The sequence below is a fragment of the Gimesia sp. genome (assembly GCF_048260065.1).
GTDB lineage: Bacteria > Planctomycetota > Planctomycetia > Planctomycetales > Planctomycetaceae > Gimesia.
Genome location: NZ_JBLXHC010000001.1, coordinates 414,790 through 472,460 on the forward strand (window position 1 = coordinate 414,790; position 57,671 = coordinate 472,460).

40 protein-coding genes and 1 tRNA gene (2 of these 41 only partly in view) are annotated in these 57,671 nt (G+C 50.0%); 23 read left to right on the plus strand and 18 right to left on the minus strand.

Going from position 1 to position 57,671, the window contains the following annotated elements:
* From ACN0YN_RS01490 to ACN0YN_RS01505, 4 genes are all read right to left on the minus strand, one after another.
* Positions 1-1,495, minus strand: partial view of a transporter substrate-binding protein gene (locus ACN0YN_RS01490; protein ID WP_417383204.1) — the 5' portion only. Its footprint begins 854 nt before the window's first position; the window shows 1,495 of its 2,349 coding nt (coding positions 1-1,495); it begins with the start codon at positions 1,493-1,495; the stop codon falls past the left edge of the window.
* Between the two features lie 1,277 nt (positions 1,496-2,772).
* Positions 2,773-5,457 carry an arylsulfatase gene (locus ACN0YN_RS01495; protein WP_417383205.1) on the minus strand — a complete coding sequence of 895 codons (2,685 nt, stop codon included), beginning with the start codon at positions 5,455-5,457 and terminating at the stop codon, positions 2,773-2,775.
* Between the two features lie 559 nt (positions 5,458-6,016).
* A complete protein-coding gene (locus ACN0YN_RS01500) occupies positions 6,017-7,423 on the minus strand; it encodes a DUF1254 domain-containing protein (RefSeq protein ID WP_417383206.1) in 1,407 nt (468 codons plus the stop codon).
* A 368-nt stretch (positions 7,424-7,791) separates the two neighbouring features.
* Positions 7,792-9,222, minus strand: a complete 1,431-nt coding sequence (locus tag ACN0YN_RS01505; RefSeq protein ID WP_417383207.1) for a carbohydrate porin — start codon at positions 9,220-9,222, stop codon at positions 7,792-7,794.
* 414 nt (positions 9,223-9,636) lie between these two features.
* Between ACN0YN_RS01505 and ACN0YN_RS01510 the strand changes: the two genes are divergently transcribed.
* Positions 9,637-10,602, plus strand: coding sequence for a magnesium transporter CorA family protein (locus ACN0YN_RS01510; RefSeq protein WP_417383208.1), 966 nt, complete (start codon positions 9,637-9,639; stop codon positions 10,600-10,602).
* A 176-nt stretch (positions 10,603-10,778) separates the two neighbouring features.
* Here ACN0YN_RS01510 and ACN0YN_RS01515 read toward each other — a convergent pair whose 3' ends face one another.
* The 3 genes from ACN0YN_RS01515 to ACN0YN_RS01525 form a co-directional block, all read right to left on the minus strand.
* The gene (locus ACN0YN_RS01515; protein WP_417383209.1) at positions 10,779-11,273 is read right to left on the minus strand and encodes a hypothetical protein; all 495 of its coding nucleotides are present in this window, start codon (positions 11,271-11,273) and stop codon (positions 10,779-10,781) included.
* Positions 11,274-11,825: 552 nt separating this feature from the next.
* Positions 11,826-12,764, minus strand: a complete 939-nt coding sequence (locus ACN0YN_RS01520) for an alpha/beta hydrolase (protein ID WP_417383210.1) — start codon at positions 12,762-12,764, stop codon at positions 11,826-11,828.
* A gap of 187 nt (positions 12,765-12,951) precedes the next feature.
* Positions 12,952-14,427 (minus strand): sigma-54-dependent transcriptional regulator, encoded by a 1,476-nt coding sequence (locus ACN0YN_RS01525; protein ID WP_417383211.1) that lies wholly within the window; start codon positions 14,425-14,427, stop codon positions 12,952-12,954.
* 250 nt (positions 14,428-14,677) lie between these two features.
* Here ACN0YN_RS01525 and ACN0YN_RS01530 point away from each other — a divergent pair, with 250 nt between their 5' ends.
* The gene (locus ACN0YN_RS01530; protein ID WP_417383212.1) at positions 14,678-17,425 is read left to right on the plus strand and encodes a PAS domain S-box protein; all 2,748 of its coding nucleotides are present in this window, start codon (positions 14,678-14,680) and stop codon (positions 17,423-17,425) included.
* A 305-nt stretch (positions 17,426-17,730) separates the two neighbouring features.
* Positions 17,731-18,897 (plus strand): cupin domain-containing protein, encoded by a 1,167-nt coding sequence (locus tag ACN0YN_RS01535; RefSeq protein WP_417383213.1) that lies wholly within the window; start codon positions 17,731-17,733, stop codon positions 18,895-18,897.
* A 217-nt stretch (positions 18,898-19,114) separates the two neighbouring features.
* On the opposite strand, the gene ACN0YN_RS01540 is transcribed toward ACN0YN_RS01535, so the two are convergent.
* Positions 19,115-21,496 carry an FdhF/YdeP family oxidoreductase gene (locus ACN0YN_RS01540; protein WP_417383214.1) on the minus strand — a complete coding sequence of 794 codons (2,382 nt, stop codon included), beginning with the start codon at positions 21,494-21,496 and terminating at the stop codon, positions 19,115-19,117.
* Positions 21,497-21,534: 38 nt separating this feature from the next.
* Positions 21,535-22,437 (minus strand): formate dehydrogenase accessory sulfurtransferase FdhD, encoded by a 903-nt coding sequence (gene fdhD, locus ACN0YN_RS01545; protein ID WP_417383215.1) that lies wholly within the window; start codon positions 22,435-22,437, stop codon positions 21,535-21,537.
* Between the two features lie 567 nt (positions 22,438-23,004).
* Here fdhD and ACN0YN_RS01550 point away from each other — a divergent pair.
* From ACN0YN_RS01550 to ACN0YN_RS01625, 16 genes are all read left to right on the plus strand, one after another.
* Positions 23,005-24,138: an alkene reductase gene (locus ACN0YN_RS01550; protein WP_417383216.1), complete on the plus strand. Its 1,134-nt coding sequence runs from the start codon at positions 23,005-23,007 to the stop codon at positions 24,136-24,138.
* Positions 24,139-24,191: 53 nt separating this feature from the next.
* Complete coding sequence (locus tag ACN0YN_RS01555; protein ID WP_417383217.1) at positions 24,192-25,013, plus strand: alpha/beta fold hydrolase; 822 nt, start codon at positions 24,192-24,194, stop codon at positions 25,011-25,013.
* A 61-nt stretch (positions 25,014-25,074) separates the two neighbouring features.
* Positions 25,075-25,548, plus strand: a complete 474-nt coding sequence (dps, locus tag ACN0YN_RS01560) for a DNA starvation/stationary phase protection protein Dps (RefSeq protein ID WP_417383218.1) — start codon at positions 25,075-25,077, stop codon at positions 25,546-25,548.
* 223 nt (positions 25,549-25,771) lie between these two features.
* Positions 25,772-27,331, plus strand: a complete 1,560-nt coding sequence (locus ACN0YN_RS01565) for an efflux RND transporter periplasmic adaptor subunit (RefSeq protein ID WP_417383219.1) — start codon at positions 25,772-25,774, stop codon at positions 27,329-27,331.
* Positions 27,332-27,337: 6 nt separating this feature from the next.
* A complete protein-coding gene (locus tag ACN0YN_RS01570; protein ID WP_417383220.1) occupies positions 27,338-28,945 on the plus strand; it encodes a DHA2 family efflux MFS transporter permease subunit in 1,608 nt (535 codons plus the stop codon).
* A 110-nt stretch (positions 28,946-29,055) separates the two neighbouring features.
* Entirely contained in the window at positions 29,056-30,063 is a 1,008-nt protein-coding gene (ahr, locus tag ACN0YN_RS01575; RefSeq protein WP_417383221.1) for an NADPH-dependent aldehyde reductase Ahr, read from the plus strand.
* Positions 30,064-30,201: 138 nt separating this feature from the next.
* Entirely contained in the window at positions 30,202-31,638 is a 1,437-nt protein-coding gene (locus ACN0YN_RS01580) for a dihydrolipoyl dehydrogenase family protein (protein ID WP_417383222.1), read from the plus strand.
* 591 nt (positions 31,639-32,229) lie between these two features.
* Positions 32,230-32,610: a hypothetical protein gene (locus ACN0YN_RS01585; RefSeq protein ID WP_417383223.1), complete on the plus strand. Its 381-nt coding sequence runs from the start codon at positions 32,230-32,232 to the stop codon at positions 32,608-32,610.
* 18 nt (positions 32,611-32,628) lie between these two features.
* Positions 32,629-33,438 (plus strand): hypothetical protein, encoded by an 810-nt coding sequence (locus ACN0YN_RS01590; protein WP_417383224.1) that lies wholly within the window; start codon positions 32,629-32,631, stop codon positions 33,436-33,438.
* 155 nt (positions 33,439-33,593) lie between these two features.
* Complete coding sequence (locus ACN0YN_RS01595; RefSeq protein WP_417383225.1) at positions 33,594-33,806, plus strand: hypothetical protein; 213 nt, start codon at positions 33,594-33,596, stop codon at positions 33,804-33,806.
* A gap of 66 nt (positions 33,807-33,872) precedes the next feature.
* Positions 33,873-34,076, plus strand: coding sequence for a helix-turn-helix domain-containing protein (locus ACN0YN_RS01600; protein ID WP_417383226.1), 204 nt, complete (start codon positions 33,873-33,875; stop codon positions 34,074-34,076).
* 514 nt (positions 34,077-34,590) lie between these two features.
* The gene (locus tag ACN0YN_RS01605; RefSeq protein WP_417383227.1) at positions 34,591-34,836 is read left to right on the plus strand and encodes a hypothetical protein; all 246 of its coding nucleotides are present in this window, start codon (positions 34,591-34,593) and stop codon (positions 34,834-34,836) included.
* Between the two features lie 575 nt (positions 34,837-35,411).
* A complete protein-coding gene (locus ACN0YN_RS01610) occupies positions 35,412-36,173 on the plus strand; it encodes a hypothetical protein (RefSeq protein WP_417383228.1) in 762 nt (253 codons plus the stop codon).
* Between the two features lie 20 nt (positions 36,174-36,193).
* Positions 36,194-36,526, plus strand: a complete 333-nt coding sequence (locus tag ACN0YN_RS01615; RefSeq protein ID WP_417383229.1) for a hypothetical protein — start codon at positions 36,194-36,196, stop codon at positions 36,524-36,526.
* Between the two features lie 65 nt (positions 36,527-36,591).
* Positions 36,592-38,433 carry a hypothetical protein gene (locus ACN0YN_RS01620; protein WP_417383230.1) on the plus strand — a complete coding sequence of 614 codons (1,842 nt, stop codon included), beginning with the start codon at positions 36,592-36,594 and terminating at the stop codon, positions 38,431-38,433.
* A gap of 15 nt (positions 38,434-38,448) precedes the next feature.
* Positions 38,449-38,883 carry a hypothetical protein gene (locus ACN0YN_RS01625; RefSeq protein ID WP_417383231.1) on the plus strand — a complete coding sequence of 145 codons (435 nt, stop codon included), beginning with the start codon at positions 38,449-38,451 and terminating at the stop codon, positions 38,881-38,883.
* Here the strand turns inward: ACN0YN_RS01625 and ACN0YN_RS01630 are convergent.
* Positions 38,858-39,805: a hypothetical protein gene (locus ACN0YN_RS01630; protein WP_417383232.1), complete on the minus strand. Its 948-nt coding sequence runs from the start codon at positions 39,803-39,805 to the stop codon at positions 38,858-38,860. The two genes, ACN0YN_RS01625 and ACN0YN_RS01630, sit on opposite strands and share 26 nt — an antisense overlap.
* A 419-nt stretch (positions 39,806-40,224) precedes the next feature.
* On the opposite strand from ACN0YN_RS01630, the gene ACN0YN_RS01635 reads away from it, so the two are divergent.
* Both ACN0YN_RS01635 and ACN0YN_RS01640 read left to right on the plus strand, forming a co-directional pair.
* Positions 40,225-41,127 (plus strand): hypothetical protein, encoded by a 903-nt coding sequence (locus ACN0YN_RS01635; RefSeq protein ID WP_417383233.1) that lies wholly within the window; start codon positions 40,225-40,227, stop codon positions 41,125-41,127.
* Positions 41,128-41,354: 227 nt separating this feature from the next.
* Positions 41,355-42,623, plus strand: coding sequence for a tyrosine-type recombinase/integrase (locus ACN0YN_RS01640; protein ID WP_417383234.1), 1,269 nt, complete (start codon positions 41,355-41,357; stop codon positions 42,621-42,623).
* Here ACN0YN_RS01640 and ACN0YN_RS01645 read toward each other — a convergent pair.
* Both ACN0YN_RS01645 and ACN0YN_RS01650 read right to left on the minus strand, forming a co-directional pair.
* Positions 42,621-42,693: transfer RNA gene (locus ACN0YN_RS01645), tRNA-Lys, on the minus strand. The two genes, ACN0YN_RS01640 and ACN0YN_RS01645, sit on opposite strands and share 3 nt — an antisense overlap.
* Positions 42,694-42,967: 274 nt before the next feature.
* The gene (locus ACN0YN_RS01650) at positions 42,968-44,551 is read right to left on the minus strand and encodes an aldehyde dehydrogenase (NADP(+)) (protein ID WP_417383235.1); all 1,584 of its coding nucleotides are present in this window, start codon (positions 44,549-44,551) and stop codon (positions 42,968-42,970) included.
* 100 nt (positions 44,552-44,651) lie between these two features.
* Here ACN0YN_RS01650 and ACN0YN_RS01655 point away from each other — a divergent pair, with 100 nt between their 5' ends.
* Positions 44,652-46,133 carry an NAD(P)/FAD-dependent oxidoreductase gene (locus tag ACN0YN_RS01655; protein WP_417383236.1) on the plus strand — a complete coding sequence of 494 codons (1,482 nt, stop codon included), beginning with the start codon at positions 44,652-44,654 and terminating at the stop codon, positions 46,131-46,133.
* Positions 46,134-46,159: 26 nt separating this feature from the next.
* Here ACN0YN_RS01655 and htpG read toward each other — a convergent pair whose 3' ends face one another.
* Complete coding sequence (htpG, locus tag ACN0YN_RS01660; RefSeq protein WP_417383237.1) at positions 46,160-48,070, minus strand: molecular chaperone HtpG; 1,911 nt, start codon at positions 48,068-48,070, stop codon at positions 46,160-46,162.
* 296 nt (positions 48,071-48,366) lie between these two features.
* On the opposite strand from htpG, the gene ACN0YN_RS01665 reads away from it, so the two are divergent.
* Positions 48,367-49,260, plus strand: a complete 894-nt coding sequence (locus ACN0YN_RS01665) for a TIM barrel protein (protein WP_417383238.1) — start codon at positions 48,367-48,369, stop codon at positions 49,258-49,260.
* A gap of 42 nt (positions 49,261-49,302) precedes the next feature.
* On the opposite strand, the gene csrA is transcribed toward ACN0YN_RS01665, so the two are convergent.
* From csrA to ACN0YN_RS01690, 5 genes are all read right to left on the minus strand, one after another.
* Positions 49,303-49,500, minus strand: coding sequence for a carbon storage regulator CsrA (gene csrA, locus ACN0YN_RS01670; RefSeq protein ID WP_002647480.1), 198 nt, complete (start codon positions 49,498-49,500; stop codon positions 49,303-49,305).
* A 243-nt stretch (positions 49,501-49,743) separates the two neighbouring features.
* Complete coding sequence (locus tag ACN0YN_RS01675) at positions 49,744-50,535, minus strand: MOSC domain-containing protein (RefSeq protein WP_417383239.1); 792 nt, start codon at positions 50,533-50,535, stop codon at positions 49,744-49,746.
* 28 nt (positions 50,536-50,563) lie between these two features.
* Positions 50,564-52,153, minus strand: coding sequence for a hypothetical protein (locus ACN0YN_RS01680; protein ID WP_417383240.1), 1,590 nt, complete (start codon positions 52,151-52,153; stop codon positions 50,564-50,566).
* A 43-nt stretch (positions 52,154-52,196) separates the two neighbouring features.
* A complete protein-coding gene (locus tag ACN0YN_RS01685; protein ID WP_417383241.1) occupies positions 52,197-54,740 on the minus strand; it encodes an ABC transporter substrate-binding protein in 2,544 nt (847 codons plus the stop codon).
* Positions 54,737-57,671: the 3' portion of a PQQ-binding-like beta-propeller repeat protein gene (locus ACN0YN_RS01690; RefSeq protein ID WP_417383242.1), read on the minus strand. Its footprint extends 734 nt past the window's final position; the window shows 2,935 of its 3,669 coding nt (coding positions 735-3,669); its start codon lies beyond the right edge, outside the window — the gene reads right to left on this strand; it ends in the stop codon at positions 54,737-54,739. The genes ACN0YN_RS01685 and ACN0YN_RS01690 overlap by 4 nt, the downstream gene beginning before the upstream one ends.

The following is a 57,671-nucleotide window of genomic DNA, read 5'->3' on the forward strand; positions in this document are numbered from 1 at the left end:
TACCTTCATACTGTACGGGGTAAATTAGTAGGTGATTATGCTCCTCGAAAATCGGGACGACCGTCTTTCGACTGTCAGAAGTCCAGCAACCGAATACGGTACAAACGCCTTCATTTTTAATCAGGCGTCTCGTCTCTTCTGCAAATGTAGCTGAATCTGAACGGCCATCTACAACAACAGCTTTAACAGGACGACCCAGTAAACCGCCGCTATTGTTTAATTCTTCAATTGCCAACAGAGTGGCATCGACGACCGGTGATTCACTGTCAGCCATAGTTCCTGAGAGCGAATGCAGAATTCCGACTGTAATCGGTTCACCAGTAGGGGGCAAGATGGTCTGGTGCTGCTTACTCTCACCACTTTCTTTATCTGTAAGACCAGACACTCCTCCTCGATACGCGAGCAATAAAGCAATGACAGTGAAAATAATCAAGACCCCAGTAATTCCAGCAGCCAACGAAAATCGTCTTGAAACCGATTTTGTTCGGTCAGTATTTGCCGGCAGACTGGAACCAGATTCACTTGGTAACTGAACGCCAGCTCCAGAGATCGCGGCAAGGACTGCTTCCAGGTCATACCTCATTTCTTCAGCAGACTGGTACCTGCTCACTGGATCAATCGCCATTGCACGCTCGATTATTTTCGCACACGCAGAAGGTACGCCGCTCTGGATTTCACGTGGATCAGGCGCTGGGGAATTACAATGGGCATATAGCACCTGCATGACGCTGCCACTATCTTCGTACGGACTTTTGCCTGTCAACAGGCTGTAATAGGTGGCACCCAGCGAATAGACATCACTTCTCGCGTCTACTTCTCTTGCTTCACACTGCTCAGGGCTCATGAAGTAAGGTGTGCCTACTATCATACCCGCTTGAGTCATCTGTAACGCAGTGCCGCTGGTTTGCTTGGCTAGACCGAAATCAGATATTTTAAGCGTGCCATCACGAGTCAGCATGAGGTTAGCTGGCTTAATGTCGCGATGTACAAGTCCTGCGGAATGGGCGATAGAGAGACCTTTGCATGCTTCGATCACCATTCGAGTCGCATCGGCAACCGGGAAAGCGCCTTTCGCCTGCAGGCAGGATTCGACACTTCCACCCGACACATACTCCATTACCAGATAATACGTCTCTCCTTCTTGAGCGATTTCGTAAATAGTCACTATATTTGCATGACTAAGTTTTCCAGCACTCTTTGCTTCGGCAAGAAAACGTCTCAGGGCAGGTTCATCTACGGAAACATCTGAGTGTAACAGTTTAATGGCCACGTCCCGTTCAATGGACGGGTCATAAGCTTTCAGCACTACACCCATTCCGCCTGCACCCAGCAACTCGGCGATCTCATATTTGCCGAGTTGCTGACCTATCCAGCGATTGGGATCTGGCCGTGAACTGACTTTCTCCGACTTTGTGTCACTCTTCACGATGCGCGTAGCATCGAAGTCTTCTTTATTGGCCGATTGAGAATTTGTATTATGACTGGACTGGTTCATGGCTCTCGTAGTTACGCGGCACTCATATCTGTTCTCAATAGAGTTGTTGTATCAAGTCACAGAAATCACCGAGATTGATTTTCAATTTATTAATGAGCATTTAATTTATACCATGGAAAAGTGTTGTTTATCTTAAGAACCTGTGCAGAAATAGACCATTTTATGAAAAATAATCTCTGCCCAGCGACACGCAAACTCTGCCGGGGGGACGCATCCCATCAAACTGTGTGGGCGTTGCCCGTTACAATCTTCCCTTCCGTCATCTGTGAGTCTGCGGGCCGTTTTCAGAGTCTCAAACTCTTCGATTGCAAGTGATTCATCGATCGAAATCGACGACGTCAAAAACATCAACATCAAGTTGCAGTCCGAGCAGCACAGGCAGAGCAACAACGTGAAGATTAGCGATATTTACAATCGGTGATATTGCTCCAGTAAACAAGCAACTGCACAACAGTAAAACAAAAATTCGATGCAGGTTGTAGACAGGGTGAACCAGCAGAAAATTGCGACTTAAGGATCGGGATGACAAGATTTGTACTTGCGACCTCTGAGTCCCGAACTTTTTGGTCGTATAAACAAGATCCTGCAGTCAAATATTCAGAATGCGATTGAAACAGAGAGAAATCACTACTTATAATGATGAGAACTCGTACAAAACTAGCCGGATTGTAGTGACAATCGGAAGCACCAATTACAAAAGTGGTTTTTAAGTTGGTCAAAAAAAGCATGGAGTAAAAACCGATCATCCGTTACTCAGACTTGTCCTTGACGATCTCCAGTTCTTGACCCAGCCAGGCGAGGGCCTCGTTCAAAAGTTCTTGTGGGATCGTCGTGTAGTGGATTTCGGCCACAGTCTGCGGGGCGTGATTGAGAAACAAACTCTGAAGTCCCTGGTAGTCTCGGTTGCCTCGCAACAGGGAAGTCGAAGTTTTCTTGCACGCCTTTAGCGTGAACTCGATCACCGTCTTTAGGGGCAAGGCATTAGGAATATGTTCAATCGTCGTGAGACCATCGGATTTTACCAGGTAGATGCATTTTAATTGGCCAACCTTAGACTGAGATTGAATTTACTATCTCTGGTTTGAAACACCACCGGCAGCGCGACCAGATAAGCCTAAACCGCACGTTATTATTCAGATTGATTTACAGTTTCTAGGGACTCGTCTCGTACGAAACCTCATACATGGAGATGAGCGCCCCCCCCAGCCGCGTTTCCACCTTTTCAGAACTCAGATCTCCGGCGATGCAAATGTAAAAATCTGTTTTCCGAAAGCGTTCTATTCCCGTCCTGCCTCCATTTTCTTCAAACCCTCTTCGAGCTCTTTGATTTCTGCCGGCGTCAATTGCGGCCGATCGATTGTAATCGTCAACTTATTGAACTGAGCAGTCAGCGGGAACGGCGGCGTGTAGTCCGCGTCGTTTACACCGGTAATCGTATCCGAGCCAATGTCGAAACTCTCATCCCATTGCAGAATGATGGGAATCGTTTTTTCCATCTTCTGTGTGGACACCTCTCTTCCGTCCACCTTGAGTGTGCCGGTTCCACTTTTCCCAATCCCGGAGAAATTGTTATAAGCCATCGTACCCAATCCGCTACCGTCATACTTGAAGTCAAACTCCAGAATGTGTCGGCCCGGGGAGAGAGTCTCGGGAGCCTCCCATTTCAGCCTTTCCAGATCCAGCAGGTTCCACAGAAAGACCGGTTTCCCTTTGAGTAGATAGAAGCCCCAGCCAGCAAAACGTCCGCCGGAAGTTGCGATCATGCCCTCCGCCCCCGCTTCTGGCACAGTGATATCCGCTTTGATTGTGTAGGATGTATCAAGCAGGTAGGGCGCATCCCCCTGCGGTAGCCCCGTCATCGGACGAGTATATACCAGTTCGTTCCGTCCCGCAGTCAGGCTTGGTCGCTGGGCAGCAACACGAGCCCCAACTGACGCGTTCAAAGGTAGAACCTGATATTTCTTCGCTTCTTCCAGGAACATCGCCCGCATTTCTGTGACTTTTTCAGGATGTTCCGCGGCAATGTCACTGGTCTGGTTCCAGTCTGTCTTTAGATTATAGAGTTGAAATACCTGGTTATTCAGCGGGTCCGGGTTTGCTGCCGAGAAAGCCTGCCAGGGCGCACGGTTTACTTTCGTACTCATGAACCAACCATCGTGATACATCGCCCACTGCCCCATCATTTCGAAGTACTGCGTTTTGTGCCGGGATGGTGCCTCGGCGTTTGCTTTGTCGAAGGTATAAGCAAAACTTGTCCCCTCAATCGGTTTTTGTTTAATACCGTCCACGTATTCCGGTGCAGCGATACCAGTTACTTCGAGAAGAGTCGGCACGTAGTCGATCACGTGCACGAACTGTTCCCGCAGTCCTCCCTGATCTTTAATCCGCTTCGGCCAGGAGATCACCATGTTCTGATTGATCCCCCCCAGTCGAGACGCGTTCTGTTTGAACCAGTCAAACGGCGTATCAAAGGCCCAGGACCAGCCGGCTGACATATGGTTGTAGGCAAACTCGGTCCCCCAAGCCTCATAAAACTTCATCTGCTCATCCACTGGGAGTGCTACACCGTTGAAAAACGCGACTTCATTAAATGTACCTTCTGGACCGCCTTCGGCACTGGTACCATTATCCCCGTTCTGGTAGATGACTATTGTATTTTCGAGCTTACCCAGGTCTTCAAACGCCTGGATCACGCGGCCCATTTCGTAATCGTTGTATGCCACGTAAGCTGCAAACACTTCGACCTGGCGAATAAACAGCTTCTGGGCTTCGGGCGTCAACTCTTCCCAGGGCTTCAGGAGGTCTTTCGGCCAGGGAGTCAGCTCTAGATCATCGGGGATCACGCCCAGTCGTTTCTGATTCGCGAAGATCCGTTCACGAAGCTTCTCGTAACCGTCATCGAACAGGTGCATCTCGTGAATCTTATCCACCCATTCCTTTTTCGGATGGTGCGGTGCGTGTGAACAGCCAGGTACATAGTGAAGGAATATTGGCTGACTGGGGTCGCTCTGGTGAATCCGCGTCATCCAGTCAATCGCATCGTCGGCCATCGCAGTGATCAGATTCCACTTGCTCTCTTTACCTGTGACGGGCCAGATCTCCGCTTTGGGATTGGACCGATCCATCTTCAAGGTTCCCTCATGACCGGTCCAGGGATAGATCTGCGTCGTATTGCGGAACAGGTTGGGGCCCCATTGATTAGCATCGCCTCCCACGAAGCCGTAGAAGTAGTCGAAGCCCATACCCGTCGGCCACTGAGTAAAAGGTCCTACCTGACTGGCCTCGTAAGTCGGCGTATTATGATCTTTGCCAAACCACGCTGTCGCATAGCCATTATCACGCAGGATGCGACCGATGGTTGCATTGTTCTGACCAATGACACTGTCGTAACCGGGAAAGCCGGTAGCCTGTTCTGCAATGACGCCGAATCCAACGGAATGGTGATTCCGTCCGGTGATCAACGCCGCCCGGGTGGGTGAACACAATGAAGTGGAAAAGACTCGGTTATAACGCAGGCCTGCTTTAGCAATACGATCCATTGTCGGAGTCGGAATCACGCCCCCGAACGTACTGGGCACACCAAAGCCTGCATCGTCGGTCATGATCAGGAGAATATTCGGTGACTCTTTGGGGGGCACAATCCTCGGTGCCCACCATTGTTTAGATTGCATTGCGTTGTCTTTAATCACGCCTCCGAATTTCGGGGCAGGTGCAGGTAACTGTTTGCCATCAATGGTTGTCGTTGCACTGGGGGAACCGATAACACCTGTCGTCTGGGGCGTGAATGACTTAGATGATTGTTGAACGGGAGCCTGTGTCGTGACGGTTTGTGATTGATCAGCCACTTGGGCAGAAGCAGAACGAGACATTTCTCCGGAACAACCGGCAAACAGACCGGGTATCCCCAGCGTCAGGCAGATAAATCCAACGACTGTATTCAACTCCGCAAACAGATTTCTCATCTCGAATCTCCCCAGGTTCGTAATTCACTGTTGAAAAGTTCTGAGAAGCGGCATTGAGTTGAATATGATATGAATCGGGAGCACTGCAAGGACGCTTCCTCACATTTCCAACCTGCTGACGTTGAATAACCGACAGGGTGGAACAGAATTGTTAGAACTGATTCTATCCTATGCGATACAAACAGCAACTAAGACTTGGTGTATTTTAAATGAAATTCACACTTGCCAAAATTCGCTAAGAGAATTTCAAACTATCGACATTGAGGAGTATTTTAGAAGCAGTAAAGCGCAGGGAGATATCGATATGGCTGTTATTCTCGTCTTAGAAAAGCAGGATTAATCGCAATCCGGACATGGTCTTTGTGTTCATTTACTACAGATTATATAACTCGACGATTAGAAAAAACCTGGAGCCTATGACATGTAGTAGTAAATTTCGCAATATCGTATTTTTAGGAGCTGTGCTGTGATAAATAATGATTTATCTCTAAGTCTATAAGTCTATGAATTTGACGTCGCAATCTGGCATCACTAAAGAAAGGGCGACCTCAACATAATCTTAATTCTTTTGAATTACTGGTGGCCACCACGTTCCATCCAATACCGATGGAGGATTCTCTTTCGGCCAATACAGTCGGAACATTGGGATGAATATTGCTGAAGGAGCGGGAAGCCAGTTTGATTCTTTGTCAGCACCGGGATTGTCTGATTGGAGATACAGGACAATAGAGCCATCAGCATTCGTTTTGAGTTTATTACGCGGACTGAGGGTATACCGGTTTAACGGATTGGGAATAAAGAAATATTGGTTGTTGTACATTGTAAGAGACCAGAATCCGTTGGCCGGTGGTAGATCTTTCTTACTTTTAAAATGTATCACATACTTATGTTTGGATGTATCCAGAGGATCGCCGTCAGCATCGGACTGGCCCATCAAGTAAACAGCGTCCTTAGGCGCATTAGCGGGTATGCCGAACGCTGCGAGCCAGGCGCGGGCCATATAATCAGTCCCATAGTGGCCGATTTTGAGGTTGAGTAGCCAGCCATGATTTGTCTCACCTGCATCATTTGTATAAGCCACAATAGATGCCCATGCTGATTCTGGCGCTTTTTTTATTTCTTTCGCAATAGAAGGTGAAAGCTTTTCTAAATCAAATTTCTGTCCTGGTACGATGCCAATTTTCGCCATTTTGGCGACAATGGGAGCATCTTCTTTCGTGGGTGGATTGTCCTTCATCAGTTCCGCCATCCAGTTGAAGTAGTCCTCAGCGCCCAGTGCGTTAACCTGATTGCGGACCGCAGTCTTCATGTCGATTTCAGGATTTACTTTTCCGGCAGGTGGTGAATATTCTTTACCCCACGAACTAAGTGGATAAAGTTTGTATTGGTCCTGTAATGCCCAAACTGCTTTGTAGTCTTCTGGCGTTCCAGTACAATATGTACGAGCAAGTATCCAGACTGTCGATGTGGGCGATTTTAACTCTTTTACTCCATCAGGAAGTGAGCCCTTCCAGTCTGGTCCTGTGATAGCATAAGTCTGAGCTTTCTGTCCCGTTGTCCGAGACCCAGGATCGAAGATCACAGGTACCCACGCATCATAAAACTCCCAGACGTAATACCGGTTCCCCATGTCCGGCCAACTAACGATCCAGGGTTCCTTTGCTACATCAATGAACGCGTTTGAATATAGCGTATCTGCATTCGGCGCGGTAACGTCGCGGAATTTGGCTGAAGGATATTCACGTAGATTTGCAAATTGCCCCATTGGAGCGTGCTTCGCCATTGGCTTCTCAACGTTGGTCATTACCCGACGTGTCATCTCTACGGATATCAGAGAATAGCCATAAATGTAGGCTTCACTAGCGATTTCAGCAGCCTCACTTGGGGAGATTTTTTCGGCTGCGAATGCTTGTGAATGTGTGACTAACAACACGAGCGTCAGAATGGCACTTGGATGAATATTCATTTTTCCAGATCCTGCTTTTAGGCGTAACCTGATATCTTGAATGAGATAATCCGCAGATGTGATTTATACTTTTACAGAGATGGACATTAATTCTATCGTTTGATAAATGGTCGTCAAATAATTTCAAGCGAATTTACAAAACATTCATTTATCACGCGTTTTATATCAAAGTATATATATCTGACTCCGTTTAACATGTAGAAGTGTAGATTCAGAAACCGGGAATGAGTAGCTGAGGAATCTCATCATTACTGATCCTGGTAGTGGATTACAAAGCAGACGAGACAGTGAATACGCTAAGCGCGTTCAAAGCTATGTTTGCCCCAATTCATTGAATCAAACACCACATTGAAAATGCCGGAAGAGTCTCAGAATCGCAGATTCGCCCGCAGACCGGGCATGACTGACGTGTCGTCATTCGCGTTGGCATCTTCCAGGACCTGCAAGTCAGCGGTCACATGGAACCAGGGAGTCCATGCCAAGTTGTAATAGAGTTCAACCCCCTGAGTATTTCGGATCGGTACAAACCCATTGAGCAGTGATTTGAAATCGCTGCTCAGCTCGTTATAAAAATAACCGATTCCCATTGAATCCTCTTCGCGGCAAGCAAACAGACCGTTAGCCTGCAGTGCAATGTTCCCACTCCAGCGATACGGGTTCGGATCTCCATCTGCAATCATCCACTGGCTCATCAGTCGCACATCACGTTTGTCGTTGCAGCAATCCGCCCAGACCACCTGATCCAGAATATAACTGATCGTCCATGATCCCGTCTGCTGGCCGGGGGCTACCAATCCCTGTCCGGGGATGACGGTCCAACTGGTCGGATCAACGGATGTGTAAGTACGACTGCTCCAGTTTCCCAGTAGCGCATGTGAGCCAGGCAGGCCGCGCCATTCCGTGAAGATACGTCCGTATCCCAAGACAACAGCACCCTGGTCAAACAGGTCATCCATGCCAGCAGTGGTGGATGAATTCATCGTGTCGTAAACCAGCAATGCACTCTGGATCTGGTCTTCGTGCAGTCCCATCGCTCCTGCACCGTTAATTGATAGATTCGTGGTGCGAATAATGGGGGTGGGTGCAATCATGGAGAGGTTCATGAATCCGTTGATACCCCGACCCGTATTCGGATAAATCATATTCCACAAATCAAGAAGGTTATATTTTCCCGCAGTTAAAGCAAAGTTCTCACTCAAAGCCTGCATAAACATCAAACCGGTGATCGCCGTTTCGTGTTGACCAGGTAGCGGGTAGAACATATTGCTATTCGGAAAACTCAATGCACCAGCTGCTCCATTGATATCACTGCCGAACCGGCTTTCTGCATGCAGGATTGCTGAAAAGCCTTTATTGAGCCCTAACTGTTCTCCCTGAAATGTAAACATGTAGTCGGCTTTACCGCCATATTGAAAAGTACGTCTGCGACCGCCGCTGGCTACCCCCTGGTAGAACTGTGTCAGTTGAATGTCCGCAATCACACCGTACTCTGCCAAACTAGAGCGGGTACCGAACAGATCCCCTGTTAGATACTGACGAGACAGAATGTTTTCAGAACATTGATAACCACAATCGACCGTGTCCACGCATTCGTCTGAAGATTCACAACAGGTATTTTGGTCCGAGATATAACTGATCGGTGCCAGATCAGAATCCACCAGTAACTCACCGTCCTGCTGATCTGCAAGAAATAGCGGAGCAGGCTCAGCAGACGTGATGACAGTCGGTTCATCAGCCTGAGCAACTACACCAACTAGACTCATTGAAAACAGGGTCCAACAGATTGCACGTGATTTCATAAATCTCTTCTTCCAACCGAGCCAGTGTGAAAGCTACGCTCCCAAGGCGATTCTGGGAAACCGATCCTTTTGAATGATGAAAAACTGACAACTTCAGTTAAATCGGCAAATCCCGACCAGAAAAAGCCGGATCGAAACAGGTTTCACTGTTCATTCACATATCTGAGTCTGGTTATATCGGTTGTTTCAATTATGTGATGGTATGAAAATCCTTGAAAAATCAAGCAAGTGACACGTGTTCACTTTGTCGCGATTGGATGATGGTGTTCAAGTTGTGATTTAATTCCTGTTCTGTCATCTTGGTCTCAAACGTTGATCTTCTAGTCGTCGAAGCTTTATTTATTACCGACATTGAAAGCTGCTACTCGGGATACCAGCTTCAAGCAGCACTATTGAGAACAGGGATACAAAAGAATGAACGTGCGTGTGTTTGGAATCAGTGATGATTCCACACTGATTCCTTTACCCGATACCACACTCTCTGAATCCTGGGTCCAGGATGACACCCAACGTTGGGTCGATATCGAGGCAGCTACACCCCGGGAACTGGAGGATCTACTCACACCATTTCATTTACGTCCGGAAGTATTGGCAGCCTGTCTCACGCCGGAACGCAGCGAACGTTTGATGTCGCAAAAAACTGCCCTGTACTTGGAAGTCCCCACGCATCTGGGCTGGGATCAGACGGAAAAACCTTATGTTTCTTTTCTCTGCCTGCAGTCGACAGTCATCACAATCCATCGAGATAAACTGCATACAATTGAGGACGTCATTCGGGACCTGGATGGCGATGTCCCCCTATATGCTAATAACTCCACAGCTCTGCTCTACTATCTGCTGGTCGAAATCGGTAAACAGACTGTTAATGCCGCCCTGCGAGTACGCGAAGAAGCAGAACGACTGGATCAGGCCTGCCACGAAAATCCGGATGCCCTCGATCCTCAGAAAATTTCCATTTTACGCAGAAAAATCAGCCATTACGCCGCAGTCCATGATGACCATGCTTATTGTGCAGGTGTCCTGCGAACCGTCGAATCCGCGGCCTTTCGTTTCAGCAAGCAATCCCGATTCTTCGGCGATACGTTACAGCTGTCGGGACTCGCCGGACAGATCATCGCCGGTACTGCCGACCGGGTGAATAGTCTGCAACGGGATTATGATGCGGTCGTGCAGAGTCGCGTTGAAAGTCGTCTCCAATTCCTCACCATCCTCTCCGCCGTCTTTCTCCCTCTGACATTAATCTCCGGACTCTACGGTATGAACTTCAACGATCTGCCGGGGATGGGCATCAAATCCGGCTACCTGATCGTCATCGGAATCATGCTGGCGACTGCGGTCTTCACAGCTGGGTACTTCTATATCCGCGGATGGTTTGATTAAACGGGCCTAGCTAGACGGTTCATGTTCACGATACCTAAATTAAAAACCGAAATGATTCTAACAGCTTAAACTCACAGGCGGACCGGACGGTTGTTTTTAAGCTACAAAGGGTAGGTCTCTGACCTTCGGGATTGAAAATCCTCAGTAAGTTTGTGTTGCAGAAGTTGCTGTATTCGCTATCTAGACTCTTCCTTGATGATCCCCAGTTCGCGTCCCAGCCAGACGATCGCTTCGTTTAAAAGCTCTTGAGGAATCGTTGTGTAGTGGATTTCGGCCACAGTTTGCGGGTCGTGATCGAAAAACAAACTCTGAAGTCCCTGGTAGTCTCGGTTGCCTCGCAACAGGGAAGCCGAAGTTTTTTTGCACGCCTTTAGCGTGAACTCGATCTCCGTCTTTTTAGAGAGTCTCCGGATCGCCAGTCGCACGGCGTCGGTCTTCTTGTACTTTCCGCCGTCGATGTCCTCGGTTCGGAGCAGTTTCCCTTCACGGGTTAGCAGCACGTGATCTGGATCGTCGCTACGTTCTTGCTTGAGAAGCTCGAAAGTCTCCGGCCAAAGCGGATACGACACCACGGGTACGTTCTCGCAGTTACCTGCCCGCCAGCCGGCATCCGCCGTCGAAGCGGTACTTCTTTCCGAAATAGACGACCCGCCACTTGTTGCGGGGGGCATCCCAGTTCAACCGGCAAGTCAATCAAATAGCCACGATCTTCAATTCTTACGCACCACACTGCATACTAACACGCCCCCCCACCAGGCTGACTCTGAGGCTCTCTGGCTGGCTATTAGCTTTGGATGCGTAGAGATGCTTCGAGGGCGAATAAGGCGATTCTGAGCAGCCTGGAGCACAGAAAGCTCTAAGTGCCCTAAGAGTTGATTACCCGCAAATAATAACGAGCAAATTAGGTACACATTGAAAACGGCCCATTTAGGTACAAATCAGCCAAATCAAAAAAAGCCATAACCCGGTTTGAGTTATGGCTTTGAAAGTGCCCCCGCTAGGAATCGAACCTGGAACCTGCGGATTGAAAGAACTCAGGTTGATTCGTTTTTTAGCGATAAAAATGTGATTCATGTACCTGAATCACGACTCTGTTGAATATCACGATTTCAGGCGCTTACGTGCGAGTTCTCTTGATTCGAATGAGCGCTGATTGTCAGTAATAAACGTTTTGAGATGCTGATTCAGTCGCAGAGCTCCGAAAAAACTTCTCTGATCAATCTTCAATCTAATCGATCAGACGGATGGGGGCAGGGCTCTCCCAGCCACTGAACCGTCAGAGAAATCGCATCGCGGGCGGTAGTGGTGTGGGACAGGGAGTTGAGGACCATAAAACCATGGATGGTTCCCTGGAAGCGGGTCTGGGTTACCTTGACGCCTGCCGCCTGTAATCGGGATGCGTAGGATTCTCCCTCATCGCGGAGGATATCTGCTTCGGCAGTGATGATTAAGGCGTCTGGCAGGCCTTGCAGTTGTTCCACTGATGCCTGTAAGGGAGAGACCAGGATGTCGTCGTACTGACCTGGCTGTTCCAGATAGTCTGTCCAGGAGCGGACCATGTCCACGTGATCGAAGCAGTAGCCCGTCGCAAATTTCTGATGGGAGAGTGTATTGCAATGCGCGTCTGTTGCTGGATTGAACAGGATCTGTCGGCTGATGGGAGGACCGGAACGTTTTTTTGTCAGGATTGACAGGGTCGTTGCCAGGTTTCCGCCACATCCATCACCGGCGACAAGAATTCGGCTGGAATCAAGATCGTGCTGTTTACCATTTTCTGCTACCCATTTGAGAACACAAAAGCATTCTTCCAATGCAGTCGGAAATTTAGCTTGCGGTGAAAGGCTGAAGTCGATGAGCAGAACGGCCAGCTGCGCTCGGAGACTCAATTCGATCAGCAACGGGTCATGTAACTGCGGAATTCTATTCGACCAGTCGGGCCCGGGAAGATAGATCAGGGGAGCCAGTAATGTGTCGTTATCAGCCGGTCGAAAGATCCGCATCGTGACATAACCCGACGGGCGGTTCGAAATGATTCGCTCTTCAATGACGACGCGCGAAGCGGCGGTCGTGTATCGATTTTCGGCCACTCCACTGTCAAACTCTCCTGATGTGAGTGGTTTCTTTCGGGAGATCAGTCTCTGAACGCTGGGATCAAGTTGCATGGGAACGGTTAAACTACTTCGCTTCTGCCGGGAAAGCAGACCATTGATAAAGGGAGGAAATTCCTGAAAGTGTCTATGTTTTCGGGAAGTCTCGATTACAGGGAGACGCTTGCCTTAAGAAGCAATTCGCATGCCAGAACGGCGAAACGAGAGGAAGCGAGGGATTTCAGTGCAAACAGAACACCTGTCAGTTATCGTTCTGTTTAACCATCTGGGTGACGGTGATGCCCAGATCGCGTAATTTCAGTCGGAGGGTCTGCCGCGAAATGCCGAGATGTCGGGCAGCCTGATTCTGGTTGCCTCCCGTAAATTCCAGAGCTTTTGCCAGTAGAAACCGGTCCAGATGGCTGTGTGCCTCTTCGTAGAGGTTGGTAGTTTCAGGCGTTAAATGTTCTGCCAGAAACGTTTCCCAGTCGAGAGGAATTTCTGTTTCAGAAACAGGTGATGATTCTCGCGGACCAAATGCAGGTAATTCTTCAGATTCCGTAATTTCATCCTCTATCAGATGCGGCAGAAAAGAGGGGAGCAGAACTTCTCCCGTCGAATTCAGTAATGCCTGCTTGAGAATACTCTGCAATTCGCGGATATTTCCAGGCCAACTGTAATTCTTTAATACCGCATTTGTTTCCGGATCAATCTGGCAGATCTCCCTTCCCAGTTCGCCATTCAACTGCCGTACGAAGTGCTGAATCAGAAGTGCGATATCATCATCGCGCTCGCGGAGTGCCGGCAGTTCGATCGAAAACACGCTCAGGCGGAAAAAGAGGTCGGCCCGATATTTTCCTTCCCGGGCCCAGGTTTTTAAATCCCGGTGGGTGGCAGCGATGATCCGGACATCGGTCTCGATGGTCTCATTCCCGCCTACCCGTTCGAACTGCTGTTCCTGGAGAACCCGTAGCATCTTGGCCTGTAATCCCAGTGGCATATCGCCGATTTCATCCAGAAACAGAGTCCCGCCATTGACCTGTTCGAATTTCCCGATGCGCCGGCGATCTGCACCGGTAAAGGCACCTTTCTCATGGCCGAACAGTTCACTTTCCAGAAGCTGTTCCGGAATGGCTGCACAGTTGAGCACAAGAAACGGTCTATCCTGGCGATCACTATGCTGATAAATGGCCCGCGCGACCAATTCTTTACCAGTTCCGCTTTCTCCGGTAATCAGAACCGGGACGTTTTGAGCGCTGACACGGCCAATCGCTTTATACACTTCGCGCATGGCGGCGCAACTGCCGACCAGAGCTCCTTCAACGGTGGGTTCCTGCGTCTCATCCACAATCAGAGCTGGCTCACGCATTTTGGCTGATACCAGGAAAGCTTCTTCAATGACCCGTTGCAGTTGAAGAAGTTCAACCGGCTTAAACAGGTAATCAAAGGCTCCCAGTTTCATCGCTTCTATGGCAAAGTCGGCTCCCTGTGTCATGGTCACGAAGATGACCGGGACACGGCGGTCGATCTCGCGAATTTTCAGATAGACATCCAGACCTGACTGATCTGGTAACCGGAGATCCAGCAGAACGGCATCGGGGATGCGTTCGGCAAATTTTTCAATTCCGGTTTCTCCCGATTCGGCGATAGTGACGCTGTGGTCCTTGCCGGTCAGGCTGGCTTTCACCTGATTGGGGAGAATTGTCTGATCATCATCAATTAGCAGTAGGTGGGCCATGATCGATTGTTATCTCTAAAGGAAGGAGCACACTGAGATTCTACTGATTTCAATTCCGGAAAGTCCAGAGTACAACGGTTTTTGTTTCCCTGATCTACCGGTCTGAGTATACTGATTGGAAATCCTGGTATTGAAATTGCTCTCATTTACTTTCCAGCTAATCTCGATGGATAGCTTGTTTAACAAGCTTGTAATCCATCGATTTCCGTTTTCCACTGGTCTGTTACCGATTTCAGAAAATCATCCATCCTTGAGTACGATTCCAGAGAATCCGAGTTCCCCGCCGAACAGCGGTATGGCTGTCGAGATCGATCCGAAACCTCGATTCTGGGGTGAGAGATCTTATTCAAAGGCGTTTGCAACCTCGTTACCTCTGTTGATTATCACTCTGCTGATTCGCTGGCAGTTTCGGGAGACTCTTGGGGAGCGTGGGCTTTACAGTACGTTTCTACCGGCGGTGATCATTGCAGCCCATTTCGGCGGAGTCTGGCCCGGGCTGACACTCACGCTGCTGGGAGTTCTCGGAACCAATCTGATGCTGTCCAGCCACATTCTCAAGCTCGATCCCAAGGCAACGGCTGATTCGCTGGCCCTGCTCATGTTCGTGGGAACCGGGATTGTGATCAGCGTTCTGAGTGAATCGGTACATCGCACGTATCAGCGAAATCTGATCCTGGAGCGTCGGAGACAGGCACAACTGGCGATACAGCAGACAGAAGAACGGTTCACTCACCTGATGAGGCATTCGTCCGACATGATCGGCATCGTTGCTCCGGACGGCAGAATTTTGTATGTGACGCCGTCCGTCAAACGGATACTCGGATATCAGCCCGAGGAGCGTATCGGGCAGAATATACAGGACGATCCGATCGTCCACCCGGATGATCGTGCTGCGACTCTCGCCTTTTTCAAACTGATTTCCGAACGGCCTGGCATCTCCGTGAATGCGGAATTTCGCCTGCGGCATGCGAATGGGAACTGGCGAGACATCGAAGCGGTTGGCCAAATTCTACTGGATGAATCGGGAGCACTGATTATCAACTGCCGTGATGTGACAGATCGGAAACAGGCGGAACGTACGATCCACGAAAACGAACAGCGGTGGGGCAGCCTGACTAAAATGTTGCCGCAGTTGATCTGGACAGCCAACGCCGACGGAACCGTCGATTATTACAGTCCGCAGTTTATGAAATTCACCGGGAAAACGAGTGAGGAACTTTACCAGGAAGGCTGGGAAAATCTGATTCCAGAAGAGGACTACTCCGCAGTGATCAGCCAGTGGAAAGCCTGCGTAGCCAGCAGTGAAAATTTCAATCTGGAATTCCGGATCCGGGGCGCAGATGGAATCAGCCACTGGTTTAAAGTGCAGGCCGTTCCGGTGCGCGATTATGACGGCACCGTGATTCGCTGGCTCGGTTCCTGCACTGATATTTCTGAACTGAAGCAGGCTGAAGCCGATCTGTTGGCCGCCAAAGACAATGCCGAAACTGCAAACCAGGCGAAGGACGAGTTTCTGGCAAACGTCAGCCATGAAATTCGGACTCCGATGAATGCGATTCTGGGAATGACCAACCTGCTGCTCGATTCTAGTCTCGATGAGTATCAGCACGATTTAATGCAGACCGTTAAATCTGCTGGAGATAATCTGCTGACCATCATCAACGATCTGCTCGACTATTCGAAAATGGATGCCGGTAAACTGGAACTGGAATTGACTCCGTTTTCACCCGGTCAGACGGTGCAGGAAGTAGTCAATATGCTGCAGCCACGCATTGAGACACGGAATCTAAAGCTGATCTGTGAGATTGGAGAGTCGGTTCCCGAGACGGTTCTGGGTGACGCGAGCCGGTTGCGTCAGGTGCTGATGAACCTGTTGACGAATGGGATCAAATTCACTCCCAGTGGCGAAGTTAAAGTGAGTGTCGAACTGTCTGACAGGAACGAAGAGCAGATTGCATTAACCTTCCATGTTCAGGATACCGGGATCGGGATCGCACCGGAACGACAGCATTCAATTTTTGAAGCTTTCGAGCAGGAAGACACATCCACTACGCGAAAGTATGGTGGCACAGGACTGGGGCTGACGATTGCATCCCGGCTCGTGCGGGCCATGCAGGGAGAGATTCAATTGCAGAGTACGCCGGGCAAGGGGAGTACTTTTTCATTTACGGCAGTTTTTCGTCCCCCTGAATCTTCAGAGCAGATCACATCGGTCGATTCGTCGGATGTTCCTGACGCACAGGAGCAAAGCCGTGCCCTGAAAATACTGATTGCCGAAGACAATGAGTTCAATGTAAAACTGCTCGAGCAGTTATTGAAGCAGCAGACCCATTCTTATCAGGTGGCTACGGACGGGGAACAGGCTTTGCGACTGTTGCAATTGGAACAGTTTGATTTACTGCTCCTCGATATTCATATGCCTCTCAAAGATGGATTTGAAGTAGCTCGTGAACTGCGCAGCCGGGAAGCGGAAACGCAGGCTGAATCGCGACTTCCTGTTATCGCGTTAACAGCTCGGTCCACTCCTCAAATTCGTGAACAGTGTCTGGCAGCGGGAATGGACGACCTGGTTACCAAACCCATGCAGCCTGAGGAACTTTGGCAGGCAATCCGTCGTGTATGCCCGGCGCCCACTGACAGTTCACATCCCCCGTCTCTGATCGACTGTCAAATGGTGCGCGCCACCTGTGGAGAGAATGTAGAACTGCTGCAGGTGCTCATCGAGTCCTTTCTGGAGAATGTGCCAGCCCAACTGATTGAACTGCGCGAAGTTCACTCGCGTGGCGATCTGGCGGCGCTCCGTGAAGCCGCACATAAGATCGCCAGTGCCTTACGAACCTTTTCAGCGACGGCAGGACAACTGGCTCTCAAAACGGAAGAAGCGGCTCTGGCTGAAGATTCGGATGAATGCGATTCCTGCGTGGCGCAGCTGGTTGACTGTTGCGAGCGTTTGTGGCCGCAGGTGAAAACTCTGTCCCTGGAACTTCTGGTGAATTAAGGCGCCTCGATAGTACATCGTTTGGCTGCTTTTCTAACTGGAGGGCCAGATTCTGTCCGATAGGCCTGGATTCGGGAAGTAGTTTCTCTCGCTTCCTGGACGAGAATCAGGCATGACTCCTCGTTTTTAGTCACTGTTTTGTTGATTGAATTCGAAATCTGAAAACAAACTCTTTCCTCTCCCCGACACGGCACAACACTTGCTTTGATGTTCAGCAGTCACAGGCAGGAATTCCGCCACTTTTCTAAAAACAAATGTTGTATTTCCAGCAACCAGCAAGGCTACAATCTTTGAGAGGATTTGCTATGTCTGATGTGAGTCGTCGCCATTTTTTAGGTGGGGCAGCGTTTTTTGCAGCCGCTGTCACAGGGGCCGTTTCCAGTCAAAAATCCAGTAAGGCAGGAGATCCGAGTTTTATGAACAATATTCCAGATTCTGATTTAGCGGGTGATGAGTTACCGACTTTCAAATTTGAGCTTGAAAAAACAAAAGGCAAAGTGATTGGCAACAGTTCGGGGAAAGAGGCGACCGTCAAACAGTTACCGATTTCGACAGGAATTGCCGGGGTCTCAATGCGGCTGGAACCGGGGGCCATGCGCGAACTGCACTGGCATGCCACTGCTGCGGAGTGGGCAATGGTACTGGAAGGACGTGTCAGAACAACGGTCATCTCCCCCGATGGAACTGCGGCGATCGATGATTTTGTGCCGGGTGATGTCTGGTTGTTTCCGCGTGGTTACGGTCATATGCTGGAATGCCTGGGGAATGAGTCCTGTCATTTCGTACTGATTTTTGATAATGGATATTTCTCCGAGTTCGGAACCTTCAGCATTACGGACTGGATGGGTCATACTCCGAAAGAACTGCTGGCAAAAAACTTCCGCTTGCCCGTATCTGCTTTTGAAGATTTTCCCAAAGAGGAAGTTTATTTTGGCCGGGGAGCTGTTCCTCCTGAAATTCCTGATCTTCCCTTGCACGGGAAAGAGAAATCTACAAAAAGTCACAAGTATGAAATGCTGTCAAAAGAGCCGGATGATGTATTCGAAGGGGGAAGGGCCTGGAAAGTGGATTCGACAAAATTCCCGATTTCGACCACGATGACCGGCGTTTTTCTGGAACTGGATCCGGGCGCTTTGCGTGAACTGCACTGGCATCCTGCTGCCGATGAATGGCAGTACGTTGTGGCAGGCGATATCAGTGTGACCCTGTTCGGTTCCCGTGGCCGCTATCGCATTGAGACACTGCACAAGGGGGATGTGGGATATATACCCCAGGGCTATGGCCACTCCATCGAGAATGTGGGAACGACAACCTGCAAAGTACTGATCGGCTTTAATTCGGGGATCTATGAAAAGATCGATCTTTCGGAATGGATTGCCGGTAATCCCGCAGATGTGTTGATGACCAATTTCAGTCAGCCGAAAAGCATGATTGAAAAATTCCCCAGAGATGATGTGTTCATTGCAAAATAATCGGTGAAAGTAGTTCAAAAGTCTGAGTTGTTTCATGGCAGGTCGAGGAGTGAATCGCTCGCGACCTGCCTTTTTTACTGTCTTTATTTTGTGTCGCTCAACTTCCGGACTGAAAGATAGCTGCCAGCTCACACAGCCTGTAATTACAAAATATACGTCTTTCGATAGAGATCCTGCTCTGTGGAAGAGCGGAGTGTAATGGATGGATTGACTGTGGTTATACCGTTTCGAGAACGTCGCTGCGGCTTTTCTCGATTGAAACGATCGTGTGTTTAAAAGAGGGACAGTTGCTGTACGGATCAGTCTGCTGCATGGGAATCAGAGGATTGGCTTCCGGGTAATACATGGCCACGCACTGACGGGGAACCGGGTACTCGATAGCCTGGAAAAACCGCAACGTTCGGGATTCCCCTTCGTAGTGACTCGTGATGGAAACCAGATCTCGAGGCTTCAGTTCCAGCTCCTGCATGTCTGCAGCGTTCATCATCACGATTCTTCGTGCATGCAGAATGCCGCGATAACGGTCATGGTGTCCATAGATCGTCGTATTGAACTGATCATGACTGCGGACAGTTGTCATCGCGAATTCTCCCGGTGACAGAGTCTCAATTGGAACCGGGTTCACAGTGAAGTTCGCTTTGCCGGTTTTGGTTTCGAAATGGCAATTGCGGGCACCGTTGGGAAGATAAAAACCCCCTGGCTGCCGGACTTTGGTGTTATAGTCTTCACAACCTTCAATCACCGCAGCGATTCCATCGCGGATCAGGTCGTAGTCATCGGCCCAGTCCTGCCAGTTGTGGTGTGAACGATTGCCGATTGTGGCATCTGCGATTTCACAGACGATCTGTACTTCATTTTTTAACAGGGGTGAGGGAGGAATCGCTTGCCCCTGGGAGGACTGAATGACTCCCATTGAATTTTCGGTTGAGGTGAACTGTTTTCTGTGTGGTTCACTGATTTTACCCGGTCTGATATCTGCTTCGGATCGTCCCAGGCACGGCAGAATCAGCGACTGGCGACCTGCAACCAGATCGGCGCGATTCAACTTGGTGCCGATGCGAACCTGCAACTTCGTTTTAACAAGAGCTGCAGCTGCAAATCGAGTATCAGGCAGCGCCATCAGGAAGTTACCCCCAAGCGAAATGAAAACATCAATCTCACCTCGATGAAGTGCCAGCGCGGTCTTCTGTGCATCAAATCCATGCTGGCGGGGCGGATCAAAGTGGAAGGCCGCCTGCAGGCGATCGAGAAAATCGTCTGCAGGCTGCTCCCAGACTCCCATCGTCCGGTCCCCCTGGACGTTGCTGTGGCCGCGCACGCAGCAGGGGCCTGCACCTGGTTGGCCAATCGCACCACGAAGCAGCAGCAGATTCAGCAGCTCTCTTACGTTCTGTGTTCCATTTCGATGTTGGGCTACTCCCAGGCACCAGCAGATAATGATTTTTTCCGTCGATCGAACCCACTCGGCTGCCTGGCGGATTGATTCACGGTCGATACCGCTTTGCTGCTCAAGCGTTTCCCAGCTGACGCTGCGGAGATCCTCAAGCAACTCATCCAGACCGCTGGTATACCCATCGATAAAATCCAGATTGAATGCGGCACCAGGCTGATCTGCTTCCCATTCCAGCAACTGCTTCATCATCCCTTTAAACAGAGGGATATCCCCATTGATGCGAACCTGTAAAAACAGGTCGGCGATGTGAGTTGGAATTCCGATTAACCCGCTGGCTTCCTGGGGATTCATGAAGCCCATCAGTCCCGCTTCAGGCAGAGGATTGACGGCAATAATTCGGGCACCGTTACGTTTGGCTTTCTGCAGTGCCGATAATTGTCTGGGATGGTTGGTGCCGGGGTTCTGTCCTACGACAAATACGAGTTCTGTCTGTTCAAAGTCTTCAAGTGTAACAGTTCCTTTACCGATGCCGATCATTTCTGTTAATGCCCGTCCGCTGGATTCATGGCACATGTTGGAACAGTCGGGTAGATTGTTTGTACCGAACTGTCGTGCGAATAACTGGTACGCAAATGCAGCTTCGTTCGTCGCTTTTCCGGATGTGTAAAACGCAGCTCGATCGGGAGACGGCAGGTTGTTCAATTCGCTGGTAATCAGAGAGTAAGCTTCTTCCCATGAGATCGGTTCGTAATGAGTACTGTTCTCGCGGAGGATCACGGGTTCGGTCAGACGGCCCTGCTGTTCCAACCAGTAATCGGTCCGGGATGATAATTCGCTGATCGAGTGTTTGCGGAAGAAATCTGCATTGATCGTACGAGAATCCAGTTCATGGGCGACTGCTTTGGCGCCGTTCTCGCAGAAATCAAACGGAGAGCGTTTCCCGTCCGGATCAGGCCAGGCACAACCGGGACAGTCGAATCCGGGTTTCTGGTTGAGCTGCAGGAGAGGCAGGACACCCCTTCGCAGACCGGCTTCACCAATGACATAACGGGCGCTGTTTAATACGGCGGGTAAACCGGTCGCTTTGCGTTTGACCGGTTTCTGTTTCAATTGATCGTCAGACTTCTCGGGCAACAGCCAGACTTCGCCATGTGAAGTGAGAAGGGGAGTCGCGACTACGTACTGAGGGGGATTAGCAACCGACATTGTGAACTCCTTAATGATCGACTCATTTTAAAACAGGTTTAACCGTGATTGATGACAGAAGGAACGGACGAAGCAATTCTGCTGGCATCATGATAAATATTGAAACGATCACGGCTGGTGAAACCAACGAGAGTCATTTCGTGGCGTTGTGCTAATTCGACAGCCAGACTGGAAGGAGCTCCGACTGCGATCAGAATGGGAATGCCCACAGACAGCGCTTTCTGTACCAGTTCAAAACTGATGCGCCCGCTGACCACGAGGATTGAATTTTCAAAGACCGCAGCATCAGTCAGCCACTGTCCGCCAATCACCTTGTCGAGCGCATTGTGTCGACCGACATCTTCAGCAATCGACAGCAGATCCCCCTGGCTGTTGAACAAACCGCTGGCATGGAGACCCCCGGTCTGTTCAAACAGGATCTGACTGAAACGGAGACGTTGAGGAAGCTGACCGATCAGTTCGTGGCTAATGTGTGGATAACCGGTGCAAAGAGCTGCAGGAATTTGCACAGTGACCGCATCAATCGAGGCTTTGCCGCAGACGCCACAACTGCTGGAAGTAAAGATATGTCGTTGCAGCCGCTTTAGATCTACCTGCAGGGAGTCATTCAAAAGTACCCGGACAACAGACCCGCTACGGCAGAGACGAACTCTTGCCACATCCTCACGCCTGGAAATAATACCTTCACTCAATAAAAAGCCGATTGCCAGATGCTCGTCGGCCCCGGGGGTTCGCATTGTGATTGAGATCGAACGGTCTTTCCTTTTACCTTTTTCGGTGATCACAATTCGTATTTCCAATGGTTCTTCAATGGCAATCCGGTCTGTCTGTACGTCCGCTACTGTGCCCTGTTGCTTCTTAATGGAAAATTCACGAATGCCCGGTATCAACTCCCTCTGAGGAATCTGGTTCGAACAGGCGGCTGCCAGAATCTGACTCATGTTTGATTCTCCCTGCAATTATTAAAGGACTGGATTGTCTGGTTTGGCGATCAATGTTCTCTCGCTACAAAGCAGATCGCATGCCAGTATTACCCTGGATAACTTTCCGACGAAGGAATTAATAGTCCGCTTGCGCATTTCCCTTTAATACAGCGGTTTAACTTCTCCTGGAGATATAAATCGATCCAGCGTATCCCGATAGCGGTTCTGCCGGGAGAGGGGAAACATATTGGTCAGGGCGGTAAATAATTTCCCAGTTATGGGGAGGGCCAGTATCGACAGAGATTGAAGGGGGGGCAGTTTTCACAGTGAATCAGTAAGAAATGCTTTTAACTACCATAGAGTGATCCAACAGGTATGTTTCTGAAATATTAGCTGTTTTTCAGCATCGCAACGGGAACAGGAGTAGATGGGGCATCATGGATATTCCTGTCACGAAAGCCAGTACGATTTCCAAGGTACTGTTTGGCACACTTTCTGCAATGTGTCTTAATCAATTACCGAGTCACAGCATTAGGAACTGCGAGGGCTCGCCATGTAGATCATGAAATCTAGAATTGGAAAAGTATGATGAACGATAATATCTCTCTCTTTCAGAAACTACAGTCAGGTGCTCTGGAACTTCCTCACCGAATTGTGATGGCACCCTTAACACGAGGTCGGGCACCAGATCGTGTTCCAAATGAATTAATGGTTGAATATTACAGTCAGCGTTCAAGCGCAGCTTTGATTATCAGCGAGGCTACTGCAATCAGTCCGCAAGGCTATGGTTGGCCAGACTCTCCAGGTATTTATACTAAAGCCCAGATTAAGGGCTGGCAGGATATTACCTCTGCCGTACATGAATCTGACGGACGGATCTTTCTCCAACTATGGCACATGGGACGTCTTTCTCATCCTGATTATCAAAATGGAGAGGCTCCAGTCGGACCATCTCCTGTCCCGGCACCGGGGATGGCGCATACTCCTGCAGGTAAAAAAAATTACACAGTTCCTCGGGAACTGAAACCCCATGAAATAAAAACGATTGTCAGAGATTATGCTCAAGCGGCGCAGAACGCGCGTGAAGCAGGATTTGATGGAGTTGAAATTCATGGTGCAAACGGTTACCTGATTGATCAGTTTCTCCGGGATGCATCAAACCAGCGTCAGGACGAGTATGGGGGATCAATTGAAAATCGCTCGCGTTTTCTGCGTGAGGTAGTCGAAGCCGTTTCAGATGCGTGGTCCCCAGATCGAACCGGTTTACGATTGAGTCCGACAATGAATGAAAAGGGGATGGGGGACAGCGATCCAATTCAACTATATTCCGAAGTAGCCCTGATGCTGAATAAGTATGATCTGGCATATTTGCATATCGTCGAGCCGATTCAACAAGGCAGACTGTTTAATCCATCTGCTCCTCGTGTCACCCCACACATTCGGCAAAATTACAAAGGAGTGCTGATCGCCAATGGAGGTTACAGTAAACGGACTGCTGCTGAAGCGATCCGTCAGGGGGATGCCGATGCAATTTCTTTTGGACAGAGTTTTATTGCCAATCCGGACCTGCCTGCAAGATTCTTGTTTGATTCCCCGCTGACCGTTCCAGATCCGCACACTTACTACACGATGGGCGGTGCAGGTTATGTCGACTACCCATCATTATCCAATACATGGAAAGATTCAAAACCGGTTCATGTTAATCAAGCTGTCGATTAAATGTAGCTCTCAGATTTCAGTTGTTTAGTTTAACAAAGAAACGAGGTGTCACTATGGGTACGGTAACGGTCAAAGATGGAACGCAGATTTCTTTTAAAGACTGGGGTTTAGGTCGACCGGTTGTTTTCAGTCACGGCTGGCCTCTCAGTTCGGTTGCCTGGGATAACCAGATGCTGTTTCTGGGAGCAAGGGGTTATCGCGTCGTAGCAGCGGATCGGCGCGGCCACGGTCTGTCGAGCCAACCGTGGGATGGTAACGACATGGATACCTATGCAGACGATCTGGCGGAAGTCATTGAAACACTCGATCTGCAGGATATCACGCTGGTGGGACATTCGACCGGGGGGGGAGAAATCGTCCGCTACCTGGCCCGTCATGGATCCAGACGCGTCTCTGGTCTGGTTATGATTTCCGCCGTGCCCCCACTCATGCTCAAGACCGAATCGAATCCGGATGGGCTGCCGATGGAAGTCTTTGATGAGATTCGCGACGGAGTGATGTCGGACCGGTCTCAGTTTTTCAAAGATCTTTCCGAAAGCTTTTATGGTGCGAATCGACCGGATTCAAAGGCCACCCAGGGAATGCGTGATTCATTCTGGCTGCAGGGAATGCAGGCGGGGGTTAAGAATGTGTATGACTGTGTGAAAGCTTTTTCTGAAACCGATCAGACAGAAGACCTCAAACAGATTGACGTTCCGACTCTGATTATTCAGGGAGACGACGATCAGATCGTGCCAGTGGTTGCCTCGTCGGCCATCTCTTCCAAGCTGGTGAAAGGGGCTGTTTACAAACTATATCCCGGAGCGCCGCACGGTTTGACTGCCACCCATGCCGATCAGGTGAATGCCGACCTGCTTGCTTTTCTCGAGCGTTGAAACAATACGTCCGACTGACACCATTAACCAAAATTTATTTCTTTCAATCAGGAATCTGAAAATGTACCAGACTAAAAATGAGTTGTCCGAATCAATTCGTGAAAGAAACATTGAACTGTTGAACGCCCGACTGGTGGATTGTATTGACCTGCAGTCGCAGATTAAACAGGCTCACTGGAATGTAAAAGGCCCCAATTTCATCGCTCTGCATCGACTCTTCGATGAGATTTACGAAGCAGTCGGTGAATATGTAGACACGATTGCCGAGCGGGCAGTCCAACTGGGAGGCATCGCTCAGGGAACCGTTCGTGTAGCCGCCACCCGCAGCACACTACGGGAATATCCGCTGCTGGCTTCCGGTGAAACCAGTCATGTCGAAGCGGTTTCCTCAGTGCTGGCCGCCTTCGGTCAACTGGCCCGCAAAGCAATTGACGAAGCCACCGAGGATGGCGACGCGGATACCGCCGATCTGTTTACGGGAGTCTCGCGTGGTATCGACATGTGGCTCTGGTTTGTCGAAGCACATCTTCAGTAATTCGGACTGCTTGAAGTCTGTGAATACCCGGTTTAATCGGTTATCTCCGGGAGAAATGAAGGGGGTAGCCCCGATTGATTTAACAATCTCAGACACCAGGGTAGTCCAGTCGCGCTTCACCCGGCTGGTCCACTCTGGGAGTCTGAAGGATTTAAAGTTCCAGGATTTAAATGGCATATGGATAGTTGCAATGAATACGAAAATAATAGCAAACAGACTAAGCATGCAAGCCGAAAATACGGGAGCCGGATTCCGGAGAGACCTGGTTCCCAATTCTGAGGAAGGGGCGCAACAACCGGCTGCGGCTGCCCCTGTGATATTGACTGCGAATCAGGCGAACGGGAGTCAGACGGAACCGGAAAACAGAGATGCTCCTGCAGTGAAAAAAGGGTCCCGCAGGAAAAAACTGACGGTCGGTCTGATCGGGCTGGTGCTGCTGCTCTCTGCATGCTGGCTGTTACGGTCCTGGATCTGGTTTGCTCTTAACACGGTATCGACCGACGATGCTTATCTCGATGGGCATGTGACAATGGTTGCGCCGCGTGTTTCCGGTCAGGTCTTGAAAGTTCTGGTCGATGATAACCAGCGCGTGAAAAAAGGGGACCTGTTAGTGCAACTTGATCCGGAGCCCTATCGAGTACAGGTTGCCATCAGTCTGTCCCAGGTAAAAGCCGCAGAGTCAGATGTCAGTGTCACACGGGCCGATGTGGAGAAAACGGTGGCTCTGTTCAAGAGTTCCTGGTTTTTACTGGTCCACAGTATGGAGAATGTGGAAAAACAACTGGCCATGCTGCGATCGAATGTGGCATTGGTGGATAAAGAAATTGCGACTCGCGTTCTTGCACAGAAGGACCTGGTTCGCATCCGGGAACTGGTGGAGCGGGGGGCTGCCACAGCAGAAGATCTGGATGTAGCAGTTGCCAAACTCAATGAAGCCGAGAGCAATGTGACCTCCGCGAAAGAGGTCGTTCAGGAAAATCGGACCGATCTGGGACTGCCTGTGGATATTGAGAAACCCCTGGATGTTCCCCCGGATCTGGCTGAAACCTATTCGCTTGTCCGGGAAGCTCAGGCCAATATGCTCCAGCAACTCGCGTCAGTAGGTTATGTTCCCAATTCAGACAAGTTGACACCCACAGGCTTAATGCAGCAGATCAAAAAAGAGAGCCCCCGGGGGGAACTCGATTTGTTCTGTCGTCAACTGATTGTGAATGCCCCTCAAATCAAACAGGCTGAAAGCAGGCTGGTTGAATCACAGAAACAGCTTGCTTCTGCAGAATTGAATCTCGAATATTGTAACCTCTATAGCGAGATCGATGGTGTGATTACCCGGCGGAATGTAAATCCGGGGAACTATGTTGATCCGGGACAGTCGGTCATGGCGGTTCGCTCGCTGACTGAAATCTGGGTGAATGCCAACTTCAAGGAAACGCAACTCGACTATCTGAGAATTGGCCAACGCGTTCGCCTGGATTTTGACATGTATGGTGATACCCATACTTTTTATGGTCGCATCACCGGGTTTTCCATGGGCACAGGCCAGACTCTGGCATTACTTCCCCCCCAGAATGCGACAGGCAACTTTATCAAGATTGTACAGCGACTCCCCGTGCGTATCGAACTCACCGACTACAATCCCGATCAGGATACACTGTTTACCGGTCTGTCTGCCGTGCCTTATGTCTTTTACAAGGAACCGGCTACCGGGCCAAACGCCGGTATGAGACTGCAGCGAAATGCTCCTGTTCCATCTGTGGCTCCTGCACAACTGGAAAGCGAGTGAACCGCCATGTCCGGGAATTCTTCAGCCGCTGTTCCTGCCAGATCTCTGATTTCGAATCCCTGGATCATAGCTCTGGTCGTTGTGATTCCTACCTTTATGGAAGTTCTGGATACAACAATCGCTATTGTTGCCCTGCGATACATTGCGGGGGGGCTGTCGGCAGCGGAAATCGACAGCGAATGGGTCATTACCAGTTATCTGGCTGCGAATGCCACCATTCTCCCGATCTCCGGCTGGCTTTCCGCTCGCTTTGGCCGTCGCAATTATTTTCTGGCTTCCATTCTGCTGTTCACACTTTCTTCGGTCATGTGTGGTGCAGCGACCAGCCTGGGCAGCCTGATACTGTTTCGCGTCATTCAGGGGCTGGCAGGGGGCGGCCTGCAGCCATCCAGTCAGGCGATTCTCCTGGATGCGTTCCCGCCGTCACAGCAGGGCTCTGCTATGACTTTGTATGGGATGGCTGCTCTGCTGGCACCGATTGTCGGACCCACATTAGGGGGATATCTGACGGTTTACCATGATTGGCGCTGGGTATTTTATATCAATCTGCCCATCGGTCTGATGGCATATTTTCTGGCCTTTCTGGTACTCAAAGATCCTGAATATTTAGTGAAGAAACGGGCAGAGATGAAACGCGAAGCCAAACGATTTGATACGACAGGCCTGGGCTTTCTGGCCTTGACAATGTCTGCGTGGGAAATCTTACTCAGCAAAGGTCAGGAATGGGACTGGCTGAGAGATCCCTTTGGGCGGGTTCAAATCCTGGTGTGCTGTTTCGTTTTCGGTCTGGTATTTCTGGTCTGGAACGAACTACGTAGTCAAAATCCCATTTTGAATTTTCGCCCCTTCAGAGAGCGAAATTTTCTGATCTCCTGCATGATCATCTTTACTGCCTTTTCCATACTTTATGGCGCCAGCACGACTCTGCCTTCTCTGATGCAGAATCTGTTCCATTACGATGCGTTTACTTCCGGACTGGTTATGTCACCGGCGGGAATATTTGCGTTCGGAACGGTGATTGTTGTCGGTTTTCTGATGGGCAAAAAACTGGATGCCCGCATATTAATTACAGTTGGCTTAACTACAATTGCAGTCAGCAACTTCTGGATGGCCTACATGACTCCTGGAATAAGTCCCTGGCAACTGGCATGGCCGCGCGTGATGCTGGTAATGGGGATGTCGATGGTGTTTGCTCCTCTCAATGTCGCCGCCTACAAATACATGCCGCAATTACTGCGTGGATCTGCGGTCGGCCTGTTTGCATTGTTGAGAAATGAGGGGGGGAGTTTTGGTACATCGATGACACAAACTCTTCAAACCCGCCGGGAACAGTTTCATACCTTGCGAGTGAATGATTATCTTGATCCACTCAATTCGAATCTGCATCAGTTTCTGACACAGACAGAAGCGGTCTTTCGGCAATTCAACTCAGATGCGATGGGTGTCAAACTGATGGCCATTGATACCCTGAATCAGCTCCGGGATCAACAGGCTTTGGCTCTTTCGTATTTCGATTGTTTCTATCTGTTTGGGATAATGGCATGCATTCTGGTTTTTGGTGTTTTATTGATGAAGCAATCCAAAGCAGAAGGGAGTGTGCCGGTTGGGGAATAATATTCAGCGATGAGCAGCTGAGGCAAAACTGACTCTAAGGTAGTGTTGATTTACATCGTCTATTTATTCGAAAAGAAAAAAGTCAAGTCTGATTTTGAAAGGACAAGATTATGGAGTATGAAGCCTGGGTCACAAACGGGATTGGAGCTTCGTTTACTAAGCAGTTATTGGAGAGAGAACCACTGGGGCCGGAAGATGTGGAAGTCGCTGTCGAGCATTGCGGCGTCTGTCATTCCGACATCTCGATGTGGCAGAATGAATGGGGGATGACCACGCTGCCTGCGGTCTTCGGTCATGAAATCATCGGTCGGGTAACGGCACTGGGCACTCAGACCAAGGGTTTGAGTGTGGGGCAGCATGTTGGAGTGGGGTGGTACAGCGGCAGTTGTATGCATTGTCGGCAATGTCTGTCGGGAGATCAGCATTTATGCAGTGAAGGTCAGCCCACGATCGCCGGACACCTCGGAGGTTTTGCCAGTTCAGTGCGAGCCCACTGGGCCTGGACTATTCCGCTGCCGGAGGGATTGAATTACGCCGATGCCGGTCCACTGCTGTGTGGTGGAATTACGGTATTTAATCCTCTCAGCATGTTTGCTACTCCGAAGAGTCGTGTGGGCATTGTCGGCATCGGCGGGCTGGGGCACATGGCGGTCAAATTTGCCGCGGCATATGGTTGTGAAGTGACCGCATTCACCTCTCGAGAAAGCAAGTTCGACGAAGCTCGCAGTTTTGGTGCTCACCATGTGGTTGCCAGTCGGGATTCGGCGGCGATCGGGAAACTGGAAAATACTTTCGACCTGTTGATCGTCACCGTAAATGTGCCGCTCGACTGGGATGCTCTCCTGAAAACTCTTGCCCCGCATGGCAGAATGCATACCGTGGGGGTGGTGCTGGAACCGATCCCGGTTCCCGTTTTTACCCTGCTGACACGGCAGGCAAGTGTCAGTTCCTCCCCTACAGGTTCTCCCGTTGATCTGGTCGAAATGCTTGAGTTCGCAGCTCGCCACAATATCACACCGCAGACCGAACATTTTCCGATGAGCCGGATCAACGAGGCTTTCCAGCACGTATCCGAGGGAAAAGCCCGGTACCGAGTGGTGCTTGATGCCGATTTCTGAATTGAACGGCGGTTCTTCTCAGGTATTTAATCCAGAGTGAGCTGGTTCTGACCAGGAGAATCGCTGTTTTTGTGGTTTCTTTTACAGACTGATTGCGCGCAGCAGTCGATTCTTATTACAAATCATGAAGGAAGTCCCATGGAAACGGAATTGATTAAAAATGTTGTGATCGGAAGTGGTGAGGGAGGCAAGTATCTCGCCTGGCATCTGGCCGGACAGGGAGAATCTGTAGCTGTGATCGAGCGTCGAATGATTGGAGGCTCGTGCCCGAACACCAATTGTCTGCCGAGCAAGAATGAAATCTGGAGTGCCAAAGTGGCACATCTGATCAGCCAGGGATCGCAGTTCGGGATTCACGTCGACGGTCATACCGTCGATATGACTGCGGTTCGTCGACGAAAACGGGAAATGGTGGACGGGTTGATTGCGCTACACCTCGAAAAATTCCGGGCCAGCGGTGCGCAACTGGTGATGGGCTCCGCGCGCATGGTTGGTGAGAGACAGCTGGAAGTTCGTCTCAACGACGGAGGAACACGGCTGATTCAGGCGGAACGTCTGTTTTTAAATCTGGGTACGCACGCAGCGATACCTGAGATCCCCGGATTGCGGGATGCTCAACCGATGACACACGTGGAACTGCTCGAAATTGATCGTATACCGGAGCATCTGATTGTCATCGGCGGAGGATATGTCGGGTTGGAGTTTGCACAGGCTTTTGGTCGTCTGGGCAGTCACGTTACGATTCTGCAACAGGGGCCTCAGTTATTAAAGGATCAGGACGAAGACGTTGCGGAGGAAATAGCCCGGCAGCTTACGATTGAAGGGATCCGGATCGTCACATCTGCACAACTCACTCAGGTAACCGGCAAGTCGGGACAGAATGTCACAGTGACATTCGAGACGGCATCCGGCAGTCGTATAATTGAGGGGAGCGACATTCTGGTTGCTGCGGGACGCGTTCCGAATACTGTCGGAATAGGACTGGAACGGGCAGGAATCAATCTGGATACTGCTAAATATATTCAAGTGAATGAACACCTCGAGACCTCTGCGGAGAATGTCTGGGCGATTGGAGAATGCGCCGGTACTCCTCAGTTCACGCACGCTTCACTTGACGACTTTCGCGTCATTCGCGACAACCTGTCTGGGATTCCGCACACGACGAGTCACAGGGTGATTCCCTCCTGTCTGTTTACCGATCCTCAAGTGGCCCGGATCGGTCTGAATGAAAAAGAAGCCAGACAAAAAGGGATCCCGGTACGTGTGGCACGACTGCCCATGGCAGCGGTATTGAGAACGCGTACCCTGGATGAAACAGGGGGATTCATGAAAGCGTTGGTTGATCAGCAAGATCACATTGCAGGTTTCAGTATGGTGGGCCCCGATGCGGGTGAGGTGATGGCGGTGATTCAGATGGCGATGCTCGCAGAGTTACCGTTTACCAGCTTACGAGACGCGATGCTGGCTCATCCCACGATGGCCGAAGGTTTAAATACGCTTTTCGGAATGTTGGAACCTGCGGCTTTAAATGTCTCGCATACTAACCAGAATTTTCAATCTATTGTTCCTGGTTAGATCAACTTGTGGGAACCGTTTCTGAGTAAACGGGTTTATCGCCATGAGTATTTTATTACCAGAATATCCTCAGCTTCTACAGGTCTGAGTTCGGGAGCAGTCCTATAGAATCGACGTTCCGGGATGGGCGTAATTGCGATTACTTCTGGACTACCTGGCCATCTGGAAGGACAGGAAGGTGTAACTGAGATGTCTGTCGGCGATTCAGGCAAGGAGTACACGCCATCATTTATGTTTGTCTGAAACTTTCGATCTACTAACCGCTGTTAACTTGAAATGAAAAAAGCGCAAATCAGGTACAGTTTGAAGATCAATCATTTAAGTACAAAACCGGAAAATCAAAAAAGCCCTAAGCTATTTCAGCTTAAGGCTTTTTGAATGAGGGCGCAGGGACTTGAACCCTGGACCTACGGATTAAAAGTCGGAACCGAAAACGCCCATCGAACGGTTACCGCATAGTTACTCCACTTTTCAACTATACCTCTGATTCATCTTGAATTGTTCGGCTGTGGTAATTATACCGTTAGATTGCCGTTCGGCGGCTGAAAGACGTAGTACTTCGCGTAGTATATCCTTGTAGGGGAGCATGAGATGCCGGTGGAATTATTTTCGGCGTTAAACAATTCAATCGCACTGGCTAAGCGGTTGCGGGAAATTTCTAATAATATCAAAGACGCTGAATTCAATCAGCTTCTGGCTGATTTATACAACGAGCTCGCGGATATCAAAATGGAAATGGCCGGTATGAAAGAACAGGTGGCTGAGCTGAAGGAAGAAAACCTACGACTAAAAACCATGCAGCCTGAAAATAACGTAAAGCCAAAGCTTGACAGAGGTTGTTATATATTTGAGGGGGAAGAAGGACTGTTTTGCACAGGTTGCTACGACTCGGAACGTAAAAAAATTCAGACCACTCGCCTTAGAGGGCGTGTTAGAGCATGCCCTGTCTGTAAAAACGTATTTCAAGGTTAACCTGATAAGGGTAGAGACATGTTGAACTTACCTCAGGGGTATCCATTAGATGAATTTTTGAAGTGCAGTTTCTTCGCGTATGAGATGCTTATGGGCCAAGAAACAGCACAGGAAAAAGACCCAGGATTTATTCCAAGGCAGAATAATACCGGGAATCCCGTAAGTGACGAAACAGATAGATTTTATCTGATTGAAACTGAGGGATATGATATTGCTTACTTTCATGAACTCATTCAAAACGAAATGCGGTTTGGAATGTGCAGTTACCACTATCAGGAGGTGATTGCTGATTGCGATGGTTCATCGGCTAACATAGCCGAACTGGAATTTGTCTGTGCTGATTATGAGGGACCAGATCGTCATATAGCACCAACTGCTCACGGTGTTGCTTTTTTGTATCTGGCTGACATTTGCTCTCACATTACCGTAACGTGCGGAGATCCGGATTCAGAAGAATCTCTGTTAGATTACGTCAAAAAAAATATTATCGAGATGCAAAAGGTGTTATCGAAATTCCAGCTGAGTGCTCACAACCGATTGAGATTGATGAGCCGCTTGAAGCGAGAAATGGCAATAACGCTCGGCTGCCATGACTACGAGAATCATGTGAATTCTGACTTCATAATCGATGCACGTTGGCTCTGCGCTACAGTAGGAAAGCACAGGGGGCGAAATGAGTATGAGCGATCTTGGGCAACAAAATATATTTCTGATTGGCCAAAACCAAGGAAGAGATACACGGGAAACAGAAAGTCCGTCTGGAGTTTTTTAGAAGTAAAACCCCATCTCAAAGAGCAGTTTCCAGATATCGATTGGGACAATTTTTAACATTTGCTTTGAATTTGTTTTGACTTTGTTTTCACTGCTTTCAATCTTCTGACTACACTCTTCACATCTAAAAATCTATCGCTATAAATTGCTCCAACAGGCAACCGAACGGTAAGCGGTTGCCAGACTCATACCAGATTCAAAGGGAGCGAATCATGTCTCAGGCGATAGGTCAAATTGATCCTGATATTCTCTATCCACTCGAAGAATTCAAGCGGGTTTCCGGAATGGGGACCTGCGCTTTGCGAACCGCACGCAACGCTGGTTTGAGAATGCTACAGACTGGACATCGAAAGTATGTCAAAGGTCAGGATTTCATTGATTACCTGGAATCAGTCAACTGCAACAGCACAACGATGAACGCATAACGCAAACGTTGCCTATGCCTAACTGTGAACGCCTGCAGTGGACCACAGAGGACAGATGAGGTGATCATGACAACGACGATTTTTCAAAATCCCTCGCTGCTGCTCACGGAAGAGGAAGCAGCGCACCTGATGAATTGCTCAGCGAGAACGGTTTCACGAATGAGGCAGAAAGGTCTGCTTAAATTCATGAACCTGGGGAACACAATCAGATATCCCCGCGCTGCTATCGAGAAATTCATTGAAGAACAGTCAAAGACAGTAACAGTGTAGACGTAAAAAAAGCCTCCGAATTGATCCCTTGGAGGCTTTAAGTTGTTCTCATAACGTCGAGTTTGGCAACCGAAAACGAGTACAAAAGCATATTATCAGACCAATCAAAACGGTCAATGCTAAAACACTCTTTTCTGAAAAACTCCACACTGAGAACAACGCCAATTGTGAATTGGCCGTAAGTTCTCGACCAGCGGCATACAGCCCTGATTGGCAGTGAGTTGAGATAGCTTCGATGCATGTGTTTAAGCAGCATGTCACTACCCGAGGGTAAGAGTAGGGGGTGTCCAGCGGTAACCGTGGAGGCTGATGAATCGGTCAGGGAGTGGCGTCCTTGGCGTCTCTGTGCATCAGTTAGAATCGGCGTCCCAGAGTGGGCGTGGAATGAGGAGCAAAGTCCCGTTCGAATCGAAGCGAAACCGTATTTTTTTAAGCGTTACATTTAACGTCTAGCTCCGGTTACGCGCAGGGAATGTGCAGCCAACGGCCTACCAGGTTATTTGAGGGTTGAATCATGATGCGAAAGCAACAACGTTCAGACGATGGTGACTCAGGGCAGACCAGCAGAGAAAGCCTCTTCCTGGTCAGCCTGGAGCCAATCAACGAACACATCACCACAGACGATTTGTTACGCAAGCTGCAGTTGGTGGCCGGTGGTTGCGGGATCCGCATCAACGCAGCCCAGCTGGTCAGCAGCCCAGACAAGTGCAACAGGCAACTCGAAACCGAAAAAACAGACATGGTGGAAAATCAGGAATGAGGCACTCACTGATCAACCAAAAACAAGGACTTACGGCGATAAAATCACGGGTCCTTCCCAGAGGATCTGACGCGCGGGGCTGGTGTATGGCGCAGAAAGTGTGCGTAAGAACGAAAAATAAATGGACCACCACCACTACCATGAATTGCACAATCGATTTCAGATTAAGCCTTTAAAAACAGGGGTTTTCAAAAAGATATGAATCTCTACTTGGTACAAAATCAATTCGCTCAATCGCTTCCGGAAGACCTGGAAACCATTTTAACCAGGGGTTTTCGGCTGTGAATTCTGAAGACCGTGAAATCATTTTGCGACACATCGCAGATCAGATGTTGACGGAGCCAATGAGTGTTCAGGAGCTGTCCTCATACTTCAGTATTGGCTGGAGAAAGATGAAAAGCGTACTCGATCACATGGAAGGCGTGGAAAAAATAAACACTCTGTATCGAGTCCCAGTTAAGAAAATGCCCCCTCGCTACCTGAAAGAGCAAAAACTTTTTCCTGAGCCCTGCTAATTCCTGCCAATTCCTGCAGGCGATATTTTCAGTTTGTCATCATCAGAGAGAATTGAAACCATGACAGATCTACTGACAAAACATGGAGCAGCAACCAAGCTGGGGATTACAGCCGCGGCACTGGGAAAGCTTGTTCGCGACAACAAGATCCCGTTTATAGCACTCCCGAATGGTGAAATCCGTTTTGACAGTGGTGATTTAATCAAATGGGTTCAGACATTGAAAGAGGGTGGTATGACAGTTGCCATAGATAAACGCGCAAAAATGCAGGAACAACTCAGGAAGCGGCCAGAATACATCAAACAGCGTGATGAGATACTTGAGGAGCAGAAACAGGTTCAATCAAAAGTTGATGCAGGGCTGCTTACACAACTGGCATTGGTCCCCATTGAGAATCGACTGAAAAAAGTTCTGTCTCTCATCAACAACGATTTTAGAAACCAGTTGATCAACAGCTGTACCAACCAGGATTTACACGACGAGTGGAGAATTCTCAATGAAGAGAAAATCCGAGTCGACCGTGAAATTCACAGCGAAAAAATGGAAGCCGAACGAATTGAAACTGATATTCGACTTATCCAATCTGCCTTGACCGAATTGCATTCTGCTGACGGACCTGGAAAAGAAACCGAAATTTTCAAACCATTCGATCGTGAGAGTGACGGTGAATACCAGGACCGCATCAATCAGAGAGAAAGGAAACTGATTCTAAAGCAACAGGAGCTGGAAAGGTGCAATGCCAGAATAGCTCAAAAGGAGGAAGAGTTGAACCGCTTGGAATCGGAAAAACAGCGGGTCAGAGATGAGATGGTTTTTGATTAGTTTTACCAGGGGAATTAGCGATGAAAACAGATGCTGAATACCGGCAAATCTACGCAGCGGACAAGGAAGTGCTTGGAGCAAGACTGACTGTGAGTGAAGAAGAATACATTGCTTCATTGAAGATCACGGATTGTGATGGTGAGTTGTCTCAAGAATTTTTGGGAAACTCCACGGGCTCTCAGGAATCAACACTGAGTTTGCCTGGTAGAGATTATGATTCTGCCGATGAGAAGTACAGGCGACAGTATCGCGAAGATAAAGGGATGCTGGGTGAGAAGCTTTCAGCATCCGAAGACGAATATGTTGCTTCATTAAAGGCAACGGAATCAGGCGGGAGTCTGTTTTTGGTTTAGTTATTCCGTTCCCTTTTCAGGCGTAATCCGGTTTACCTCTTTGCCGTTACGTCTGGGGAGGGTTTTTGAAAGTCAAGACGATGGCAGATAATGACGTTGAAATCAAATTCGTGTCTGATGATGCAGATGTAATCAAATCCTATCTCAGGCAGCAGAAAGAAGTCCTAAGAAATCAACGTGCTCTGATAAAAATGGGGGATGCGGGTGGCCGGTCCTTCAGGAAAATCGATAGTGGCTCGAGATCAACAGTAGGCACATTTTCGAAGATGAACGCTTCGGTCACAAGTGCGATCGGTTTGTTTGGTGGCTTGACTGGAGCAGTTCAGGTATTCCAGAAACAATATGCTGACATGGTAAAATATCAGCAAAACCGCGAAGTTGCGGGGCGTACCTTTGGAGAGCAGATGCGTGCCACTCGTGTCAACTTCACCAAAGATGAGACGTTGAGCAATCAGGATCTGGAGAATGAGATTCTTGGTGTTGCCGATAGAACTGATACTGATTCAAAGCTGGTTGCTGCAGCACTGTCAGACGCATTTTCGGCAAAGGGAAAGCTCACAAATAAAGACGCGCTGAATGCTGTTGAGGCCGCCTTTGAATTACAGCCTAATGATCTGGATGCAGCTCAGACGATCGCAGCCAGAGCCCTGGACGTGGCGAACCGGACTGGTAACACCAACATGAAAGAGAATGTTGGTTTCATGCAAAACATCGCGAATACAGCGCGTGTGACACAACTCCCCTTGGTCGGTAAAAATCTACTGCCGGCAATTAGTTCAGTTCAAAATTTCAACGATACACCAGAGCAGGCAGCTGAACTGGTAGTATCTCTAAATAAATTGCTGGAGGATGAAACCGGAGCAATCACAGGCACTGCAGCGAAAACTCTTGCCGGGCGTCTGAAAAACTTTGTTCCAAAGAAAAAAGCGAAAGATGATCTGGGTAGCTTCACAGTCCCCCAGGATCAGATCGATGCTTTCACCCAGGCAAAAACAACAACTGAACGAGTGAAGATAGCTCAACAGAGTCCTGAGTTATCTCGCGCATTCTTCGCAGAGAATCCGTTTGCCCAGGAATATGATGCTGTAATCAAAAGGTACCTGAGTAAAGATAAGGGAGTTCAGGAAACACAGAATTATGTCCAGGGAGCTATTTTCCCACTCGGGAAGGAACAACAGGCGGTTTTTGAGCAGAAGCTCTCAGATATCAATGCAGGAGGTAAACAACACCTGGTCGCAGCTGATGAAGGAAACAAATCAAATGTTGAACAGTTAAGGCTGTCAGGCGATTCTGATGCGATTCAGGCTTCTTCCAGGAATCTGGTCAACAGTGCTCTCGAAGAGGCACCTACAAGCTGGTTTAACAAACAACTCGCCTGGGGAGCCCATGAAGCATCGAAACAAGTGAGCCCCATGATATCCGGTGGAAGCTTAAGTCCAGTCATGCTGGATAATCTGTATTTGAAGGGGCTCAGGAAAGATTCTGCTGATAAATCTGGTGAGGAGGCACCATACACCAAATTTCTCGATAAACAAATTGCAATATCCGACCGTCTTTTAAGGCGAGAATTTATCCATAAAGCAGCCGGCTTTGCTGCTGAGAATATGAAAAATTCTCCGAAAGAAGACCAGAAACCTACCATTCGAGTTCAAGAAGCACAGCGCAAGCAATCTCCTCAGGAACAAAAACAACCAGTTGCTCAACCTGGTTCAGGTGAGATGGTCAATCTCTCCCGTAAACAACTTGAAGCCACGGACAAGCAGACGGGAGTTCTCGAGAACCTGATAAAAGGAATTGAAAAACTGACCGGACAAGGCCCGCTGAATCCCGGTCCCCGGGTGGGACCTCCTTTAAGGCATCCCCCGTACAAGCCTGCAATTTCAGTATTGAGTTATCCAGGGAAATAAAGGGATCTTTTGAAAATGGAAAATAGCGAGAATTCAGAATTTGATTGCTTCTATCCAGAACCTGAAGAGCGATTCATGTGTGATCATAAAACACGAAAGCTCTCAGCACACATACAACCACACGCTGAGGCAGGGCGTTTTTTCTTGACGATTTACGATTTTGAAACAATGACGATGTCAGCGGTTAAGAATCCCGTTTTGAAGTCTGAAGTGTATCTCTATATTGGGATACTGGCGCCTGAATTGATGGAGCTGGACAATTTCAAATTGAATCGCAGGGAATCAAGCCTGGCGTTTGATAGGCATAATCCAGATTACAAGACAGTGCTGGATCTCGGAGGAGATGAGGTTTCTATTGAGTACGGACCGGATGAAAATCGTAATTCTTTCGAGCTGGCTGTTGTCGCTGATATTCCTCGTGAATTCATTCTGGATCCCGAGAGGAACTGAATTTCGTGTGATCAGGAGGCTGAGTTGTTGTTGTCTTAGTGGTTACTGTCTTGGGAGATAGGGGGTCTTGATCTACTAATCGAACAATACCTGATCCTGCTTTCGAAAACACTATATTTTTCTTATCGGCTTCAGCAAGATCAAGTAAATCAGTGAGTAGCATCGGCACTATCGTGTCTGCAATTTCAACATGAAACAATCGGTTATTTAAGTAAATTTCAGCATTGTCTGGATCATCAACATTAAGAATTTTAGCTAATCGTTTTTTCTCTTCTTTCCTAGAGAGTGAGGATTCATGAGAAGCTAAATTCATCCTTCTTTGTAACGCAGAAATATCCGATCTTAAATTTGTGTTTTCCGTCAAAATCAGGTCTAGCTTGTTTGAAACTGTAGCATCCTCTGGATTGAGCATTCCCTTTTGAGTGACGCCATAATATTTCCAAAGCGTATTTCTACTATCACTAGATTTCACGCATTTTTCAATATGATTGACAAGGGCAGGTATCTCGTCTTTGGTTTCCCATGCAGTTAAGGATGGATTGTATGTATGAAAGTTAATGTTTGAAACATCGAACGGAACCCCTGGTGGAGAACCAGCCGTTTCAGAATCGGCAATTAAAGCAACAGGTTTATCTAGGGCTGTTCTGACACCAAGTTCAAAAAAAACATTAGCGTTTAGAATCGACATGTCACAGAGAACTAAATCGCAGTCGGTAAGAGTCGATATGATCTTTGCATGGATGTGTTCGGCTCCCTCAGCGATCGGAGGGATTGCCTCAAATCCAGCTTCTTCGACTGCTGGAATGAGCAAGCAATCTAAAACATGTTTGAAATGATCTTTGTCTTGCTTATATCGCTCGTGGTAAGCGCCTGGTGTAGAAATCGGCATGATGATAAAGCAGGTTGGTTTTGGGTCAGACATTTCAATTATCCGTGAGCAAGAGATATGTGAATTGGTAACAAGAGACTACCACGGATGAACAGTGTTTTCAAACTCCGAAAGAACAATAAATCCAATCGTTGAATCTCCCGAAGCGCCAAAATGTCGCTTCGGGAAAAACAAAGCGTTTTTCGCTGTTTTTCCCGAAGGTCCAAAATGAACCTTCGGGAGAATTATTGAGTCAGTGTTGACAATCGAGGATCTGCGGTTAAAAATGCAGGTCCGAAAGCCGAAAGGCAACAAGTGATGATTTCCGAAAAACAACAAGTAACCAAGAATCCATACTCTTGCGCAGAGTGGGGTAGCCGCGAGGCCCCCAAGGCAGCACTTGTCTGCCTCGGAACTGTGTGTGAGAGTATGGGTTCTTTTTTTACGCTTCGGCGTAAAGAAAGGTGCCTCTTATGAGCACTACTCTCTCTCACAACGGCGTTTGTGACACTCTCTACGTTTCCCCCGTCGACCAGCTGTTCCAGCGGTCAACCAACTGGTCAGCACTGGAGCCGGTCACAGCTCCCCCGTTTGGCAATCCAGCTGCTGATGATCTGCTGCGAATCGAAGCCCCGCGGCATAACTGGCCAGTTTACCTGGTCAAAGTTCCGGAAGGCTGGGAACCGCAATCATGGCGATCAGTTCCCCCGAATACACCAACGTACAAGAAAGCCAAAACAGCTGCTGAGGTCGCTTCCATTCTCAACCGTGAACGCATCGCAGCCAGTAAAGACGGCTTTGTATCACACTGGCACATCAGGGTTCGCGTCGGCAGTAAGTATGCGAATCTCAGTGTGTCTCTGCCGACTCCCTGGAAGCCGAAAAACGAATATGATCTTCCCCCCGCATTTATCACTCTCGATGGCCCCCGGGGACAGTGCGAACAAATCGTTGGAGACTTGAACAGACGGCTTGACCAGTGCGGAGATGGGGAAATCCGCAAACGGGCTTTCATCGCGCGTTCCATCAATCCAGCTGACCTGGAACCGACCGAACAAAAGGGGGACACAGTGTCCCCCTTAAATGAACCAGAAGAACTGCCGGAAGAGATCGAAGGCCCCCCAGAGCTCTACGAAGTCCACGAAGGTCATACGTTCGACGTAAACCCCTCATGCGGTGAAGAGGTTCTAATCAGGGTGTTCAACACTTCCGATCCGGAGAAGGCCAGACAGAAGGCAGAACGCTATCTGAAACAGCATGCCCAGGACCTGCTGGAGTGGGGGCAACTGGATCCAGAAGCAGCTGCCCCCGATCTGCTGAAACACCACGGTCTGCAAATCTATCGACCCGTGACCGATTCTGAAAAACATCAATAAACGCCTTGTTTTCTCCGAGGGGACATTTTGTCCCTTCGGGGATTTTAAAAAGGGCGACACGGTGTCGTCCTTAATTAAGGTGGTCACTATGACTACTCTGCGCTTTGCCTGTTTTCCCGTTCCGACACAGTGACGGAACGGGGGTTTTAAAAACTCCGACACAGTGTCGGAGTTAATTAAATGGCGACACAGTGTCGTCTTTTTTTCTCAGAAGTAAGGGAACACCAATGATCAACGTCTATTTGAGCAAACAGAAGAAAAGTCGATTCTGGCAGATGCGCTGGATAGATCCGGATACAGGCCGGGAACGGTGGCAGAGTACGAAAACCAATATCAAGCGGGATGCTGAACGGATAGCAGGCCAGACTGAAAAGGAATTGAACGAGGGAACGTACTTCAGACGCTCCACAATCACCTGGAAAGACTTTCGAGACCGATACGAGACGGAAGAGGCTGCGGGGCTGGCAGAACGCACACAGCAGAAGATAGGGACGGTTTTCAATTATGTTGAAACGCACTGTAACCCGAAACGCCTGGTCAATCTGAATGAGACAGCTATCAGTAAGCTGGTGAAGAAACTCCGAAAGCAGGGACTGGAAGACGTCACCATCAAAAACAGCCTGGGCCACCTGAAAGCGGCGTTCAACTGGGCAAAATCTCAGAAGCTGATTGCAAAGGTTCCCGACTTCCCGAAATTCAAAAGAGCGCGAACGAAAAAAGCAATGCGGGGACGTCCTATCACATTGGAAGAACTGGAACGGATGATCTCAACAATTCCGGAAGTTGTGAAGTATCCAGGTGAAAGCGAGAAAAGCAGGCAGAGGAAAACCGAGATTGTTGCTTCATGGGAGTTTTATCTCTGGGGGCTCTGGTGGTCTGGGTTGCGGTTGGAAGAATCTCTGAATCTATTCTGGGACCGCGAGGACGGAATCTGTATTGACCTGACTGGCGAATTTCCAATGTTCAGGATTCGGGCAGAAGCTGAGAAAGGCAATAAAGACCGTTTGTTGCCAATGACACCAGAGTTCTATGATTTCCTGCAGCAGGTCCCAGGGGACGAGAGAACAGGCCCTGTATTCAATCCTGAAGCGATGCGACGGCATACAGACAGAATGTTGCCCTCTTCCGTCTCCAAAATGGTTGCGAGTTTTGGAGAACGGGCAAACGTGGTTGTCGGAGATAAGGGAAACATTGATAAGGAAACAGGGGAACGGAAACCACGATACGCCTCTGCTCATGATCTCAGGCGATCATTCGGTTTTCGGTGGTCAAGACGCGTGAAAGTGTTTGAGCTGAAAGAGCTGATGCGACACGAGAGCATTGCCACAACTCAAGAATTCTACGTGGAAGAAAATGCCCAGGATACCGCCCGATCTGTATGGGCTTCGTGCAATGCAAGTCTTCGTAGTACTTCGCGTAGTAGTGCCCAAAATGACGAACAAAGCGGTATGGAAGAAGAATCGCAAAGTGTTGCGGATAAAGAAGTAAGGAAATGAGGGCGCAGGGATTCGAACCCTGGACCTACGGATTAAAAGTCCGTTGCTCTACCAACTGAGCTACGCCCTCATTTGTTCTTACTGTATTTGATCGGCCGGAGCATGTTTTGCGGCGGGGTTGGTTGCCGCTGCTCGACAGGCCGTTTGATGACTGAGTCAGGATAATAGCAACAACCACAATCACTTCACAACGTTACGGGCAAAAAAAATCATTGTAAATTCATATTTTCTCAGTGCTTAGTCGTATAGAGGCTCCTACCGTCTGGCAGGTTCGCCGAATCAATGCTCTGAACGTTTCTGAACCGCTTTTCCTGCTGCGATTTCAGCCCCAATCGAACCTGCGATTATGCTTCATAGTCGGCCTGTGTGTACATTCCATCAATATACCGCCACAGGCTGCCGTTCGGGTTTTTCGGCTGTAACGCTTCAGGCAGACGTTGCGGGCGGACGTTGTCGTAGCACTGCAGCATGGAAAATCTGTGAATGGCCGCGGGAATTCCGACCGAGGTAAAGACCGGATGCCCCGTCGATGGGAAGGGGCCGCCGTGGTTCATCGCCGGACTCACGGCGACGCCGGTTGGCATCTTGTCGTTCAGCAGACGTCCCACTTTCTGACGCAGGGCAGGGGCCAGCTGATCATAGAGTCCATCGTCTTCCCCGCCGGTATGACTGTAAATGCAGCCGGTCAGATTTCCTTCCAGGCATTCGGCGATCTGGATTAACTGCTCGTCCGAGTCGGCGACGACGATCAGCGAACTGTTTCCGAAGGCTTCTTCCTGCAGGGCGGCCGGGTTTTCCAGGAACTTGCTGCCGCTGGCTTTGAGCAGCGTATTCGCACAGGAGAATCCGGGACCATCGGTTTGCAGCCCACCAGTGACCAGTGTGGCGCCAGCGTTTTGAATCGCAGTGATGCCCGACTGAAAGCCGCGTTGTACTCCTTCGCCCAGCAGAACGCCCGCGGGGGCGGCTTCGAACTTCTCTTTGACGGCTTCAATAAACGCATCGGCGGTTTCACCGGCTTTGAGGACGACCAGACCGGGATTGGTGCAGAACTGCCCCGTTCCCATCAGGCAGCTCCCTTTGAATTCTTCCGCGATGTCGGCACCCCGTTCGGTCAACGCACCGGGCAGAATGAAGACCGGGTTGATACTGGAAAGTTCCAGGTAGACCGGCTTGCCCGCTTTGTCGGCGGCTTCTTTGATTGTGAGCCCTGCACTCCGTCCGCCGGTATAACCGATGGCACCCATCAGGGGATGCGAAACGAACCGGCAACCGTCTGCATGACTCGTGCGGTAGATCAGCTGGACGAAGCCTGCGGGCATGTCGGTCGCTTTGGCGGCAGCGTCGGCAGCTTCCGCGAAAATCTGTGTGGTTCTGGGATGCGAGGAATGTCCTTTCGCGATCACCGGATTCCCGGCAGCAACGGCAGCAGCGAAATCACCGCCGGCAATACTGTTGAAAGCGAAAGGGAAATTGTTCGGGCCGAAGACCGCCACCGGGCCAATCGGACCAAACATTGAACCGATGCCGGTTGCAGTGTCGATCGTGGGTTGTGTCCAGGAACCTTCGCGGGCATGTGTCGCTGCCTGGCGGAGCTGGTTCGTCGTGCGGGGCAGTTCGCCGTCTCGCAGACGAGGCGATTCCGGGTAGCCGGTCTCTGCATGCGCGGTCGCGACCAGGTCGTCGGCGCGGTTTTCAATCTCGTTGGCGTACGCTTCCAGATAGGCGGCGAAACGCTCTCCCGACCAGCCGCGCATCGTCTTGGCAGCTGCGGCAGCCGCTTCGAGTGCCGATTTAATTTCGTCCCAGGGGCTGACAGGGAAAACGGGTTCCAGTGCTTCGGCTGTCGCCGGGTTGACTGCCTGAAAGCTGGTGGTGCCTGTGGAGGGAATCCATTGTCCGTTGATGAGAACCGGTTGTATCTGCATGATCTATCCTTCTGAACCTGCCTTTGAGTCAGCAATCGGTTAATATGTCTGCTGCGAAATGTTATTCAAACTCTGATCAAAGTAGAATCAATCCACTCTCATGCAGCAATTTGACGTCGTGATTCTGGGAGCCGGCTTTGGAGGCAGCCTGACGGCACTGCTGCTGGACCGCATCGGCCTGTCGGTCGTTCTGATTGATCGCGGAACACATCCCCGCTTCTCGATTGGAGAATCGTCGACCCCGGCCGCCGGCTATCTGCTGCAATCACTGTCCCAGAAGTACGATCTTCCACAATTTCAACCATTTTGCAAGTATGGAACGTGGCAGCAGGCTGCTCCCGACATCGCCTGTGGCGTCAAACGGGGCTTCAGTTACTTCTCCCATCAACCAGGCCAGATGTTTCAGACAGAGCCCGCACACGGGACAGAACTGCTGGTGACAGCGAATTTAAGTGAACCGCTGGCGGATACGCACTGGTACCGGGCGGACGTGGATGAATTTTTCGCGAAGGAAGTTAAGAAGTCGGATGTTTTGTACATGGACCAGACCGAAGTGCAGCTCGAGAACTCAGACGGCTGGGTAATCACGGGCAACAGAGAGGGCGAATCAATACAGATGCAGGCTGCCTTTCTGATTGATGCGACCGGAGCCGCCGGTCTGGTACCTCGGGCTTTGGGAATCAGACCGCAGTTGGAGTTCGCCACCCGGTCGCGCGCGATGTATGGACATTTCAGAGACGTCAGACTGTGGGATGAGATTCTGGCAGAGAATGGGATCGATCAGGCAGAATATCCGTTTGCCTGCGATCAGGCGGCCTTGCATCATGTGTTGCCGGAGGGTTGGATGTGGCAACTGCAGTTCAATAACGGTATCACCAGCGCAGGCTTTGTACTGGATGAGCGACACGCCGCTCTGGACTGGCAGCAGATGCTGGCTCGTTATCCCTCGATTGAAGCACAGTTCGCGAAGGCGACGGTCGTCGCGCCGGAAGCGGGACTGGTGACCACGGGGCGTCTGCAACGGGGCTGGACAGAATGTGCTGGCCCTGACTGGGCCTTGCTGCCTCATACAGCGGGATTTATTGATCCGCTGCACAGCACTGGCATCGCACAGACATTATGCAGCATTGAGCGGCTGGTTTCTCTGCTGGAAACAGACTGGAAGAAGAGTCGTCTCCAGGAGCAGCTCTCCGAGTATTCCGATTCGCTGCTGGCGGAGCGGACGCTGATCGATCGGCTGGTGGCCTGCTGTTATCGCAGTCGATTTGATTTCGATCTGTTTACGGCGAGCACCCTGTTTTATTTTGCAGCCGCGACCAGCTTTGAGCATCAACGCGGCCAGGAACAGAAGCAGCCGTTATTTTTATGCGCCGACGACAGCGAGTTCGTGCAGACCGTTGATCACTGGTTACAACTGGTGTCAGAGTACGAGCAGCAGCCCCGGGTGGCGAAAGCGGAAATCAGGCAGGCTGTCAAACAGGCAGAACGGATGCTGACGCCGTGGAATCGGGTGGGGCTGTTCCAGCCGGAAGTGCCTCACATGTATTACTACACCGCGGCTCCTGAGATGGAACCGCGGTGAGCGAAATACGATTCAGTTCGTCTTCCCTAAGTAATAATGGGTGATCGTTTCTGTGCGAGTTCTTCCATCATGCTCTGAATGTTCTCGGTGATCTGTTCCGGGCTGGTGGCGATGCCCGTCATCAGTGAAGCATTCCAGAACAGCTGTCGGCCGCACTGTTTGATGAAGGCGTGCTGATCGCTGTTGGAAGAGAGCGTGCAGAGCCGTTTGATGAGCTCGGCGTCCGGGTTGATTTCCAGAATCCGTTTGGTTGTTGGGAAATCTTTGTTGCCCATGCTCAACACTTTCTGCAGTTGAGAACTGATGGCTCCTTCCGGCATGACCAGGCAGCAGGGACTGTCAGTCAGGCGATCGGATTTGGTGACCGATTCGACATCATCCTTGAGTTCTTCCTGGAACAGGGAGAGGACTTTTTCAAACTCGGGTGAGGCCGGTTCTTTGGTCTCTTCTTTTTTCTCTGCAGATTCCTCGGAGTCGTCATCGGTTTTTTCATCGCCGGGCAGTTTGACGTCGGCGGAATCGATAGAGACGATATCGTGGTCGGAGAACTTCGCCAGGTTGGAAAGGACGATTTCGTCCATCGGGTCTTCGAGGTAGAAGACTTCGATCCCTTTCTTGCGGAAGATTTCCAGGTTGGGGTTACGGGCGATCGTGTTGAAATCGTTTCCGCCCAGGTAATAGATCTGCTTCTGATCTTCGCCGGCCCGTTCCAGGTAGGCTTCCAGCGAAAACAGTTCGGTTTCGGAAGACCCTTTGGAAGAGGGGAATCGCAGCAGTTTGGCGAGGGCATCGCGGTTTTCAAAATCGGTGCCAATCCCTTCCCGCAGGGCGCTGCCGAACTGACGATAGAACTCGAGATATTTCTCTTCGTCATCTTTGGCGATGGAAGACAGATGGGTGAGCACGCGTTTGGTGAGCACCTTTTTAATTTTGCGGAAGACAGTATTGTCCTGCAGTGATTCACGCGAAATATTCAACGGGAGATCGGCTGAATCGACGAGACCGTACAGGAATCGCAGGTATTCAGGAAGCAGGTCGCGGTTATCGTTCTGAACCAGGATGCGTTTGGCACACAGGCTGATGCCATGTTCGGTGCGTCCGAAGCCCATCAGTTCCAGGTTGGTCTGCGGGCAGTACAGGATGCAGTGGAACTGGAACGGGGAATCGCTGCTGAGGTGTAGATGCCAGCGGGCCGAATCTTCTCCGTTATGGGCGAGATACTGGTAGAACCCGTCGTACTGTTCCTGGGTGAGTTGTGTTTTGGGTTCGATCCAGATCGGCTTCTGATCGTTGACGAGTTCTTCGCCGATTTTGATCGGGTAGGGGACGAAGGTGGAATATTTTTTCAGGATGAATTTCAAACGGGTTTCGTCGGTGTATTCGTCCAGGTCTTTGCGCAGATGCAGGCGAATGGATGTGCCGCGTGGCAGGTCGGCCTGTGGTTCGATCGTAAAGGACCCGGTTCCATCCGATTCCCATTTGTAGCCGGACTCGTCCTGATAGCTGCGGGTGAGAACTTCGACTTTGTCGGCCAGCATGAACGCCGAATAAAAACCGACGCCGAACTTACCGATCAGTGAGACTTCTTCTTTTTTATCGCCGGCGGCTTTGCTTAAAAAGTCGAGGGAACCGCTGTGAGCGATAGTACCGATGTTCTCAATCAGTTCATCGTGTGTCATGCCGACGCCATTATCGACAATCGCGAGGATGCGGTTTTCGGAATCGGGTTCCAGGCGGATTTCCAGCGGTTGATCTTCTTTGGCCGATTCATCGGTCAGCGAGATGAATCGAAATTTGTCCAACGCATCGGAGGCGTTTGAAATGAGCTCCCGGATTGCGATTTCTCGGTTCTGGTAAAGGGAGTGTGAGAGCAAATCCAGAAGTTTTTTGATTTCAGCCTGAAAGGTAAATTTTTCGGGTGCGGTTTTTTCGTTCATGGTCTTACTCAAAATCAAATCGTAAAAAGTCAACAGTCGATTTATTGAAATACGGGAAAGAAACAGTTTTCCCGCTGACGATACTGGTCCTGCTCTGTTTTATAAAAGGATTGAGTTTTATTGTAAAGCAGCCGGCTCCCTCTGCTTGTGTGGATGATTCAGAAATCGGCGAAAAGTGGTTTGTAATCTCTCTCGTGAATCAGTAATAATAGGTAAGATCAATGAGCCGGGAAGAGATCTGAACTTTTCTCAGTGATCGATTCATTCCGTATCAAACTACTCTGGAGACTGCAGACATGGACTTTTACTCACGCCGCGACTTTTTAAAAACAGCAGCTGCCGGAAGCGTTTTCGCATTAGGCAGTGGACTGTCGAGTTCCGTGTTTGCAGAAAAAAAATCGCCAAAGCAGGCCCAGTATGGTCTGGTGACTTACCAGTGGGCCAAGGACTGGGATCTGCCGACGCTGTTGAAGAATTGTGAGACGGCGAATGTCCTGGGCGTCGAATTGAGAACCACTCATGCCCATGGCGTCGAACGTACATTGACCGAGACGCAGCGGAAGGAAGTTGCCAAACGATTTGCGGACAGTCCGGTTACCTTAGTCGGGATCGGCAGCAATGAACGCTATGACAGTCCCGATCCGATTGTATTAAAGAAGGCCATTGCCGATACGAAGGACTTCATCAAGCTCAGTCACGATGTTGGGGGGACAGGGGTCAAGGTGAAACCGGATTCCTTCCATGTCGGCGTTCCCGAAAGTGTGACGATCGAACAGATCGGAAAATCATTGAATGAGCTTGGTGAATTCGGTCAGGGCTTCGGTCAACAGATCCGACTGGAAGTTCACGGCAAATGTGCCCATCTGCCTACGATTCGTAAAATCCTGGATGTCGCCGTTCATCCGAACGTGGCCATCTGCTGGAACTGCAATAAGCAGGATCTGGAAGGGGCAGGGCTGGCAGCGAATTTTGCGATGGTCAAAGATCGCTTAGGGGATACGACACATATTCACGATCTGCTGAATAACCCTTATCCACATAAGGAGTTTTTCAAGTTAATGGCAGACGCGAATTATACCGGCTGGCTGATGCTCGAAGAAGGAAAGCTGCCCGCAACAGATACAGTAGCTGCATTAGCTGAGCAACGAAAAGTCTTCGATAAAATGTGGGCCCAGGCACAGGACAGCTGAAAGCAGCTCCCGCATACCAGGTGTTGTGGAAGGGGAGACTGCTTACGGAGTTTCGCAGTTGGTGTTGTCGTGCTCGCTCTGTTCTTTGATGGCGGCGTAGACTTCTTCCCGATGCACGGTCACATCTTTTGGTGCTTCAATACCAAGTCGTACTTTATCGTTTTTGATTTCAATCACCATTAATGTGATCGAATCTCCAATTATAATCTTTTCGTCTTTTTTTCGGCTGAGGACAAGCATCGCGATTCCCTGCGAATAAATGAGGGGAACTTCTTCGTTACAGGCTTCCTCCAAAATGACCATCTGGTCATGTTCAGAAAAAGCGACACCTGAAACTTAGCGTACTGTTTTCAGGGTGTCTGCTGCGATCTTGGAAAAATGCAGTGTATTCCGCTAAGCGATTCGCCTCGGGAATCAGTTGTAGCAGTTGTGCCGTTTATAGTTTCTCGATTATGGGAGTCTGTTCGGCTTATAACCCGGGCCTCATTTGAGGATTTTCAGCGGATCTCCCACGTGTAGCCGTAAAGAAACATCGTTTTCAGTGCCAGCGAGCCTGGTGTTGACGGCCAGTCGGTACATGTTTTGAAACAGGCTGCGATCTCCCCAGGCCGGAAATGTTTCCTGTCGTTTCCGAATGAACGTCTTCATAAACTGAGGGTCTGTGTCTCCCGACCAGGGAGAGCGGGAGGGAACGACACAGCGTTTACAGGGGTTCGATCCTGTGAAGGTGACTGTGCCAATCTGAAACTGCACCGATGGTTCTTCAGCCGCATAAAGACGATCTTCGCAGAAGGGAAGGTCGCCGGTAAATTCCAGGTTGGCGCGAAAACGGAGCCGCAGTTCTTCGATGGAAATTTCCGGGAACCACCGCGCCAGTTCTTCGTACGTCTGCGTACTGATAATCGTCGGGCCTGACGCTGCCAGGTCATCTGGAAAGCCGGTCTCGCGATTCTCCTGGATGTGGACCCGGGTCTGAAAATAGTCGCTGAACCAAGATTCGAGTTCAGGCTGACTGGCAACCAGCGGGAAACGGACGGATTTGATTGACTGCTGTGGGACAGAAAGCTGAACCGATTGTTCTGCGAGATCGAACTCCGCGCGGATCTGATGGATGGCCGGGTACTGTTTACCGTTGATGACTTTGCCTGACTCATCGAACAGGGCAAATTGACGATCGCCTGTCAGTGCACCACTGGGGAGCAGTGCGGCCTGATCGACACAAACCGGGTCCAGTGATTTCACGGGATAGACGGAGATGGAAGAGAGCGTCCACATGGTATTGTTGTTATTTCAGTATGAGAGATCAGCGTTTTTTATCGTTACCCGACAGTTGTTTTAAATCCTGGATTTCAGTCTTCAGGTCAATGATGCTTGTCGGGTTCAGGAAACGTTCGATCCGGTCTCCCGTTTCGCGACAGAGGCTGGCGATGCGGGCCTGTGCGGTTCTGTTATTCTGGGCCTGGGCAGCTTTGACTGCAGAGACGCGAATGACGTTCAGTTTATCCTGAAAGATTTTGCGGGGCGAGAGTTCACTTTCCAGTTCGCGGATGCCGGTGTTGACTTTGTCCCAGTCTTCGCTTTTAGCCCACCGGCGGATGCGTGACATTTTCATTGAGAGATCGGCGACGGCTTCGATGAGTTCTCCGTTGAGGACCGCCAGTTCGCCTTCTACGCCGAGTCGAATTCGATCATCGGGAATCTGGATCGAAATCTGTGAATCAATGCCGGGCAGATAAGGGACATTGGCGACCAAAGCTTTTCCACTGCGAATATACAGCCAGATCAGGGGTTGCTGCGGATCGACATTGATTTCGATTGTACCACTCCGATTGGTCAGAAACTCACTCGTGACATAATCGGGTTCTTTCAGCGGTTTTTTGGTTTCTTCACTCTCTTTTTTCGCCGCAATCTGCAACTGGCGGACTTCCTGCGGGTTGAGGGGTGACAGCTGGACTTTCATGCCGGCGTAAGTTTGGGTCGAAGTCCCCCGAGGGATTAATGACAATTCTGTTTCCGGGTAACGGGGCTGAACCTGGAGGGCCAGCGTTTCGACGCGCCGCCGACTGCCACCCAGGATGCCTCGCAGAGCGGAGGTAACAGAACAGGTCGCATGCTTGCGATCCACTTCTTCAATTTCGAGATAGGTCCAGGGAATCATCTGGATGTTTTTGACTTCTCTGTCTCGATTCAGATAGCGAAAAAATGGCAGAAAGTAAGAATTGGTTTGCACCGTGGCAACGCCGGGATCGGGGGTGAGATACTGGCTGGCCTGCTCGCTGACGGTGACCTGTTCTCCCTCCACTGTTTCGATGCTGACGACAGAGGAAAACAGATCTCGCAGTAAATTAAACGTGGTCTCTGCCAGAAACATTTTTTCATAAGTGGTCTTTTCAGAGAGCGGGCTGAGTCGTTGTGAATAATAATCGAATTCTCTGCCTGAAATGCGATAGCCAATGCCTGCCGGTTCGATGGTAATCAGAAACAGTTTCTCGAATGGCTGCTGCGGGTACCGTTCGAGTATCTGTTCCGGTTGTAAACGGGATAAACCAGTGGAAGTACAGAGTGGTAACCAGCGGTTTTCAAAGATGCCAGTATTTGTATCTGCCTGGGGAGTACCGGGCTCCTTGAGCAGCCACTTTTCTCCTACGGAACGCTCAATGATCTGATACAACTGTTGCTGCAGAGACTGGCGTTCAAACTCGTCGAGTCTGGTTTGTGGATCGCAGGCAATTTCGATGCGGGTCCGGTATGGCCTCAAGCTGATATGCAGGTTTGAAGCGATGCTGGTCTCAGCTGGAGCTGCCTGCGCGTAAAGCGGTCCCGTCGCGGGAGCAGAGAGCATCCCGAGGATGAGAAGGCAGCAATAAGATTTCAAACCAGTGAACTGAGACATTAAATTTCCAAATTTAAACTGACGATCGCAGAAGCAACACCATTTATTTCTGAGTAAAGAATTGCACATCGGGATAATAGGGTTCCGGTACCCATTGCTCGACGTTGTCATAAAAATTCAAAGGGCGATCCGCATAGCCTTTAATGTTTTTGCGAAAGACATGAAACCGATCAATCTCCCAGAGTGGGATGATATGAGCCATCGAGTAGAGCTGCTGCTGCAGTTTTTTTATCAGCTCTGTAGCCGATTCCCAGTCTGTTGCTTCGTCGAGTTCAATCAGTGAGAGTCGCATCCAGTCCGGGAGGATTTCCAGCGATTCGATTTGTGCGCCCTTACCCACCGTCAGGAATGGCCAGAGTTCTGCCACGGGCTCGGTCATGACAACCGTGCGGTAGACGATATCCCATTGCTGATTTTCTTTTGTGGCTTCTTCTGGGGTATTCGGGATCAGTACGACTTTCAGCCCGATCTGGGACCAGGCTTTGATCATTTCCTGAGCTGCGGCCTGGGCTTCCGGATTGGGATCACAGAGCATATGGAGTGTGGGAAATTTACCCCCCAGTTTTTTTTGTGAAGCGACCGCCAGCGCGACCGCCAGCGGGAAACTGTATTCGCGTTGAGGCACCTGCTGATTATAAACCTGCAGGCCGGTAAAGTATGGTGCCGTGACCAGTCGACCGTTCAACAGACGGGATTCGTGCAGCAGGGTTTCTGATAAAATCTTCTGCCGGTCGATCGAGTAGGCGAGCGCGCGCCTTAGTTCGATGACCTGCATCGGCTTGCTCTCGGGATTGAACTGCAGGACGTGAGTCAGAGGAATGGCGCTCTGCACGACATTGAAGTCTTCGCTATCCTGAAAATAGGAGACCAGCTTGGCCGGTAAAAAAGCGAGTGCCGAGACTTCACCCAGCAGCAGGCCTTGAAACGATTTTTCGAAACTGGGATAGGGGACCTCGTTGATCTGGGCGACATTGAAATCCCGCAGGTCGGCTGGTTCGGGTACGGACCTGCGATAGCTGACAATTCCATCCTTTTGATGATCGACAATAAAGCGGCTGGAAGCGAGGATTTCATCCGCCGCCGGTGATGGTTCTGCCCCCGCAGTTCCTGATTCCGCTATGGTAGAGATATTCTGCCAGATCGGAGGAGAATTCACCGGGTTGGAGAGCAGCCATTCCGTCCGCAGCGGGACACGATCAAAGTAAACTCTGAAGGTAAAAGGGCCCGTCGTTGAAACAGAACGGACATAACTGTCAAAGCGTTCGTCGTATTTTGCGGAGCCCGGAGTGATTTTACTTCTCAGGTAGTTCGTGATATCAGCAGCAATGATGGTGGGATGGGATTCCCAGGAGGAATAAGACTGCCTCAAGATGAAGTCAGCACGTCGTCCCAGGTCGGTAGGTTCCCATTGCTCAAAAAAGCGACTCTGGTAGTGGGGAGTTTGTTCGACTTTGGATACTTCAAATAACGGGATCTCGGTTAATGTACGATGACGGCGGGTCGATTCGCGTTCGAGAAAATACGGTGTTTCATCCAGAGCCGTTTCCAGCACGCCTACGTTGATTACGGGATAACGCTTCTGGTATCTCAGCAGAGATTCACGAAGTTTCGGATTGGCAGGCCAGACGACAACTGCTGTTGAAACTGCTTGAATTGCTTCCGGATACTGTTGCTGGCTGGCTGCCTGTTCGGCGGCTTTCAGAATGGAATTCGATTCATCGAGAAAAGCGGTTTTCCATTTGATCACCGTTTCCTGCCGGGGATACATCAATTCAAGACGGTTCAGATAATAGTGTGCTTTGCGGTATGCTTTTTCCTTCACCGCTTGCGAGATCATGACATCGATGATTTCACCGGCTAGTTGACTCAACCCGGGATATTCAGGCGCGCGGTTGTGAAGATCCTGAACATAAGCCAGAGCGTTGAGATACTGATGTGAATTCTGTTTGTCCTGCGCTTCCAGCAGCATCAGCTTTTTCTGCCTGTCCTCAAAGCCAGGCCAGTCTCGATGTTTCCGGTCGAGTACCAGCAGGAGCTCAAAGCCGGTTTTCAGGTCTTTCTCCTGGAATAGCAGATCGATTCTTTTGATCATCAGATCTTCATGGTGGATGACTTCTTTGACGCTTTTCCGTTGAATTCGATATTCAGGAGTTTCTTTGTCGCCGATCAGGGTGATCTGAATAAAATTCATATCGGCCCGCATTTTACGCTGTTCTTCGATTTCCTCTTTACTTTTGGGTTTAGGCCAGTTGTAGCTTTCTTTCAGGGCGAGGTCGAGTTGTCCCAGAGTGTCAGGGCGGGGATAGACCGGTTCGACGACCAGCACCGAATCGTTCTCGAGCACAATCCAGTCGACCGGTGGTTTCTTCAGCAGTTCTTCCACGGTCGGGATTTTCATTTCATCCAGCTTCGGCAGGATTTCCACTTCCTCACTGGCTGAGTCTTTGTCCTTTGTCTCCTGATTCGCGGGATCTGGTTTCGTCTCTGTTTTTTTCTCATTCTGAGCGACTGCAACCGGGAGTTCTACTGTGAGTGAAAACCCGAATATTGCGAACAGGATCAGGAAAAAGTTGCGCTGTCTTCTCATAATGATGCCTGACCTTTCTGCTGCAATGCCTGGTCAATGCGATACAGGCTGCCGTCCACGGTTGGTACAAGCAGGAAATTCTCAAGATTGACGACGGAGCCGATCGCCGGGAGCGGCGCGACCAGTTCGGCTGCAACTTTACCAGTCTGTAAGTCGACCGATTGTACTTTTCCATTCTGCAGCGAAAGCAGCAGCTGATTTTTCATCAGGATGGGTGGACCAGCCAGCGAGACGCCAGGTAAATCAATGTCCCAGATTTTCTCGAGCCCCTGATTAATGTTTAAGCAGCTTAACTTCTGCCTGGATTGGACGAACAGGTACTGATCTGTTAACCAGAGTTCGCTGGTCGCAGGAGATTCCAGCTGCAGTCTGGCTTTGGGTTGCAGCGACTTCAGATCCAGCAATTGTAGTTCTCCTGACGCATCCGCCACTGCCAGCGCGTCCTTCCCCACTCCCGCTTTGAAATCGATGGGCTGTTTTTTATCCGTGACAGAGAGGACAGCCAGATGGCGAACCGGGCTGGTGCGGTATTGGAGTGAGTAGATCTGGCCAGATGATGTGATGGCGATAAACTGATCTTTGTCGGATGGGATCAGTTGTCTCCAGCTCACGCTGGCATCGACGTCATCCGGGAGCACATGTTCCAGAACGGAATCCAGGCCGCGCCCCTTGCGGTAGACCGCGATTCGCTTGCGAAACGGGAGTGCAATTCCGTCACCGATCAGTACGGGGGGCGCATCGAGAGGCGATTTAATGTCAATCGTTTCTTCCAGTTGTCCGAACTGGTTCAGAATCCAGAGGGTCGGCTGAGGGGCACCGCAGTAAACGGCTATTTTTCCATTCGACAGACGACTTGATTGTAAAGATGTTGTGAGAGTTTCGGGGAGCTTGAGTTGTGTACTCGATTTTTCTTTGAACGGCGATTCTCCCGAATCAAAATCACTCTCACGCAGGCGGAAGATGTCGCCATCCGAAGTAATGCAGACCAGTCCCCGTTGATCGCCGGCTCCGTAAGGATAGGTGGCGATGATGTCAGTGCCCAGAATCGATTTCCAGGTACTCGACATTTCATCCCGATTGGCGATCGTGAAGATGACGGAATTGGATGAAAGCAGACGACGGGCCAGATAGAGGTTGTTCCCGATCAGCTGCATCGGTTGAGAACCCAGACCATCTGCGATTTTATTTTTATCCAGAGTGATCCCCGTATTCTGGAGCGTGAATTTACGCAGTGCAGAGCTGCACATCCAGAGTTGTCCACCAGAACCGGCAGAAAGATAGATCTGACAGGAAAGGGGATCCTGTAGCTGAGCCGACGCGATTTCGGTCAGCTTGCGTTTGCCCTCTTCGTCTGTGACGGTAAACGCTGTGATGCGTTCCGGAACGGTCGGGAAAAACATCTGCTTGCCACGCAGGACAGGCAAGCTGTGAACCTGCCCCTTGATTCGGAACTGTTCCAGTTCGTTGAGTGTCGCGTTCTGTCCGTTTCCATCCAGAACATGCAGCAATGCAGAGTCAGCACGATCGTTCTCACAAACCAGCAGCAGCTTGCCCATGGGAAGAATGGGGATCTGGATCGTGCCCGGGCGATGGCCAAGCGAAGCGACCTTCTGGCATTCAAAGGGGCGCAGACTGACCAGGTAGATGACTGCTTCAAAACCGGGGACGGCGACAGCCTGTTCGCCATAAACCAGTCCCGGTGCACCGACGAGAGGCTGGGCGAATTTGAGTTGGGAAACGATGTCTCCCTTCAGCAGGTCCAGATTCAGCAACTCGCCTCCACTGCAGGAGACAATGATCTGCCCCTGGTACACCAGGGGTTTCCCGGTCGGGCGGGAAGGCATGGGCTGTCGCCAGACCAGAGTTCCATTTTTCTGTGTGACACACAACAGTTCGCGTTGACGCGTATCGTACAGCAACAGAGAGGGTTCACTGCCGGCGATCGTCAAGGGAGCAAACGGTGCATCCAGGCCTGTGGGGCGACGCCAGATCGGGTCACCCGTAATCGAATCAATGCCGAAGCAACTGCCATTGGCTAACGCAAAGACATTGCGTCCATCGGAAACTTCATTCGAACGGGATCTCGTGTGCAGCGAGAGCGTCACTGCCTGGGGAAATTGTACCGGATAGTCTTCCGTCGCCGCTGGTACTGCATCATTGCTGGTCTGGACCAGTGATTTTTCCAGTTCCAGTATCTGTGTCAATACTGTCGCCATCTTGCGATCGTTTTGATAATAGGGGTAGCGGTCCAGCAGGTGGCGTCTCTGTTTCAGAGCTTCCAGAGTTTTTTTCTGCTTGATGGATTCTTCAATCTCTTTCACGGCGACATCAAAGACTTCTTTGCGCAGAATTTCTGCTTCTGCTTTTTCATAACCTGCTTTGATTTTGGCTAACAGCTCTGTGGGCGGCGCGTCGGTCGGACTGTAGCGCGTGATGATCTTCTCTGCATTACTGGAGACTGTTAACAGATCGCGTTCTTTGGTGCGGCTGGCCGTTTCGACAGCTCCGAGGGCGATACGCTGTCCATAATCGACCAGTGCAGGGTAGCGCTCTTTAAAATCAGAGTCATCGCGATGTTTTTTGATGAACTGGTTCGTCGCTTCCAGACCTGCATTCCAGGCGGGAGTCGAACCGGAAATTTCTTTTTCCACCAGTGATTCACTGAGCAGGATGCGTGCATCGTCGGCGTAGTCACTTTTGCTGTAATTTTCCAGAAAGTGTTCAAACAGCTGAATGGCCTGAGAATACTTGCCTGCCTCCATCTCCTGAACCGCTGCATCGAAATGTCGCTTCGCGGTATCCCGACCAATGACGAACCAGAACGTTAAGGCGACCAGCGCCAGCAGAATACTGCCGCCTGCCAGTGAGAGTACAAATGGAGAGCGAACCACCTGGCGTTCACCCGGACGCACTGCATTGCGGGTTGAACGT

Coding starts and splice junctions, on each gene's coding strand:
- ACN0YN_RS01495 (WP_417383205.1), bottom strand. CDS start 5,457: ATGAGAAATCTGTTTGCGGAGTTGAATACAGTCGTTGGATTTATCTGC.
- ACN0YN_RS01500 (WP_417383206.1), bottom strand. CDS start 7,423: ATGAATATTCATCCAAGTGCCATTCTGACGCTCGTGTTGTTAGTCACA.
- ACN0YN_RS01505 (WP_417383207.1), bottom strand. CDS start 9,222: ATGAAATCACGTGCAATCTGTTGGACCCTGTTTTCAATGAGTCTAGTT.
- ACN0YN_RS01510 (WP_417383208.1), top strand. CDS start 9,637: ATGAACGTGCGTGTGTTTGGAATCAGTGATGATTCCACACTGATTCCT.
- ACN0YN_RS01515 (WP_417383209.1), bottom strand. CDS start 11,273: ATGCCCCCCGCAACAAGTGGCGGGTCGTCTATTTCGGAAAGAAGTACC.
- ACN0YN_RS01520 (WP_417383210.1), bottom strand. CDS start 12,764: ATGCAACTTGATCCCAGCGTTCAGAGACTGATCTCCCGAAAGAAACCA.
- ACN0YN_RS01525 (WP_417383211.1), bottom strand. CDS start 14,427: ATGGCCCACCTACTGCTAATTGATGATGATCAGACAATTCTCCCCAAT.
- ACN0YN_RS01535 (WP_417383213.1), top strand. CDS start 17,731: ATGTCTGATGTGAGTCGTCGCCATTTTTTAGGTGGGGCAGCGTTTTTT.
- ACN0YN_RS01540 (WP_417383214.1), bottom strand. CDS start 21,496: ATGTCGGTTGCTAATCCCCCTCAGTACGTAGTCGCGACTCCCCTTCTC.
- fdhD (WP_417383215.1), bottom strand. CDS start 22,437: ATGAGTCAGATTCTGGCAGCCGCCTGTTCGAACCAGATTCCTCAGAGG.
- ACN0YN_RS01550 (WP_417383216.1), top strand. CDS start 23,005: ATGATGAACGATAATATCTCTCTCTTTCAGAAACTACAGTCAGGTGCT.
- ACN0YN_RS01555 (WP_417383217.1), top strand. CDS start 24,192: ATGGGTACGGTAACGGTCAAAGATGGAACGCAGATTTCTTTTAAAGAC.
- dps (WP_417383218.1), top strand. CDS start 25,075: ATGTACCAGACTAAAAATGAGTTGTCCGAATCAATTCGTGAAAGAAAC.
- ACN0YN_RS01565 (WP_417383219.1), top strand. CDS start 25,772: ATGCAAGCCGAAAATACGGGAGCCGGATTCCGGAGAGACCTGGTTCCC.
- ACN0YN_RS01570 (WP_417383220.1), top strand. CDS start 27,338: ATGTCCGGGAATTCTTCAGCCGCTGTTCCTGCCAGATCTCTGATTTCG.
- ahr (WP_417383221.1), top strand. CDS start 29,056: ATGGAGTATGAAGCCTGGGTCACAAACGGGATTGGAGCTTCGTTTACT.
- ACN0YN_RS01580 (WP_417383222.1), top strand. CDS start 30,202: ATGGAAACGGAATTGATTAAAAATGTTGTGATCGGAAGTGGTGAGGGA.
- ACN0YN_RS01585 (WP_417383223.1), top strand. CDS start 32,230: ATGCCGGTGGAATTATTTTCGGCGTTAAACAATTCAATCGCACTGGCT.
- ACN0YN_RS01590 (WP_417383224.1), top strand. CDS start 32,629: ATGTTGAACTTACCTCAGGGGTATCCATTAGATGAATTTTTGAAGTGC.
- ACN0YN_RS01595 (WP_417383225.1), top strand. CDS start 33,594: ATGTCTCAGGCGATAGGTCAAATTGATCCTGATATTCTCTATCCACTC.
- ACN0YN_RS01600 (WP_417383226.1), top strand. CDS start 33,873: ATGACAACGACGATTTTTCAAAATCCCTCGCTGCTGCTCACGGAAGAG.
- ACN0YN_RS01605 (WP_417383227.1), top strand. CDS start 34,591: ATGATGCGAAAGCAACAACGTTCAGACGATGGTGACTCAGGGCAGACC.
- ACN0YN_RS01610 (WP_417383228.1), top strand. CDS start 35,412: ATGACAGATCTACTGACAAAACATGGAGCAGCAACCAAGCTGGGGATT.
- ACN0YN_RS01615 (WP_417383229.1), top strand. CDS start 36,194: ATGAAAACAGATGCTGAATACCGGCAAATCTACGCAGCGGACAAGGAA.
- ACN0YN_RS01625 (WP_417383231.1), top strand. CDS start 38,449: ATGGAAAATAGCGAGAATTCAGAATTTGATTGCTTCTATCCAGAACCT.
- ACN0YN_RS01630 (WP_417383232.1), bottom strand. CDS start 39,805: ATGTCTGACCCAAAACCAACCTGCTTTATCATCATGCCGATTTCTACA.
- ACN0YN_RS01635 (WP_417383233.1), top strand. CDS start 40,225: ATGAGCACTACTCTCTCTCACAACGGCGTTTGTGACACTCTCTACGTT.
- ACN0YN_RS01640 (WP_417383234.1), top strand. CDS start 41,355: ATGATCAACGTCTATTTGAGCAAACAGAAGAAAAGTCGATTCTGGCAG.
- ACN0YN_RS01650 (WP_417383235.1), bottom strand. CDS start 44,551: ATGCAGATACAACCGGTTCTCATCAACGGACAATGGATTCCCTCCACA.
- ACN0YN_RS01655 (WP_417383236.1), top strand. CDS start 44,652: ATGCAGCAATTTGACGTCGTGATTCTGGGAGCCGGCTTTGGAGGCAGC.
- htpG (WP_417383237.1), bottom strand. CDS start 48,070: ATGAACGAAAAAACCGCACCCGAAAAATTTACCTTTCAGGCTGAAATC.
- ACN0YN_RS01665 (WP_417383238.1), top strand. CDS start 48,367: ATGGACTTTTACTCACGCCGCGACTTTTTAAAAACAGCAGCTGCCGGA.
- csrA (WP_002647480.1), bottom strand. CDS start 49,500: ATGCTTGTCCTCAGCCGAAAAAAAGACGAAAAGATTATAATTGGAGAT.
- ACN0YN_RS01675 (WP_417383239.1), bottom strand. CDS start 50,535: ATGTGGACGCTCTCTTCCATCTCCGTCTATCCCGTGAAATCACTGGAC.
- ACN0YN_RS01680 (WP_417383240.1), bottom strand. CDS start 52,153: ATGTCTCAGTTCACTGGTTTGAAATCTTATTGCTGCCTTCTCATCCTC.
- ACN0YN_RS01685 (WP_417383241.1), bottom strand. CDS start 54,740: ATGAGAAGACAGCGCAACTTTTTCCTGATCCTGTTCGCAATATTCGGG.